Here is a 56,733-nt window from a genome sequence, read left to right as displayed (position 1 = left end):
AGTCGCACAGCGGCGTGCCGCACGATGTGAAGATGCAGCTCGGCATCAAGGTCGGCCTGCTGCGCTTCTCCATCGGCATCGAAGACGTGGAAGATATTTGGGCGGATATTTCAGCCGCATTGGATACCACGCTGTAAAGGTAAGGGCTTGCAGGCCGTCTGAAAAAACTTTTTCCGCTTTTCAGACGGCCTGCCGTTTTATAGGAAGCCGGCCCGATATGCGCGAATGGCTGAAAAGGGAGCCGATGACGCACCGGCAGCACGTTTTCTTTACCGTCAGCATGTTGGTGATGTACGGCTGCCTGCTGTGGATACTGCCGATATACCTGAGCGGCAAACACAACCGCCTCAAATAACCAAAGGCCGTCTGAAAACCCGAAATACGGTTTCAGACGGCCTTTCCGTTTCCTTCAACTGCGGATTACCAAATATCCGATTTGATTTTCCGCTTCAGGCTCGGATGTTCGGACAGCTTGAATTCCGGGTCTTTGCCCATTCTGAGTTTGGCCGAATAATCTTTCAGCAACAGGAACACCAGCGGCGACAGCAACAGGATGGCGACCAAGTTGATCAACGCCATCGTGGTCATGGTCAAGTCCGCCATATCCCACACCACCGGCACTTCGGCCACTGCGCCGAAATACACCATGCCCAACACGGCCATGCGGAAGACGGCGATTGTCAGCCAGTGGTTGTTGATGAACTGCATGTTCGATTCCGCATAGGCGTAGTTGCCGATGATGGTGGAGAAGGCGAACATGAACAGGATGGCGGTCAGGAAGTCCGCACCCCAGTTGCCGACCTGGCTGACAATCGCGGTCTGCGTCAGTTCCACGCCGCTCAAGGTTTCGTAAGACGCGCCTGAAGCAAGCACGATAAACGCGGTGCATGAACAAACAATGATGGTATCGACGAACACGCCCAACATCTGAATCATGCCCTGCGACACCGGGTGCTTCACATCGGCTGCTGCGGCGGCGTTCGGGGCGGAACCCTGTCCGGCCTCGTTGGAATACAGGCCACGCTTGATGCCGTTGAGCATGGTTTGCGAAATCAGGCCGCCGAGCAGGCCGCCTCCGGCCGCGTCAAAACGGAAGGCATTGCCGAAAATCTGGCCGAACACGGCCGGCACGGCACTGATATTCATCGCCATGACATACAACGCCATTAACAGGTACAAAACCGCCATAATCGGCACCAGCCCTTCTGCGATGCGCGAAACGCGGCGGATGCCGCCGAAAATAATCGGCGCGGAAAGGATGACCAAGGCCACGCCGACCGCATCTCTATCCCAGCTCCACGACCCTTTGGCCGCCACCGCGATGGTATTGGACTGCACGGCGTTATAAACCAAACCGAAGCAGAAAATCAGGCTGACGGAAAACAGCACCGCCATCCAGTTCTGCCCCAAACCCTGACGGATGTAATAAGCAGGGCCGCCGCGGAAGTGGCCGTTTTTGTGGTCGCGGACTTTGAAAAGCTGCGCCAGCGACGACTCGGCAAAGGCAGAGCTCATACCGATGATGGCGGTTACCCACATCCAAAACACCGCACCCGGCCCGCCCAAATGAATAGCAATGGCCACACCGGCGATATTGCCCACGCCCACGCGGCTGGCCAATCCGGTCACGAAAGCCTGAAACGGCGTGATGCCGTGCGGATCATCGACCGCCTTACGCCCGCCCAGCATTTCGCGGATGCTGCGGCCGAACAGGCGGATTTGGACAAAACCGGTGGCCAAAGTGAAAAACAGCCCCGTACCCAACAGCAGGAAAATCAGATAAACGCCCAATTCGCCGTTAATCTTATTGACCCATTCATGTATCGTCTCAATCATAAATTCCGAACTCCTAAGTAGAACCGGCCGTCGCCCATGCGGCGGACATACGACGGAAAAGGCGCGATTGTAATATACTGCAAAGAAATTGAGAAAACTTTACATTGCAGCTACAGGCCGTCTGAAACATCCCGTCCTTCAGACGGCCCGGGTTGCCAAACCGAGGATACGCCCGTGTTTACCGTCCAACGCATCTATGCCTTCCACCCCGAATCCGGCCTTTGCGCCGTCTTCATCGACCGCCTCTATCCGCGCGGCATCACCAAAGAAACATTCGCCGCCGTCGAATGGCTGAAAGACATCGCCCCCAGCACCACCCTGCGCCGTTTCTATCACGAAAATCCGGAGGAAAACTTCGCCGCCTTCGCCGCCCGTTATCATGAAGAACTAAGCGGCGGGAAAGCACGGCAGTCCGTTTCACGGCTACTCGAACTGGAAAAAGCGCACGGCGAAGTCCGCCTGCTGACCGCCGTCCGCCATCCAGAACAGTCGCACGTTTCCGTATTGGCGGACTTTCTCGGCGAAACCTTCGTTTACCTTGATAAAGCAGACGGAGCCTAGCGTCTTTGGCAACTGCCGTTTTCCGCCCACTTTCACCCAAAGCGACATTTTCCGTGCTGAAAATTCTCACAAAATATCCGGCCCGACTGCGGTTTCCGCCTCGAATTTGCCGCTTTTTGGGCAAAAACCCGCATGGAAAAGTAATTATCGACAGACCCTAATCCTTTCAGACGGCCTGCTATAATCCGCCGCATATCCCGTTCAAACTCGCATTCAGGCAAACACCATGACCGACATCCTGCAAAAAATCCTCGCCACCAAAACCGAAGAAGTCGCCGCCGCCAAGGCCGCCGTCCCATTGGAAACACTCCGCCGCCAAGCCGAACAAGCCGAAGCGCCGCGCGGCTTTATCGCCGCCATCCGCGCCAAACACGCCGCAGGGCTGCCCGCCGTGATTGCCGAAATCAAAAAGGCCAGCCCGTCCAAAGGACTGATACGCCCCGATTTCGAGCCCGCCGCCCATGCCGCCGACTACCAACGCGGCGGCGCGGCCTGCCTGTCGGTATTGACCGACGAACAATACTTCCAAGGCGCGCCCGAATACCTGAAACAGGCCAAAGCCGCCTGTTCGCTGCCCGTATTGCGCAAAGACTTCATCATCGACGAATATCAGATTTACCAGGCGCGCGCCTGGGGTGCGGATGCCGTGCTGCTGATTGCCGCCGCACTGGAAGCGGGACAACTCGAACATTTCGAACAAACCGCGCACCAATTAGGCATGGACGTATTGCTGGAGTTGCACGACGAAAGCGAATTGGAAAAATGCGCCCACCTCACCACCTCCCTGCGCGGCGTCAACAACCGCAACCTGCGCACGTTTGAAGTCAGCTTCGACCAAACCCTGCGCCTGCTGCCCCGTTTGGACGGCAGCATCGTCGTGGCCGAAAGCGGCATCCGCAACAAAGCCGACGTCGAATTGATGCGGAAACACGGCGTGCACACCTTCCTCATCGGCGAAACCTTCATGCGTGCCGACGACATCGCCGCTGAAGTCGCCAAGCTGTTTTAACGCCCGCCCGTCCCGCCCCGGCACACGGATGCCCAGACTGTGATATAGTGCCCGCGTTTGCAATTCCTCCGTATTTCAGGCCGTCTGAAAGGAAGTTTCCGCTTTCAGACGGCCTCTTGGCATCATCATTCATGAATCAAAAAGTTTTACGCCTCTGCATCCTACTGTCTGCCGCCGCACTGGCCGCCTGCACAGCCAAAAAACCCCACCCCGCCTTGACTCCCGCCGGCAACACCGTGCAACCGGTCAACACCTACCGCACCCCGCAGCCCGCAGGACAGCGCGCCGCCGCCGGTACGACCGTCCGCCCGGCGGGCAGCAGCGCGTCCTACACCGCCGTCGACTACGCCGCACTGCCGCAATGGTCCCACCAACATTTCGCCAAAAGCCTCGAATCCTTCCTGAAAGGCTGCGAAAAACTGCAAAACCAACCCGGCTGGCAGGCCGTCTGTACGCAGGCCGCGCAAACCCAACGCAACAACCACGCCGCCCGCAGCTTCTTCGAACAATACTTCACCCCCTGGCAGGTCAGCGAAAACGGCCAACTCGGCGGCACGGTAACCGGCTATTACGAACCCGTCCTCCACGGCGACGCCCGCGCCTCCTCCCGCGCCCGCTTCCCCGTTTACGGCATCCCCTACGACTTCGTCTCGGTAGACCTGCCCGCCAACCTGCGCGGCAGCAAAGCTACCGTCCGCGTGCGCCAAACCGGACAGAACACGGGCCGCATCGCCGCCGACGGCACCCACACCGCCAACCTCGCCGCATTCCCCATCACCGAGCGCACCAAAGCCCTCAAAGGCCGCTTTGTCGGCGGCAGCTTCATCCCCTACCATACCCGCAACGAAATCAACGGCGGCGCGCTGAACGGCAAAGCACCGATACTCGGCTATGCCGACGACCCCGTCGAACTCTTCTTCCTCCAAATACAAGGTTCCGGCCGTCTGAAAACCCCGTCCGGCAAATACATCCGCCTCGGGTTTGCCGACAAAAACGAATACCCCTACGTCTCCATCGGCCGCTACATGGCCGACCGCGGCTACCTCCCGCTGGCGCAGACCACCATGCAGGGCATCAAAGCCTATATGCAGCAGAACCCACAAAAACTGGCCGAAGTATTGGGGCAAAACCCCAGCTATGTCTTCTTCCGCACCCTCGACGACAACAGCGACGGCCCCATCGGCGCGCTCGGCACACCCCTGATGGGCGAATACGCGGGCGCGGTAGACCGCCACCACATCACGCTCGGCGCACCCCTCTTCGTCGCCACCACCCACCCCGAAACCCGCCACGGCCTCAACCGCCTGATTATGGCGCAGGATACCGGCAGCGCCATCAAAGGCGCGGTGCGCGTGGACTACTTCTGGGGCTACGGCGACGAAGCCGGACGCGTCGCCGGCAAAATGAAACACACAGGCTACGTCTGGCAGCTCCTGCCCAACGGCGTCTCGCCGCAATACCGCCCCTGAGCCGGAAACCGGCAGGCCGTCTGAAAGTCCCGCTTCTGCATCTTGAAAACAGAAAACCCCGTTTCGGCCGGAAAACGGCGTTTCCGCGAAGCCAGAGCGGCTTTTCAGACGGCTTCTCCACTACAACCGAGAAAACAAAATGCCATAAAACCACACAAAACGGCGCATCAAATAACAAACAACGCCGAAAACAGAAAATTAAGCAATTTAATAACACAAAACCGCAAATTCCATCTTGCCAAGCCCCTGCATGGGCGGCTATCCTTCCCGCCTGACAAAAACAACGCGACAACGGACACAGCCATGAACCGCATGAACAAAACCGACGACATCCGCATCAACGGCATAGACGAACTGCTGCCCCCCATCGCCCACCTCTACGAACTGCCGCTGGACGACAGGGCGGCCGAACTCGTCGAAAGCACCCGCAACCAAATCGCCGACCTCATCCACGGCCGCGACAAACGCCTGCTCGCCGTTATCGGCCCCTGCTCCATCCACGACCCCAAAGCCGCCCTCGAATACGCCCGCCGCCTGCTGCCCCTGCGTCAAAAATACGAAAAAGAGCTGCTCATCGTCATGCGCGTTTATTTTGAAAAACCGCGTACCACCGTCGGCTGGAAAGGCCTCATTAACGACCCCTATCTGGACGGTACCTTCGACATCAACTTCGGCCTGCGCCAAGCCCGCCGCCTGCTGTTGGACCTGAACAACCTCGGCATGCCGGCCTCCACCGAATTCCTCGACATGATTACCCCGCAGTATTACGCCGACCTCATCTCCTGGGGTGCCATCGGCGCGCGCACCACGGAAAGCCAGGTGCACCGCGAACTGGCCAGCGGCCTGTCCTGCCCCGTCGGCTTCAAAAACGGCACCGACGGCAACCTCAAAATCGCCATCGACGCCATCGGCGCGGCCTCACACCCGCACCACTTCCTCTCCGTTACCAAAGCCGGACACTCCGCCATCGTCCACACCGCGGGCAACCCCGACTGCCACGTCATCCTGCGCGGCGGCAAAGAGCCGAACTACAGCGCGGAACACGTCCGAGATGCCGTTTCCCAACTGACCAAAGCCGGAGTCAGCCCCCGCCTGATGGTAGACTGCAGCCACGCCAACAGCCGCAAAGACTACACCCGCCAAATGGAAGTCGCTCAGGACGTGGCGGCGCAAATCCGCAACGGCGAACAAAACATCATGGGCGTGATGGTGGAAAGCCACCTCGTCGAAGGCCGTCAGGACAAACCCGAAACCTACGGCCAAAGCATCACCGATGCCTGCATCGGCTGGGACACCACCGAAGAAATGCTCGCCCTGCTGGCCGACGCCGTCCGCAACCGCGCCTGACGCACGCACACCGTCCGAGGCCGTCTGAAAAGCACCACCCGCATTTTCAGACGGCCTTTCCGCATCAGCCGCCGGACAGAACCGCAAATACCGATTGCCGTCGGACAAACGGCCTGCTATAACCGCAAACCTTTCTTTCAGACGGCCTTCAAACACACGGAACACCCATGAAAATCATACTGGCCACCTCCATGGGCGGACTGGGCGGCACCGAAACCGCCAGCCTGCGCCTCGGCAGCCTGCTGGCACGGCACGGACACGACGTATTGCTGGCCGCATCCGACGGCCCGCTGGTCTCCGATGCACAAGCCGCAGGCATGCGTTGGCAAAACATCGACTTTTACGGCGGCGGCCGCACCGGCTACCTGCGCGCCGCCCTGTCTTTCGCCCACCTGCTGCGCCGCGAACGCCCCGACATCGTCCACTGCCAGATGGCGCGCATCGTCCCCGCCTGCGCGATAGCGGCCAAAATCTGCTCGCCGCGCAGCAAGGTTTTCTACCACGCGCGCGGCCTGAACCCCGAAACCTATCCCAAAATCGCCCGCCTGTTTGCCAAACTCGGCGTATACATCATCGCCAACTGCCGCCACGAACAGCAGAAACTCATCCGCCACGGCTTTCCCGCCGGACGCACCGCCTACACCTACAACGCCCTGCCGCCCGCCCCCGCCGTTTCCGCCAAAACGCCGCGCGGTTTCGTTATGCTCGGCACATTGTCGCGCTTGGACAAAGTACGCGCCGTCCACCTGACGATAGACGTTTTCCACACCCTGCTGCAACGCGGCCTGCCCGTCCGGCTGCACATCGCGGGCACGGGCGAAGAACGCCCCGCCCTAGAAGCGCAGGCCGGACGGCTGGGCATTGCCGACAAAGTTTCCTTCCTCGGCGCGGTGCGGGATTTGAACGCCTATTTCGCCGACACCGATATCCTGGTGAACACCTTGGACTGCGCGGGCGACCACGGCGCGGGCGTGGGCAACAATATTTTGGAAGCCGGGCTGTACCGCACCGCCGTCGCCGGCTACGACGTAGCAGGCATTGCCGAAATGGTGGAAAACGGCAAAACCGGTTTCTGCACCCCGCTGCACGACCAAACCGCGCTGGCCGACGCGCTGGAGCAACTCGTCCGCTCGCCCGAACTGCGGCAAACCTTCGGCAACGCCCTGCACGAACGCGTTACCCGCCTGTGCTCGGACGATGAAATTTACCGCACGACCATGGCCGCCTACGCACTGTAAGGCCGTCTGAAAAACCGTTTTATCCAACCAAACCGCGCTTTCAGACGGCCTCATCCGCAAAACCGCGCCCAACAAAAACATAAGCCTGCGGCCGCGGCTTGCCGAAGCGCACACGCTCGGCAAACCGACATGCGGAACCTGCACCGGCGGCAGAAAACCATCCTGAAACCACCCCGCCCGACCGCCGCCCGCCGCATGGCGGCAAACTGTTTTTCAAACGGCCTTCCGCACACTTTGCGGATAAAACCGCCTCCCTTACAATACCCCCCTTTTCAGACGGCCTCCCGCACCATGAACATCACCATCGTCGCCCCTTTCTGCTCGCTGCCGAACGAACCCTACTTCAACCGTTTCCGCTATCTGGCCGAACGGCTGGCCGAACAGCACGACGTTTTGCTGATTACCAGCAATTTCCGCCACCACGACAAAACCTTCCGCCGCCCCGAAGACGCGGCCGCCGCATCGGAAGGCCGTCTGAAAGTCATGCTGCTGGCCGAAGATGGCTACCGTAAAAACGTTTCCCCCGCCCGCCTGAAAAGCCACCGCACCTTCGTCAAAAATCTCGAACGCTGGCTGCAAAACTGCCCGCCGTATTCGCAGGACGTCGTCTATTCCGCCTACCCGCTGATGGGCAGCAACATCCTGCTGGGGCAACACAAAGCGCGGCTGGGCTTCAAACTGATTACCGACGTGCAAGACGTATGGCCCGAATCCTTCTCCGCCGTTTTGCCCTTCATCAAAAAACTCCCGCCGCGCCGCCTGCCCTTCGCCCGCCGCGCCGACCGCGCCTATGCCTGCGCTGACGGCCTGATCGCCGTCTCCGACAGCTACCTTGCCCGCGCCCGCGCCGCCAATCCCGACGTACCCGCCGAAACCGTCTACATCGGCGCCGACTTCGGCGAAATCGCCGCCATCCCGCCGCACCGCTTCGCCGAACGCAAAACCCGCCTGTTCTACCTCGGCACCCTCAGCCACAGCTACGACGTCGAAACCGTCTGCCAAGGCGTGCGCCTGCTCGAAGCGGCGGGCGAAACGGTAGAACTGCACATCTGCGGCGGCGGCCCCGACCTCGCCCGTCTGCAACAAAAATTTTCAGACGGCGGCATCATCTTCCACGGCTACCTGCCCTACCGCGAAATGATGTCGCTGGCCAAAGGCTGCGACATCGCGGTAAACCCCATCCACAGCTACGCCATGCAGTCCGTCACCAACAAACTGTCCGACTACATGGCACTGCAAAAACCCATCCTCAACAGCCAGCAAAACCCCGAAGTACACCGGCTTCTGAACCTGCTGCCGCACGAACACTACCGCTCGGGCAACGGCGCGGACTTCGCCGCCGCCTACCGCCGCCTGACGCACAACCGCCAAGCCCCCGTGCAACGCGACGAAATCGCCCGCCGCTTCGACCGCGACACGGCCTACCGCCGCATCATTGCCATGATAGAAGGCTTCGTGTAAATTACCGCACTTTCCGCCGCACACACGGCATCACAAACCCAAAAAGGACTTCCCATGAAAACCCGCACCGCCGCCATCGTTTTGGCCGCCGTTTTAACCGCTCCCGCCTTCGCCGCCGAACCGGCGCAAACCGCCGAAACAACACAAGCCTCCGAAGCGGCAACCACCTTCTGCAAACTTTCCGCCACCATCGCCCATGATGCCGTATTGGCCAGACTGAACGGCGAAAAACGCGAACAAGCCGAAAAAAGACTGCTGAAACGCTTCATGCCTGCGGCCAAACACGTCAAAGCCCGCGAAATGGTTCAAGAAACCGTCACACGCCTGACCGGCTCAATCTACCAATCCAAGCTGAACCCGAACTTGGAAAAATCGGATTACAAATACATAGCCGAAGAAGTCGGCAAAGGCGAATTCCAACTATGCATGGAAGCCGCAATGTCAAACTGATAGAATCCGCCAATCAGGCCGTCTGAAACCGAAAATCCCACCCTTCAGACGGCCTGCAATGCGAGGCAACCCACCTACCCCCGTAAACACGATACCCACCGAAAAGGAAAAACATGAATACCAAAGCCACCCTCACCGCCGTCCTGCTGCTGGCCGCCTCCGCCACCTTTGCCGCACCGGCTGAAAACGACAAACAGCAAGGCATCGAAGCCTTCTGCAACGCAGCCGCCAATATGGCATACGACTCCATGCTGTCCGGCCTGAAAGGCGAAAAACGCCCGGCCATACAGAAAAAACTGGAGGCCAAATACCTCAAACCCTTTGCGGATGACAAAAACCTGTCCGGAATCATGGGCGAACAAATCAAATACGCACTGAAAAAAACCGAAGTCATCCTGAAAGAAGCCAAACAAGCCGGCTTAAAAGTAAAACCGGCAGAATACGAGGAACTGGCCATGGAAGCCGGCAGGGCCGAAATGGAAGTCTGCATGAAAAACATGGCCGAATAAGCGATGAAGGCCGTCTGAAAAAGCTTCAGGCGGCCTTTTGTCAAACCGAGGAATACCAATGAACACATCAAAATACGCCGCCGCCATACTTTTTGCCGCCGCTTTTTCCGCCGCATCCGCAGAGCCTCGGGAAGCCTCCGTCCAAGACAGATGCATCCTCACCGGCCTGATGGCGCAAACCGCCATGGGCGAAAGGCTGGCCGGTACGGACATCGGGCAGGCAATGGAAAAAATGACCGAACGCTACATGGTGGTTGCCCAAAACGACGCCACCCGCGCCTTCGTCGAACGGCAAATCGCCCGTGTCGCCCGCGGAATATACCGTTTGCCGCAATCGGCTTTAAACGCGGTCCCGAAATCCGACCATGCAATCTTCGCACGCGATACGGGCAAAGCCGAATACGAACTGTGCATGGAAGCACTGACCGGCAACCCTGCGAAAGCCGAATAAAGGCCATCTGAAAACCATGACCGACCCCGTCAAACGCCTGCTCGACATCATCATCGCCGCCGCCGCACTCGTCCTGCTGTCGCCCGTCCTGATGCTGCTCGCCTGGCAGATACGGCGCAAACTCGGCACGCCCGTCCTGTTCCGCCAAGTCCGCCCCGGACGCGGCGGCATCCCCTTCGTGATGTACAAATTCCGCACCATGCGCGACGCGGCGGACGAAAACGGCCGCCCCCTGCCCGATGCCGAACGCCTCACACCCTTCGGACGCAAACTGCGCGCCGCCAGCCTGGACGAACTGCCCGAACTGTGGAACGTATTGAAGGGCGACATGAGCCTCGTCGGCCCCCGCCCGCTGCTGATGGAATACCTGCCGCTTTACAACGCCGAACAACGCCGCCGCCACCTCGTGCGCCCCGGCATCACCGGCTGGGCGCAGGTAAACGGCCGCAACGCCATCTCGTGGCCGGAAAAATTCCGCCTCGACGTATGGTATGTCGAAAACCGCTCCCTACTTCTGGACATCAAAATCCTGTTTTTAACGGTTAAAAAAGTCTTAGACCGCAGCGGCATCAACAGCGAAGGCGAAGCCACCGCCGCCAAATTCACCGGCAACGACGACGCATAAGACACAAGGGAATTCATGCAGAAAGCACATAAAAAACTCGCCATCATCGGTGCGGGCGGCCACGGCAAGGTCGTTGCCGCCACCGCACTGGCCGCCGCCCGCTGGATGGAAATCGTCTTTCTCGACGACGAAGCGGAAGGGAAAATACTCGGCCTGCCCGTCATCGGCTGCACAGGGCTGGCGGGCATGAGCGTTTTACCCGCCGAATACGATTTGGCCGTAGCCGTCGGCAGCAACGCCGTCCGCGAACGCCTCTGCCGCCGTTTTGCCGCGCTGGGCTTCACCCTGCCCGTTATCATTCATCCGACTGCCGTCATCGCGCCCGATGTCGAAATCGGTGCAGGCAGCGTAATCTTCGCACAAGCCGTCATCCAGCCGTGCTGCCGCATCGGCGACGGCGCAATCGTCAATACCGCCGCCACGGTCGATCACGACTGCATTCTGGGCGGCTTCGTCCACATCAGCCCCGGCGCGCACCTGGCGGGCGGCACGCAAATCGGCGGCGGTTCTTGGATAGGCATAGGCGCGTGTACCCGCCAGCAAATCAAAATCGGTGCCAACGTCATTGTCGGCGCGGGCGCGGCGGTGGTATCCGATGTTTCAGACGGCCTGACCGTCGTCGGCAATCCGGCCAAAACCTTAATCAGGCCGTCTGAAAACACTTTGGCGGCTAAGTCCGAATAAGCGGGCGGGCAAAAATAAATCCGCCGCCGTATTCAAACAGGCCGTCTGAAAAGCTACAATCCGCCGTTTCGTTTTTCGATTAAAGGCCGTCTGAACGGTTTTCAGACGGCTGGAAAGCCCGTCATGCTCAACACCGCCCTCTCCCCGTGGCCGAGCTTCACCCAAGAAGAAGCCGATGCCGTTTCCCGCGTTCTATTGTCAAACAAAGTCAATTATTGGACCGGCAGCGAATGTCGCGAATTTGAAAAAGAATTCGCCGCCTTTACCGGCACGCAATACGCCGTCGCCGTCGCCAACGGCACGCTGGCACTCGATGTCGCGCTTAAAGCAATGGGCATAGACGCAGGCGACGACGTCATCGTTACCTCGCGCACCTTCCTCGCCTCCGCTTCCTGCATCGTTACCGCAGGTGCAAACCCCGTGTTTGCCGATGTGGATTTAAACAGCCAAAACATTAGCGCAGAAACCATCAAAGCCGCGCTGACGCCGAATACCAAAGCCATCATCGTCGTCCACCTTGCCGGCATGCCCGCCGAAATGGACGGCATCATGGACTTGGCAAAAGAACATGATTTGTGGGTGATCGAAGACTGCGCCCAAGCGCACGGCGCGAAATACAAAGGCAAATCCGTCGGCAGCATCGGACACGTCGGCGCATGGTCGTTCTGCCAAGACAAAATCATGACCACCGGCGGCGAAGGCGGCATGGTCACCACCAACGACAAAGAGCTGTGGCGCAAAATGTGGTCGTACAAAGACCACGGAAAAAGCTATGATGCCGTGTACCACCGCGAACACGCCCCTGGATTCCGCTGGCTGCACGAAAGCTTCGGCACCAACTGGCGCATGATGGAAATGCAGGCAGCCATCGGCCGCATCCAGCTCAAACGTATGCCTGAATGGACGGCTCGCCGCCAAGCGCACGCCGCCAAGCTGGCAGAAAGCCTAGGCAAATTCAAAAGCATCCGCTTGGTTGAAGTCGCCGACTACATCGAACACGCGCAATACAAGTTCTACGCCTTCGTCAAACCCGAACACCTCAAAGAAGGCTGGACGCGCGACCGCATCGTCAACGAACTGAACGCGCGCAAAGTCCCATGTTATCAAGGCAGCTGCTCCGAAGTCTATTTGGAAAAAGCCTTCGACAACACACCGTGGCGACCCAAAGAGCAGCTGAAAAACGCCGTCGAACTGGGCGACACCAGCCTGATGTTCTTGGTGCATCCGACGCTGACCGACGACGAAATCGCGTTCTGCAAAGAACACATCGAAGCCGTATTGGCAGAAGCCACAGCATAAACCGTTTTTTCAGACGACCTCCCCTAATTGAGGCCGTCTGAAAACAAAATGGAGTACAATCCGCCGTTTCCGTTTTATCCCCTACCGAGGCCGTCTGAAACGGGCCGGGCGCGCTTTTCAGACGGCCTCAACCGTTCGACGGGCCGTCTGAAAACGGCTTTTAAGAAGTAAAAAGGCATCCGCTATGCAAGCATCCGAAATCAAACAATCCGCCATCGGCAAATTCCGCGACAAAACCGCCACAATCGGCATCGTCGGCCTGGGCTACGTCGGCCTGCCGCTGATGCTGCGCTACGCCGAAACCGGCTTCAAGGTACTGGGTTTCGACATCGACGCCGAAAAGGTCAATAAGCTGAACAAGGGCGAAACCTATATCGAACACATCACGGCCGACAAAATCGCCGCCGCCCGCGCCGCCGGTTTCGAAGCCACCACCGACTTCTCCCGCATCGGCGAAGCGGAAGCCGTGATTTTGTGCGTGCCGACCCCGCTGAACAAATACCGCGAACCGGACATGAGTTTCGTCATCGACACCACCGACGCGGTAAAACCGTATCTGCGCGCGGGCCAGGTCTTGTCGCTGGAATCCACCACCTATCCGGGCACGACCGAAGAAGAGCTGCTGCCGCGCGTGGAAGAAGGCGGTTTGAAAGTCGGCGAAAACGTATTCCTCGTTTACTCGCCCGAACGCGAAGACCCGGGCAACCCCGATTTCGAAACCCGCACCATTCCGAAAGTCATCGGCGGCCACACACCGGCCTGTTTGGAAGTCGGCTTGGCGCTGTATCAGCCCGCCATCGACAAAGTCGTCCCCGTCAGCTCCACCAAAGCTGCCGAACTGACCAAACTTCTGGAAAACATCCACCGCGCGGTCAATATCGGCTTGGTGAACGAGATGAAAATCGTCGCCGATAAAATGGACATCGACATCCACGAAGTCATCGCCGCCGCCGCCACCAAACCGTTCGGCTTCGTCGCCTACTATCCCGGCCCGGGCTTGGGCGGGCACTGCATCCCCATCGACCCGTTCTACCTGACTTGGAAAGCGCGCGAATACGGCGTGAACACCCGCTTTATCGAACTTGCCGGCGAAGTGAACTCTTCCATGCCCGAATATGTGGTCAATAAAACCGCGCTGGCGTTAAACGACCACCAACGTTCGATTAAGGGCAGCAAAGTGTTGGTATTGGGCATCGCCTATAAGAAAAACGTAGACGACATGCGCGAAAGTCCGTCGGTGGAAGTGATGGAACTCTTGCGCGACCTCGGTGCGGAAATATCCTATTCCGACCCGCATGTGCCCGTGTTCCCGAAAATGCGCGAACACAAATTCGACCTGAAAAGCGTGCCGCTGACCGCCGAGAGCATCGCCTCTTACGACTGCGTGGTGCTGACCACCGACCACGACAAATTCGATTACGATCTGCTGAAACAACACGCCAAACTGATTGTCGATACGCGCGGCAAATATTCGGGCAAGCACGACAACATCGTTAAAGCATAAGAGGCCGTCTGAAAATGTTCGAAACCATCTCAAACCGCAAAATCAAATTTGCCCTAGTCGGCTGCGGCCGCATTTCCAACAACCATTTCGGCTCGTTCGAATCGCTGCAAGACGAGTGCGAACTCGTTGCCGTGTGCGACACCGATCCCGCCGCGCTTGAAGCGGCGGTCAAACGCACCGGTGCAAAAGCTTATGCCCGCTACGCGGAAATGCTGGCCGAAACCGATGCCGACGTAATCGTCATCACCACTCCGTCCGGCCTGCACCCCGAGCAGGCAGTACAGGCATTGGAAGCCGGTTTTCACGTCGTTACCGAAAAACCGATGGCCACCCGCCTGCACGACGGCGAACGCATGGTCCAAACCGCCGACAAAGCCGGCAAACGCTTGTTCGTGGTGAAACAAAACCGCCTGAACGCCACGCTGCAACTGCTCAAACGCGCGGTAACGGAAAAACGCTTCGGCAAAATCTGCATGGTGCATTTAAACGTCTTCTGGACACGCCCGCAGTCGTATTACGACCAAGGCAACGGTTGGCGCGGCACTTGGGAGTTTGACGGCGGCGCGTTCATGAACCAGGCCAGCCACTACGTCGATTTGATGGAATGGCTCATCGGCCCGGTCGAAGACGTGCAGGCGATGATTTCCACCCACCGCGACATCGAAGCCGAAGATACCGGCGTGATGAACATCCTCTGGCGCAACGGCGCGCTCGGCTCGATGGCCGTTACCATGTGCACCTACCCGAAAAACCTTGAAGGCTCGATTAGCATTCTGGGCGAAACCGGCACGGTACGCATCGGCGGCATGGCGGTGAACGAAATTCAGGAATGGAACTTCGCCGACGAACGCGATTACGACGAACAAATTAAAACCGCCAACTACGAAACCACTTCGGTGTACGGTTTCGGCCACCCGCTGTATTACAAAAACGTCATCGACGTACTGCGCGGCCGAGCCGAGCCTGTTACCGACGGGCGCGAAGGTCTGAAATCGCTGGAACTGATTATCGCCGCCTACCTCTCCGCCCGCGACCATAAAACGGTTTCGCTGCCGCTGGTGTACTGAATAAAAGGCAGCAAACATGAAAGGCCGTCTGAAAACCTGAAATAGGGTTTTCAGACGGCCTTCCGTTATTTGCCGCTACTCTTGCGCTATGATTTCTACGCCCGCTTCTTGCAAGGCATGTATCAATTCCGGCGGCGGATTGCAGTTTTCCAACCCTATGATGCGTCGCAGGTTCGGCAAGTATGCCAAATCGGCAACGGCCTGTTTGCCGATGGGCAAAAGTTCGTCGCCGCAACCGGGATCGAAAAAGGGAAACATTTCTTCGTAAAGCGCCGAACCGCCGTCCAAGCTGCCGTCATATAGAGTTCGCCTACTTCGTTTAACAGATGCTGCGGGATGTCCAACCGCTTGAAATATTCAAGGATTTCAGGGATAACGGCATAACCGGCGGCTTCTGTGTCTATCCGCCGACCTTCATATTCTTTGATAAAAGTGTCCAGCAGCAGGCGTGGCTTAAGCAAGTCCCGCCGGTACATCAACTCGTCAATCACGGCGATTTTCAGGCCGATATCGGCAAACGGTACGCTGGGTATCTGGTTCAAATTGTACGTGCCGACAGCTTTAGGCGAACTTTCCGCTTCCGACAGAAGTGTACGGATAGTTTCGGCGGCGGGACTGCCCGGCAGGCTGTCAGCCAACAATTTCAGGCAGTGTCGCGTAACAAGGTCTCGGCGGATGCAGATATGTGCTTCTTTACGGCTGTCGGTTTTATCGGGCACAAGATTCAAGGTATCCAAGGCAGCACAAAGCAAGGCCTCCCGTTTATCCACCGATATTTTGCCGTCGATAGTGAGCGCAGTTAAAAGCTGTTCCGCCTGTCGGTAAACATTACTGCGTTTGTCTGCATAGATACCCATCATATCGTTCCATAATCCGCCTGCAGGACGCGACTGTTGACGGGCATTTTGGGCTTCAATCATCAGGTATTCCGATAATGCAGACACATCGCCCCAATCGTCAAGCGCGCTCAAAATCAATCTGTCCCCCAGCTCAGGCCAACGCCGCAGAAACGGCACGACCCACGGTGCGGCAGCAATCCTGGTGGCATGATTATTGGCGGCAGCATGATAAAAAAACAGACGGAACACTTCGGCAAGCCACGCGCCGGTTTGCATTTCAGCAGGCCATTCGCGTTCTAGTACGGCATCGATGCGCGCGCAGATTGCCGAAGCATATGAGGAAATGGTTTGATCAGCTTCCTGTTCAGATTTACTGCAACAACGGTCTACAGTATGGAAGAATTTATCGCTGGCAAGCGCTTCAGCGAATTTGTGCAGCCCTGTTCCGTCTTTCAGATGGCCTGCCAGTGCGGCATCAATGTTTTCCAGCAAGAAATCGTAAAAATAGGGCAGGCATGCCGCTACGGAATAAGTCTCAAAATGCTTTTTCCATGCAGCGCGGATTTTGCTTGTTTTTTTACCCGCTTCCATGGCCGCCGTATCGGCGGCAAGCATGGCGTACAGGGGATTGGGCGGTGTTTCAGGCGGAGACGGCGGTTGGTTGTCGAAGAAATTTTTGAGTTTGGAAAACATCGGGAGTCCTTAAAACAGGCCGTCTGAAAAGACAGATTTTCAGACGGCTTTTTTGTATATTGTACGGATTTACACGTCGTAAGTACCCATCACGCCGGCACTGGCGAGGATGTGCCCCTGCATGGCGAAGTGCAGGTCGTTGAAGCGGAACCCGCGCGGCAGGTTCAGTTTGGTGTCGAGGGCATAGACAATCAGTTCGTAACGGTGGCGGCAGTTGGGTGGTGCCATGCCGCCGTAGCAGGAGGCTTCTTCGATGTCGAGTTTGCCCAGCACGCTCGCCCAGCTGTTCGCCCCTTGAACGTAGTCGGTAGCGCGCAAGCTTTCGTTTTCGGCGACGGAAGTGCGTTGCAGGTCGGCAATCAGCCAGTGCGTCCAGACGAAGCCGCTGGCGGTAATCGCATCTTTGTCTTCCAATACGACGGCGAAGGATTGCGTGCCGGCGGGCGCGTCGCTAATGTCGAACGGGATGGAGTAGGTCGGCATGCCGTTCGGGCTGAATTGGCTGCCGCGTTTGCCGAAACGGTCGGCAAATTCGCCGTTGATAATCGCGCCGGTGTTGATTTGCATGATGGTCTCCTGAAGGGTTGGTTGGGGGGTGTTTATGATATGGAGATAAAAGGCCGTCTGAAAAGGGGGAAGTCCGATAAAAATGCGTATGGGATTTCGGTTTTTAAATAATGCAGTTAAACGGTCATTTCCTATTTTCAAACGGCCTGGTTCGGTCTGGCGGGACAAATATCGGATTCGGACGGATGTTGCCGAATCATCACGTTCAATACCTACCGGCCCATTTTCCCGCCCACACAAAAGGGATAAACGGTGAATGGGGCATTCCTCTTTCAAGCCGCCATCTGTCGGTCAGCCGCCGGCTTCTTCGCCGAATACCTGCCGCCACAATTCGCGCACGGTTTGGTAGTGCGCCGCCAGTTCTTCGTCGTTTTCGGCAACGGCGGTGTCGCGCAGTTTGGTGTCGTGCTGGCAGGCGCGGTAATGGCGGTAGGCGCGGCGGGCGCGTCCGGCCAGCGCGGGGTCGATTAAGTCGTGTTCGGCGGCGGTTTCGAGCAGGGCGATGTTGCCGGTGTTGTCCATGAGTGCGGGGCAGTCGGCGGCGTGGGCGAGTATCAGGTATTGGACGATGAATTCGACATCGACGATGCCGCCGCGCGCGTATTTGATGTCGGTGGGCAGCGGGGGATGGGCGGCGGTGATTTTTTCGCGCATGGCGAGTATTTCCCGCCGCAGGGTGTCGGGGTCGCGGCGGAGGCGGAGTATGCGGCGGCGGGTGTCTTCGAATTGGCGGCCGATGTCGGGGTCGCCGCAGACGAAGCGGGCGCGGGTCAGGGATTGGTGTTCCCATGTCCATGCGTTTTCGTGCTGGTATTTGTCGAAGGCGGCGGTGCTGTGGACGGGGAAGCCGTCGTCGCCGTTGGGGCGCAGGCGCAGGTCGATGTCGTAGAGTGTGCCGGCGGCGGTGCTGCCGGACAGCCATGTGGTCAGGCGGTTAGACAGTCGGGCGTAGGTCTGCCCTGCCTCTTGGTCGGGGTCGTCAAACAGGTAGACCAAATCCAAGTCGGATGTGTAGCCGAGTTCTTTGCCGCCGAGTTTGCCGTAGCCGATGATGGCGAAGGCGGGTTCGTCGCGGTGTTTTTTCGGCATCTGTTGCCATGTGTGTTGCAGGGTCTGGTTGAGTATGATGTCGGCCAGATGGGAGAGTTGGTCGCTGACGGCTTCAACCGTCCATCTGCCGGACAGGTCTTGTACGGCCAGACGGAAGGTGTGGGCGTGGTGGAAGTGGCGCAGGGTGTCCATTTTGGCTTCGGCATCGTCGCAGGCGGCCAGTGCGGCGGCCAGTTCGGTTTGCTGCTGCGGCCAGTCGGGTCGGTTGTCGGTCAGCTGCGCGCTCAGGAGTTCGTCCAGCAGGATGGGGTGTTGTTGCAGGTAGGCGGCTATCCACGCGCTTTGGCTCATGAGTTCGGCCACGCGGGTGAGTTCGTTGGGGTATTCGAGCAGGAAGGCGAGATAGGACGGGCGGCGGCTAACGGTTTCGAGAAAGTCGGTCAGGCGGGACAGGGTTTCGGTCGGACGGCGTGTGTCGGCGGCGGCCTGGATGATTTGGGGCATAAGTGCGTCGAAACGGGGCTGGCTGCGCGGCGACAGGCTGCGGTAGCGCGTGCTCAGCCTTAGGGCGTGCAGGCGACGTATGGTGTCTTCGGCTTCGAATCCCGCCTGTTGCAACAGGGGGATGTGTTCTTCGGCAGGCTCGGGCCACAGGGCGGCAAAGCGGGCGGCAGGCTGCTCTTCGGGCTCGGAAAGGATGTTGTCGAATTCGGCGGTAACGACGGCGCGGTGCGCGTTCAGGCCGTCTGAAAAGGCTTCGTAGTCGTTATAACCCATGCTTTCGGCCAAGAGTTGCCGCTGTACGCCATCTTGCGGCAGGGTTTGGGTTTGCAGGTCGTCCCAGTATTGCAGGCGGTGTTCGAGTTGGCGCAGGAAGCGGTAGGCTTCGAGCAGGGTGTCAGCGGTATGGGCGGGAATAATGTTTTGAACGGCAAGTTGGCGCAGGGTTTCCTGCGTGCCTTTCAGTTGCAGGGTTTTCAGACGGCCTGCGCGTATCATTTGGAAGATTTGGGCGATGAATTCGATTTCGCGTATGCCGCCCGCACCGAGTTTGATGTTGTCTTCCATGCCTTTTTTACCGACTTCGGCGCGGATTTGGCGGTGCAGGCCGCGCATGGCTTCGTAGGCGTTGTAGTCGAGATATTTGCGGAACACGAATGGCCGGACGATGGCGGCGATGTCGTTTGCGCCGGGCGTAATGACGCGGCCTTTGCACCATGCGTAGCGTTCCCATTCGCGGCCGTGGGTGATGAGGTATTGTTCGAGTGCGGCTTCACTCCACACCAGCGCGCCCGCGTCGCCGTCGGGGCGCAGGCGCATATCGACGCGGAATACTTGGCCATCGGGAGTGATGTCGTTTAGCAGGGCAATCAGTTTTTGCCCGACTTTGGTGAAAAATTCCTGATTGTCGCGCTCGCGCCGCCCGTTTGTCGCGCCGCCTTCGGGATAGGTGAAAATCAGATCGATGTCGGACGAGACGTTCAACTCGCCGCCGCCCGCCTTGCCCATGGCGACGACGGTGAGAAACTGGGCTTCGCCGCTGTGGCGGCCCGTGGGCGTGCCGTAAAGCCCGACGTAGTAGCCGTAGGCATAGTCCAACGCGGTATTGACGGAGAAATCGGCAAAACGGGTAATGGTTTGGGTTACTTCGTCCAAACCGCTCAATCCGTTCAGGTCGCGGACAATGATTTGGGCGACGACGTGCCGCCGCAATATCCTGAGCTGCCGCGCCAAACCGGCTTCATCTTCGTTTTCCCGCAACGCCTGCCAGTCGGCGAAGTGGCGGAAGTCGTCTTCGGACAACTGCCGCGCCGTCCAGTCGGCCAGCAGGTTCAGGTCCAGCGTGTTGCTGTCGAGGCAGCGGGCGAGAAAGCGGGAATGGCGGCGGACATGGGCAAACAGTTCGGCGGTGTTCACGGCGCGGTCTTTCGGCTAATGGAAATAAACGGGATTATAAGGCCGTCTGAAAACCCCGTCTGCGGTAAAACCGCCCAAACCGCACCTTTTAACCGCCCAAGCGTCCTTCCACCGCCTGCCAAACGACCTCGGTCGGAATCGCCGTCAGCAGCGAACGTTCGTCGCGCGTGTCTATCCGGTCGGGATGCGGCAGCTCGCCGTAGTCGCCGGCCCAAACCACAGTGGCGCGGTCGGAATACGGCCGCCAGTTTTCCAGGCGCGTGGGGCCGAACAGAGCGACCTGCGGCTTGTCGAGTGCGGCGGCGATGTGCATGGGCACGGAATCCACCCCGACAAACAGTTCCGCGCCTTCGATGGCGGCAGCCAATTCACGCAGGTTGAGCGTACCGTCCAACACAAACAGCGGCGCGTCTTCAGACGGCACGACCTGCCGCCGAACCGCTTCCAACATCGCATGTTCGCGCGCGTCTGGCGCGGCAGTTAAAACCACCGCACGGCCGCCGTCAATCAGCCTTTGCACGATTTGCGCCGTATTTTCAGACGGCCAGCATTTGAAAAACCAGCGCGACCCCGGATGCAGCAAAACATAATCCTGACCTGTCCAACCCTGTTGCGCCAGCTTCTGCCGCAACGACGCGCGGACGGCATCCGAAACCGCCATCCGCACGCGCCCCGATTCGGCAGCGGGCAGATTCAACGGCGAAAGCAGATGCAGATTGCGCTCGACGACATGCACGCCTTCCCGCTGCCGCAAGACCGAAGTGTGCATCCGCCGCCAAAGCCCGTTGCCGCCGCGCGCGCGGGGATACGCCAACCGTACGGGCGCGCCGCTGAAAACCGCCGCCAAGCCTGCCCGCCAACGGTCGGAATAATTCAAAACCACATCGTAGCCTTGGGCGCGTATCTCGCGCAGCAGCGCATACTCCTGCCGCAACTGATACCCGACCCCCTGCTTCTTCCAATTCCTATCCACCGTCAAAACATGGCGGATAAGCGGATTATCGGCAACAATGTCTTCCATACCCTTGTACACCAGCATATCGACCGCGCAATCGGGATTGGCCTGTTTCAAAGCATCGGCGGCGGCAGTGGCCAGCAAAACATCGCCGTGGTGCATAAGTTGGATGATCAGGATGGTTTCAGACGGCATAATCGGACAGGTATCGGATAAAAGGGCGTGCAGATTACCGCCGACCTGCCGTCCGGTCAAATACGGCACAATTTCCCGCCGACGCACCGCCTGCATACCTGCCTGCCCGCACCCATCAAACAGTGCTACAATCCGTCCCTTTACTCCGCAATCCGACCGCCCGACCAACCGCCATGAAACGACCTGCCGCCCTAATGTTGTTGCTTGCCCTCAGCCTGCCCGCCACCGCTGCCGATACGCCGAATAGCGATTCAGACGGCCAAAACGAAGCGGACAAGCCAACACTTATCGAACGGGTAAAGTCGAAATTAAGTCCAAAAAGCGACGAAGCCGCGGCCGTTCTCAAACTGAAATATCCGGTGCGCATCGAGGCGCAGCCGGCCGACGTGAAAGAAATGCTGCAGGAGCACCTGCCGCTGATTACGCAGCAATTGGAAGAAGAGCTGGATGCCGAACAGATGGAATTTCTGGCGGAAGAAGCCCCCGAACAAGTGCTGACCATGCTGAAAACCAAAGGCTACTTCAACGGCAAAGTAACCGTCAGCCGCAAAGGCATAGGCTATCTGGTGAGCGTAGACAGCGGGCCGCAAACCAAAATCGACAACGTCAGCGTCGCCATTTTGGGCGATGTGCTGCAAGACGAAAATTTGGGCGCGTATTACCGTTCGGCGATGGAAAACTGGAGCCTGCCGGTGGGCGCGACATTCAGCCAAGAAGAATGGAGCGGCAGCAAAAGTTCGGTTTTGTCGGCAGTACGGCGGAAAAAATACCCGCTGGCCGAGTTTTCCTCCACCCAAGCCACGGTAGACCCGACCAAACATCAGGCCGACTTGTCGGTATCGGTGGACAGCGGGCGGCCAATTTACTTCGGCGAATTTGAAATCAGCGGCAACAAACGCTATCCCGTCAGCGTCGTGCGCGGACTGGCGCAGTTCGACACAGGCTCGCCCTACGATTTGGACAAGCTGCTCGACTACCAACAGGCTTTGGAGCAGGACAGCCACTATTCCGGCGCGTCCGTGCAGGCCGATTTCGACCGTCTGGAAGGCGACCGCGTGCCGGTAAAAGTAACCGTGTCGGAAATGAAAAAGCACAAGCTCGAACTCGGCCTCAGCTACGATTCCGAATACGGTTTGGGCGGCAAGTTCGGTTACGACTACTACAACCTGTTCAATAAAGGCTACACCGGCTCCTTCGTCGCCTCCGGCGACAAATACGAACAAACCGTGGCGCTGGGCGTCAGCCAGCCGCGCCAAAACAACGGCCATTACTGGACAAGCTCGCTCGCCTACAACCGCAAAACCACGCAAAAGCTGGAAACCGAAACCTGGTCGGCGGGCATGTGGTATGTGCGCGACCGCAACAACATCGAATCGCGCCTCGGCATCGAATACGTCGGCGACCAGGCCCGCATTCCCGATGCGCATGTGGACTTGGGACACTCCTACGCCACCATGCTGACGGCCTCGTGGAAAAAACAGAGCATCGAAACCCAAATGCGGCCGGAAAACGGCTACTACCTCGATGTCAAAGGTGGCACCACACTGGGCAAACTGCTGTCTTCATCCTCCATGCAGCGCGTACTCGGCAGCGCGGGCTATTACTTCACGCCGGAAAACAAAAAAATCGGCACCTTCGTCGCGCGCGGGCAAATCGGCTTCGTCAATGCGGGCGAAAGTAACGACGTGCCCTCCGCCCTGCGTTTCCGCACCGGCGGCGCAACCTCCGTGCGCGGCTACGAACTCGACAGCATCGGTATCAAAGGCCCGTCCGGCGCGGTGCTGCCCGACCGCGCCCTCGCCGTGGCCAGCGTGGAATACCAATATCCGATCAACAGAAGTTTTTCCGCCGCCATTTTCCACGACATGGGCGATGCGGCGCACAGTTTCAAAAACATGACACTCAAACACGGCACGGGCATCGGCGTCCGCTGGTTCAGCCCCGTCGCGCCGTTTTCATTCGACATCGCCTACGGACATCAGGACAAACGCATCCGTTGGCACATCAGCTTAGGGACACGTTTCTAAATGACCGCACAGGAAGATATGCAGAGGCCGTCTGAAAACGGCGCGCCCGACAATAAAAGGCCGTCTGAAAAAACACGCACGGGCAAATCCCCGGCCCGCCGGCTGTTGAAAACCGTTCTGTGGTCGTCCGTCCTGCTGTCGGCTTCGTCGGCCGGCTTTTTATATTGGCTCGCGGCCACCGAATCCGGCCTGCGCTTCGGCCTGTACACACTGCCCGAACTGGGCGGCGTGAAAATCAGCAGCAAAACCCTCAAAGGCACACTGTGGCACGGCTTCAGCGGCGAAGACTGGCGCATCGAAACCCCTTCCGCGGATTTGACCGTTTCCGGCCTCGGCCTGCAATGGCAGCCGCAGGAACTCTTTTCAGACGGCCTCCTCCACATCCGGCACCTATCCGTCGGCGACCTCCACATCACCGCCAAACCGACCCCGCCCAAAGAAGAACGCCCGGCCAAACTGCCCGAAAGCATCAGCCTGCCGCTGGCTGTGAAACTGGACAAACTAAGCGTCGGCAAAATCAGCAGCGGCAAAGCGGGCAACACCTTCCTGCTCCGTGCGGAAGCCGCCTACGACTACGACCACAAACGGCACAAACTGACTCTGACCAGCCTGCAAACCCCATGGAGCAGCACGGGTGGCGAACTGGAAATTCAGACGGCCTCACCCTTTGCCCTGCAAGGCAGCATACGCGGCGGTGCGGAACTCGAAGGCATCGCGGGCGGCGGAGAAATCCTCTTATCGGGCGACTTGCGCCGAACCGCCTTCAAAGCCGATTTGGCCGGCGGCAAAGTCAGTCTCAAAGCCGAAGGCCTGGTCGGCCCGTTTGAAAACAGCCTCGACGAACAAATCGACCATATCCTGATTAAAGGCCACGCGCTGAACCTGGCTGAGTTCGTCCCCTCCGCCCCGCAGACCGACCTCGACTTCGACGCCACCATCGTCCCCTCGCCGCAAAAAGGGCTGGCACTGGAAGGCTCCATCGACCTGACCAACAGCCTGGCCGCACCTGCCGACCAAAATGGCATCCCCGTCCGCAGCATACTGGGCGAGTTCACCGTCGGCGACAGCGGGATACTCAAAGTACACGACGTAACCGCCACCCTACTGGAAGAAGGCGCGCTGATACTCGGCGGCGAAACCGATACCGACAAAAAAACCTTTGCACTTGAAGCGGTTCTGAAAAACGCATCCTTCTCTGATTTCGTCGGCATAAAATACGACGACGTATTCGAAGGCAGCCTGCTCCTGAACGGCACCTACCGCGAACCGCAGGCCAAATGGGATATCCGCGGCAACCGTGCCAGCTCCACCGGCGAACTGGCGATTGCCAACGACACGGCCAACGGCCAACGCAGCCTCAACATCATCAAAGCCTCCCTGCTGCCTAAAGACGGCGGCGGATTAGACATCAAAGGCAAACTCGAATTCTTCAACGACCGCCTGCTCGAAGCGGAGGCGACCAGCAAAAACTTCAATCCCGGCAAACTACACCCGGACTTTCCCGTCGGCAGCATCAACGGCGACATCAAACTGAACGGCGTGCTGGCCGAAGAAAAATTCAGCGGCAAAATGCAGTTCGGCAACAGCGTGCTGTCCGGCGCAATATTGAGCGGCAATGCCGACGTGCTTTATGAAAAACAACATCTTGCACGCGCGGCAGCCGACATCCGCCTGGGCAGGAACCGCGTCAAAACCGACGGCAGCTTCGGCAAGGCGGGAGACCGCCTCAACCTCGACATCAACGCACCCGAATTGGATAAATTCGGCTTCGGACTCGGCGGCGCGCTGACAGCGAAAGGCTTCCTCGCGGGCGAACCGAAAAGCATCTCCGCCGACCTTTCCGGCAGCGTGCGCAACCTGCGCGTCAAACAGGCGGTCAACATCCGCGAACTCGACTTCAAAGCCACCGCCTCACCCGACTACAGCCGTCCGCTCAACCTGCAAATCAACGGCCGCGAACTGGTCATCCCGGGTAGCTCGGGCGAATCCACGCGCATCGACACCGTCAACGCCGCTGTGTCGGGCACCGGCATGCGCCACAGCATCCGCAGCAGCGGCAGCATGGCAATGGGCGGCAAAAACTACAAACTCGATTTGGAAGCCGACGGCGGGCTGGACAAAGAAAACCGCTGGAAGGGCACAGTCGGCAGGCTGGACTTGAGCGGCGGCTTCAACCTGAAACTGCAAAACCGCATGAGCTTGGAAGCAGGTGCGGAACGCGTGGCCTTGGGCGCGGCGCAGTGGTCGGCGATGGGCGGCCGTCTGAATCTGAACAGCTTCGTGTGGGACAAGAAAAACGGCCTGACCAGCAAAGGGACGGCGGCCAATCTGAACGTGGCCGAACTGGAGAGCTTCTTCAAAATGCCCGTAGAACACAATCTGGTGCTGTCCGCCGACTGGGATTTGGCGTACAGCCAAAACGCACGCGGCTTCCTCAACGTTCGCCAACACAGCGGCGACATCGTCTTGCCCTACCGCAAACAAGCCTTGGGACTGAACGGCCTGACCCTGCAAACCCGCTTCCAAAACGGCCGCATCGACAACCAAATCAACGGCAAAACACGCTACGGCAACATCGTAGGCAACGTCGGCATCAGCCAGCAGTTCGGCAATTCCATCATGCAGGCACCAATCAGCGGCAACCTGAAAATCGACATTCCCGACTTGGCCGCGCTGAAAAACCTGATGCCGGTCGGCCAAAGCATCACCGGCACACTGAATGCCGACACGATTATCAGCGGGCGGGTGGGCGAACCGCAACTCCGCGGCAACCTCAACGGCGACAACCTGTATTACGTCAACCGCGACCTTGGCGTGATTCTGGACAACGGCAGCCTGCGTTCCCGCCTCAACGGCCAGCAATGGCAGATACAGTCACTGCTCTTCAAGCGCGGCAACGGTAACATCAACCTGTCGGGCACCGTCGGCTGGGGCGGCGGCGTGCCGGCAGTGGACGTGGATGCCGTTCTCGACAAATACGGCATCCTCGACAAACCCCGCCGCCGCCTGACCGCCAGCGGTAACACCCATTTTCGTTATAGCTATAAAAACGGCATCATCCTCGGCGGCAGCCTGAAAGTGGACGAAGGCAATTTCGGTTTCCAAAAATCCGGCATGCCCGAATTGGACGACGACGTTGTGGTGTTGGGCGAGCCGAAAAAAGAAACCCGCGATTCCGTTCCGTTCAGCATGGACATCGACCTGGATTTGAACGACAAAGTCTTCTTCCGCGGCGAAGGCGTGGACGTTACCCTCGGAGGCCGTCTGAAACTGACCGCCCAACCCAAACAAGACATTCAGGCCGTCGGCACGGTTGCCGTCGTGAAAGGCAAATACAAAGCCTACGGTCAGGATTTGAACATCACCAAAGGCACCGTGTCCTTCGTCGGCCCGCTGTCGCGGCCGAACCTCAACATCCGCGCCGTACGCAACCTGTCGCCCGTGGGCGCGGGGGTGGAAGTGTTGGGCAACTTGGAAAACCCGCGCGTTACCCTCGTTGCCAACGAACCGATGAGCGAAAAAGACAAACTCTCCTGGCTGATTCTGAACCGCGCCAGCAGCGGCAGCGACGGCGACGAAGCCGCCTTGACCGCCGCCGCCAGCGCCTTCCTGGCTGGAAAAATCAATGACCGCATCGGCTTGGTGGACGATTTCGGCCTCACCAGCAAGCGCAGCCGCAACGCGCAAACGGGCGAACTCAACCCGGCCGAGCAGGTTTTGACCGTCGGCAAACAGCTTTCAAGCGAGCTTTATCTCGGCTACGAATTCGGTCTGACCAGTGCCAGCCAGACCGTGAAGCTGGTGTACCAACTGACCCGGACCATCCAGGCCATCGTCCGTGTCGGTTCGCAATCTTCGGGCGGCGAAATCAAATACGTCATCCGTTTCGATTAAAGGCCGTTGGGCATAGAGGCCGTATGAAAACTTTTCAGACGGCCTCCCAACATATCCGTTGCCGCTACCCATTCAAACCGAACCCAAACAAAGCGGCGGCATAGGAAATCATGCCGCCATATCATGCAATACGCAAATAGGCCGTCTGAAAAACCAGCATCCGGTTTTTCAGATGGCCTATTTCATGACTGATGCGGCAGGGCGGGAAATCCGCCCCGCCCTATGCCGTTAATCCGCTTCTAAAACCACTTTCATGGCTTGGTTTTCGGCGGCATGTTTGAACACGTCGTAGGCTTTTTCCAATTCGCTGAATTTGAAGCGGTGGGTCAGCATTTTGGTGTAATCGACGGAGCTGCTGGAAATTGCCTTCATCAGCATTTCGGTGGTATTGGCGTTTACCAAACCGGTTGTGATGGCAAGGTTTTTAATCCACAGTTTTTCCAGTTTGAAATCAACGGATTGACCATGCACGCCGACGACGGCGATATGGCCGCCCGGTTTGACGATGTCTTGACACATATTCCATGTAGCGGGAATGCCGACGGCTTCGATGGCGCAGTCCACGCCGTCTTCGCCGACGATGGCGAAAACTTGTTTGGAGACGTCGCCGGAAGCGGGGCTGATGGTATGGGTCGCGCCCAACTCTTTCGCCAGTTTCAAACGGTTTTCGTCCATATCACACACGATAATGGCGGCGGGGCTGTACAGTTGGGCGGTCAGCAAGGCGGACATGCCGACAGGGCCTGCACCTGCGATGAATACGGTGTCGCCGGGTTTGACATCGCCGTATTGCACGCCGATTTCGTGGGCGGTCGGCAAGGCGTCGCTCAACAGCAGGGCGACTTCTTCGTTGACGTTGTCGGGCAGCGGAACAAGGCTGTTGTCGGCATAAGGCGTACGGACGTATTCGGCTTGCGTGCCGTCGATCATGTAGCCCAAAATCCAGCCGCCGTTGCGGCAGTGTGAATAGAGTTGGATTTTACAGTTGTCGCAAGTGCAGCATTTGCTGACGCATGAAATAATGACTTTATCACCGACTTTGATGTTTTTTACAGCCTCGCCGACTTCTTCTACAATACCGATGCCTTAATGGCCGAGAATACGACCGTCGGCGACTTCGGGGTTTTTGCCTTTCCAAATACCCAAGTCGGTACCGCAAATCGTGGTTTTGACGATTTTCACCACCGCGTCGGTCGGATCGATAATCTGCGGACGGGGTTTTTCTTCAAAACGGATGTCGTTTGCGCCGTGATAACCCATTGCTTTCATGATGTTTCCTTTCACAAAAAGAGAGGGGGAAATACTGATTGCCACTCTTCCCTATATATTATTCTTAACAACCTTTGTAAAATTATTTAAGTTTTTCAAAATGTTATATTGTATTAGCTTGAACAGATGTAAAAAGGCCGTCTGAAAACCCGATGCCGTTCCGTAGGAACCCAAGTTTTCAGACGGCCTTTTTATTCTGCTTATTTCACGCTTTATTTTTTCCGCCGCGCAATTCTTTCGGCAGCACGAAGACGATGCTTTCTTCCGCGCCCTCGCCTTCGCGCAAAATATCGTGCCCCCAGTCTGTCAGCACGGCAATCACTTCCTGCACCAGCACTTCGGGAGCGGATGCGCCGGCGGTGATGCCGACCTGTTTTTTGCCCTCAAACCATTCCGGCCGCAGATAAGAGGCGTTGTCCACCATATAAGCCTCCACGCCGCGCTGCGCCGCCACTTCGCGCAGGCGGTTGCTGTTGGACGAATTGGGCGAGCCGACCACAATCACGATGTCGCATTCCTCCGCCAAATCCTTCACTGCCTTTTGACGGTTGGTGGTGGCATAGCAGATGTCTTCCTTATGCGGATTTTTGATGTTGGGGAAACGCGCGTTCAATACGGCGATGATGTCTTTGGTTTCATCCACCGACAGCGTGGTTTGGCTGACGTAGGCGAGGCGGTCGGGATGGTCGGGCATTACCTGTTCGGCATCTTCCACGGTTTCCACCAGCAGCATCCGCCCTTCGGGAAGCTGCCCCATCGTGCCTTCCACTTCCACATGGCCTTTGTGGCCTATCATGATGATTTGGTAGTTTTGCGCATCAAGCCGCGCCACTTCTTTGTGCACTTTGGTTACCAGCGGGCAGGTGGCGTCGAATACGCGGAAACCGCGCGCGGCAGCCTCTTCCTGTACGGCCTTCGATACGCCGTGGGCGGAATAAATCAGCGTCGCGCCGGGCGGAACGTCGGCCAAATCCTCGATAAAAACCGCACCTTTTTCGCGCAGGTTGTCTACCACGAATTTGTTGTGCACTACTTCGTGCCGCACATAAATCGGTGCGCCGAATTCTTCCAACGCGCGCTCGACGATGCTGATGGCGCGGTCCACGCCCGCACAGAAGCCGCGCGGATTGGCCAGCATGATGGTTTTGCCGCTCATTGTTCCCGCCCTTCCACCGTTTCTTTTTCAGACGGCCTTTTGTTGATGAACCCGTCGATAACCAGCAATACCGCGCCGACGCAGATAAAACTGTCGGCCACGTTGAAGGCGGGATAGGCCCAGCCTTCGCCATAGAACAGCAGGAAATCCACCACTTTGCCGTGGATGAAGCGGTCGATGACGTTGCCAACCGCCCCGCCGATTACCATCGCCGCGCCCCACGAACCCCAAGTGCCGAATTCGTTTTTCCGCACGGCGTTGACCAGCCAGAGGCACACGATTGCCGCCAGCACGATGAAGAAATATTTCTGCCAGCCGCCGGCGGTGGCGAGAAAGCTGAAGGCCGCCCCGGTGTTGTAAACCAAGGTCAAATCGAAAAAGCCGGGGATGATGCCCAGACGCTCGTAATCTTCGAATTTTGCCAAAACGGCGGATTTGGTGATTTGGTCGAGAATGACCGCGCCGACGGCCAGCAGCCAGTAGCGCAATTTGGAAGGATTTGTAGAGGACATATTACGGTTTGCCGCCGAAAGGTTTTCAGACGGCCTTTCAATCAAAGTTGCAAAAGTCGGGCATTTTAACCGATATTGGGCGTCAAGCCGTCTGAAAAAACGGTTTCTGCCGGCAGAAAGGTATTCCGGCGTGTCCGAAACGGTTTTTCAGACGGCCTTTCATGCGTTTTTCAGCAATATTGCCGCGCCGCCAAACGGCCGCGGTTTACCGTCAGCCTTCATGCTGCCGCACCAGGGCGCGGACGATGTGGCGGTTGGGATGCAGTGCCTCGCGCAGGCGGCGGGAGAGCGGGTCGGGCAGGCCGAGGATGCGGGCGGCAATGCTTTCGGCGCACCACGGCGCGGTAGCCAGCCCGCGGCTGCCGTGCGCGCTGTTTACCCACACATTCGGCAGGTAGGGACAGGAATCGGACAGTGGGTAGTTTTTATCGTGCGCCAGCTTGGCATACACCTCGCGCATGGCGGCATAATCGGCCACCGGCCCGACGGTCGGCAGATGGTCGGGGCTGTCGCAACGCACGGCGGCGTGTCCGCTTACCGTCGGCGCGGCGGTCAGTTCGGCCGCCAGTTGCGGGTGCAGCCTGGCGAGCTCCTGCCGGTTGTGTTCCGCCTCGCTGTCGCGCCAGTCGCCGCAGGCATCATGCGGCACGAAACTCGCGCCGTAGCAGTGCCGCCCTTCCCATGCGGGGCTGATGTAGCTGGCGGCCGACAGGGCGGTTTTCAGACGGCCTGTGTAGGCGGTGGCGGCGGCAAGGTTGGTTTGGCCGCGTATCAGCTGCCACGGCAGGGCGGCAAGCGGCGGCTGTTGCGGCGAGGCTGCGCCGGCGCAGTACACGATGTGATCGGCAGACAGGGTGTGCTGCGGCGTATCCAGCCGCCAATGCGGGGCACAGTATTGTGCCGACAGCAACGGTTGCCCTTCATACAGGCGGATATTCGGGTGGGCGAGTAAGGCACGGACGAGTGCGGGCGGATGCAGCCACGCGCCCTGCGGCCAGTAGAGGCCATCTGAAGACAGGTCGATGCCCGCCAGTTCGGACGCTTCGGCCGCACTGACGCCGCGATAAAGGTGGGCGTGCCAATCTTGGGCGGCGAGGCGGCGGTTGCGTTTTTCTTCGGCGGGGCTGTGGTTGAGGTGGAGTACGCCGCAGGGCTGCCAGCCGCCGTCGGGCAGCAGGCGGTCGAGCAGGCGGCGGCTGTGGCCGTAGCCGCCGAGCAGCAGTTCGGTCTGTTCGGTATCGTGGGCGGAAATTTTGGCATACAGCAGGCCTTGACGGTTGCCGCTGGCGGCATGGGCGGCGGTGCGTGCTTCCAATACGCTGACCCGCACGCCGCGTTCCGCCAATGCGCGGGCGGTAGCCGCCCCGGCAATGCCGGCACCGATGACGGCGACGTGTTCGGGCGGTGCGCCGTTTCGGTTTTCAGACGGCCTGAACCAAGGTTTTTGTGCGGCGGCAGGGCTTTGCGGGCGGGCTTCCGTCTGCCATTCGAGGCCGTCTGAAAAATAGTCGGACAAGCAGTCGGCAGCGGCGGGCGGCATCAGCCAGAGTTCCGCACCTTGCGGCAGTAAGCCGTGCAGGATGTTGGCGGCGGCAAATTGCAGGCAGGCGGATTGTTGCGACCAGTGTTGCAGGAAACGGCATTCCGCCTCGTCGGGTTGTTCGGACGGTTCGAAGCGGGGGATGCGTTTTTCGGGCAGGCAGACGGCAAGGCGGCGGTTGCGCGCGGCAGCGGCAAGCAGTTCGCACAAGGGCGGGATGTCGTTCCAAACGGCGGTTTGCATGGCGGGACTCGGTTGGGAAAGGGGGAAAGCAAAAAGGCCGTCTGAAAAGGGGAGCGTGTTCGAACCCTGTTTTCAGACGGCCTTCCTATTGCGGCAATGCGTTATTTTTCGACAAATTGGCCGTAGGCCATGATGCGGTCGAAACGGCGGTCGAGCAGGTCGGACAACGGCATGTCTTGGGCGGTGCGGAGCTGTTCGGCCAGCACTTCGCGCAAACGCTGCATCAGTTCGCCGTGATTGCGGTGTGCGCCGCCCAGCGGTTCTTCGATGACTTTGTCCACCAGATTCAATTTTTGCAGGCGGTCGGCGGTAATGCCCAAGGCGGCGGCGGCATCTGCGGCCTTTTCCGCCGTTTTCCACAAAATCGAGGCGCAGCCTTCGGGCGAAATCACGGAATAAGTGGAATATTGCAGCATATTGACAAAGTCGCCCACGGCAATCGCCAGCGCGCCGCCGGAACCGCCTTCGCCGATGATGGTGCAGATGACCGGCACTTTCAGCTTGGTCAGTTCGTACAGGTTTTTGCCGATGGCTTCGGATTGGTTGCGCTCTTCCGCACCGATGCCGGGATAGGCTCCGGGCGTATCGACGAAGGTCAGTACGGGCAGGCGGAATTTTTCCGCCAGATGCATCAGGCGCAGGGCTTTGCGGTAGCCTTCTGGGCGCGGCATGCCGAAGTTGCGGCGGATTTTTTCTTTGGTGTCGCGGCCTTTCTGGTGGCCGATGACGACGACGCTTTGGCCGTTAAACCGCGCCAAACCGCCGACGATGGCGTAATCGTCGGCATAGTGGCGGTCGCCGTGCAATTCTTGGAAATCGGTGCAGAGCGCGGAGATGTAGTCCAAAGTATAGGGACGCTGCGGATGGCGGGAAACTTGGGAAACTTGTGCAGGCGTGAGCTTGGCGTAGATGGATTTGGTCAGCTCGTTGCTTTTTTTCTGCAGGCGTTCGATTTCATCGCTGATGTCCACGGCGGATTCGCCTTGGACGAAACGCAGTTCTTCGATTTTGTTGGTCAATTCGGCAATCGGCTGCTCGAAATCAAGAAAGACGGGTTTCATGCTGAACGTTCTCGCTGAAGAATAAATATTTGTGCGGAATGATACGCTAATCCGCGCCGCTTGGCGAAAAAACGCGAAATTTACGCGATAAACGGTAGGCAGGCAAGCAGAATATCGTGCCGTGCGGCAGCAACCCGACATCCGGACGCACCGTCCGTGTTACACTCGCACTTCTATAATGACAAAGGGTAAATCATGGAAGACGGACAAACAATGCGGCTCGACAAATGGCTGTGGGCCGCCCGTTTTTTCAAAACCCGCGCCTTGGCGCAGAAACACATCGAACTCGGCCGCGTGCTGGTCAATGGCGCGAAAGTGAAAAACAGTAAAAATATCGCGGCGGGCGATGTGCTGCACCTCACGCTCAATTCGCTGCCATACGAAATCACCGTACAGGCGTTGAACCACCAACGCCGCCCCGCTCCCGAAGCGAGGCTGCTGTACCGTGAAAACGAAGAAGTGGCCGCAAAGCGCGAACAGCAGAAGCTGCTCGATCAGGCATCCCGCATCAGTGCGGCCTACCCCGAAGGCCGTCCGACCAAGCGCGACCGCCGTCAAATCGAGAAGCTGAAACGGGGCGAATGGTAAAGGCCGTCTGAAAAATACGTTTCGGATTGTTTTCGGAGTCCATATTTATAGGCGGCACAGATAAGCACGGCTCGGTGCACCCAAATGGGACATAAAAAACATTGCGAGGATTGCGGTGGCGGTTTTTCAGACGGCCTCACACATCTCCGCACACCAAACATCAATCAATCAATAAACTATCGAAAAGGAACAAATTTATGCGTTGGCAGGGACGTGAACAAAGCTCTAACATTGAAGACCGCCGAGGAAGCGGCGGTGGTGGAGGCGGCGGCGGGATGGGCATCATCGGCATCATCGTCGTGCTGGTAGGTGCGTACTACGGCGTCGATTTGTCCGGCCTGGTGGGCGGAGCGCAGCAGCTGAGCGGCGGAGCACAGCAAACCGTCGTGGAAAGCAAGCAGGAGGCACAACTGAGAGAATTGGCGGGCGTGGTGTTGGCCGATACGGAAAAAACCTGGGCCGATTACTTTGCCAAACGCAATGCCCGCTATACGCCCACCACTCTGGTACTGTATACCGGCGGCACACGCACCGCCTGCGGTATGGGTCAGGCGGCGATGGGGCCGTTTTACTGCCCGGCTGATAAAAAGGTTTACCTCGATTTGTCGTTCTACGAAGAGATGCGCACCAAACTCGGTGCGGCAGGCGATACGGCCTTCGGCTACGTCATCGCGCATGAAGTCGGCCACCATGTGCAAAACCTGCTGGGCATCCTGCCGCAAGTGCATCAGATGCAGCAACAGGCGGGCAAAACCGAAGCCAACAAATTATCGGTAAAACTCGAACTGCAGGCCGACTGCTTCGCCGGGATTTGGGCGAAAGACGCGCAGCGGCAGGACTTGCTGGAAGAAGGCGACATAGAGGAAGCAATCAATGCGGCCGAAGCCGTGGGCGACGACACCCTGCAAAAACGCAGTCAGGGTTATGCCGTACCCGACAGCTTTACCCACGGCAGCTCGGCGCAGCGCATGTATTGGTTTAAACGCGGCTTTGAAAGCGGCGACATCAACCGCTGCAACACTTTTGACAATTAAACAGCTACCATTCTAAATGGAAGGCCGTCTGGAAAACGATTTTCAGACGGCCTTCCATAAAATAAAGAAAATAAAGGGAATACCCGATTAGGTATTCCCTTTTGTTGTGCAGCCTTATCAGAATTTACCACCGGATTCATTCACCATATAGATAACGGCAGCTTTTACCTCATCATCGCTCAATTCGGTATTTCCGCCTTTGGCCGGCATCATGCCTTTATCTTGGAAACCTTCGAGAGCATGCTTAAACAAGGTATCTTTGCCTTTTTTGATGCGCGGAGCCCATTCGTCTTTATGAGTCAGACGCGGCGTATTCGGAATGGCCGAATTGGCACCGTGACAACCAAAGCACAATCCGTCAAACACTTTCTTACCGTCTGCCGCTGCAGCAGGTGCCGCCTCGGCGAGTTTGCCTGAAGCAGCCTCAGCCGGTTTGTCGGCAACAGGTGCAGAAGCAGCAGTTGTACTTTCAGACACAGCTTTGGCTGCAGCTTCGGCATCTGCTTTTTTCTTCTCGGCTGTTGCGGCTTCGGCAGCCGCCGCAGCTTTCGCGCCTAATACATTTTCGGTATCGGTTTTCTGCGCCTTGCCGTCTTTATGCGACAAACCCCAAACATAAGCGGTCAAAAGATGGATTTTGTCTTTATCCAAGAAGCCTTCCCAGGCCGGCATTTGATTATGGCGGCCATTGGTAATGGTTTCAATAATGGCTTTTTGAGTACCACCCCACAACCATACGTCGTCAGTCAGATTCGGGCCGGAACCACGAATACCTTGGCCTTTGTCGCCATGGCAGGCAAAGCAGTTTGCAGGCGGGCCGTTAAACAGTTCTTTACCGCGTTCTGCACGAACTGCATCATATTGTTCCGCAGGTTTGGACAACGACATGACATAGTGTGCAACATCCTTAACACGCTCTTCACCCAATTTCGGACCCCATGAATCCATTACACCAGTACGGCCTTTAACAATGGTCTCATGAATTTTTTCCGGAGTACCGCCAAATAACCAATCGGAATCGGTCAAATTCGGGAAACCGCGCGCACCTTTGGCATCTGAGCCGTGACACTGAATACAGTAAGTATCAAACAGGTTTTTACCTATTTTTTGTGCTGCAGGATCTTTTGCAACTTGTTCAACCGGCATTTTGGCATATTTGTCGTAAAGCGGTTTGTAGCTCTGCTCGGCTTGCGCCACTTCTTCGTGGTATTGCTCGATACTGGTCCATTTTTTACCGCCGAATCCGATACCGCCAAAATCGCCTAAGCCGGGATATAACACTAAATAGCCGATACCGAACAGCCAAGTCCCGATGTAAAGGAAGAACCACCAGCGCGGCATGGGGTTGTTGTATTCTTCAATACCATCCCAGTTATGGCCTGTGGTATCGACATCCTCTCCTTTTTTAGGCGGTTTGACCTTGTTTTGTGAAAGCAAAAGCCATATCAGGCCGATAAAGCTCAATACGACTATGCCGATAATGTAATAGTTCCAGAAATCACTGGTGAAATGTGAAGTTGTGTTCATTATTTTAGCTCCGTGGCCACGGTTTATCGGGCGGCACCGTTATTATCGTTATCATCATGTGCAGTATCGTCATCTTCAATGATGCTGCGGGATGCTTCATCGTAATTCGATTTGTTTCGTTTGTTCATCACGATATACAGCACCAACATGAAGCAGATAAACACTAATACTGTAAACAGACTGCGCGCCCAATTAACGTCCATGATGTTACCTTACGTTTTTCAACGCCAAGCCCAATCCTTGCAGATAAGCGATTACCGCATCCAATTCGGATTTATCTTTCAGCATTTCCGGTGCTTTGGCGATTTCTTCATCAGTGTAGGGAGTACCGAGAGTTTGCAGCCCTTTCATGTGCGCCACGATTTGGTCAGGATTAACCTTGTTGCGCGCCAGCCATGGGAAGGCAGGCATATTGGACTCAGGTACGACATCACGAGGATTGAGCAAATGGATGCGATGCCATTCGTCGGAATAGCGGCCGCCTACACGTGCCAAATCAGGTCCTGTACGTTTGGAACCCCATTGGAACGGACGGTCATAAACCGATTCACCGGCAACGGAGTAATGACCGTAACGCTCGGTCTCTGCGCGGAAAGGACGAATCATTTGCGAGTGACAGTTGTAACAACCTTCACGCACATAGATATCACGTCCCGCCACCTGCAGCGCATTGTAGGGCTTTACTCCCTTAATCGGTTGAGTAACAGCAGGTGAGAAAAACAGAGGTACGACTTCGATCAGCAAACCCACGCTAACCACCAGCAGGGTAAATACGATAAGTATGCCTACTTTTTCTTCGACTAATTGTTGTAATTTCATTTTGGTAGCCCGTCTTTTTGTTTAGTGATGTTGCGCTTCAGATATGGCGGGAATTTCAGCTTCAACCGGTTTACCGTTGGCAATAGTACGGTAAGTGTTGTAAGCCATAATAAGCATACCGCTCAAATATAACAGGCCGCCTGAAAAACGAATTGCATAATACAGTTTGCTTTCCTTCACACTTTCAACGAAAGAGTAAGTCAATGTACCGTCGGGATTCATTTCACGCCACATCAGACCTTGCATCACACCTGCGATCCACATGGAGGCGATATACAGAACCACACCGATGGTCGCGATCCAAAAATGGGCATCAATCAATTTAGTACTATACATTTCTTTTTGACCGAACAATCGTGGAATCATATAGTAAATCGAACCGATGGTTACAAAACCTACCCAACCCAACGCACCGGCATGCACATGGCCGACAGTCCAATCAGTATAGTGGCTCAAAGCATTGACGGTTTTAATCGACATCATCGGACCTTCAAAGGTAGACATACCGTAGAACGACAAAGATACGATCAAGAATTTCAGAATAGGGTCGGTACGCAATTTATGCCATGCACCGGACAAGGTCATAATACCGTTGATCATGCCGCCCCAAGACGGTGCAAACAGAATCAGAGAAAGCACCATGCCGACAGATTGAGTCCAATCCGGCAAAGCGGTGTAGTGAAGATGGTGAGGACCTGCCCACATATAGGTAAAAATCAAGGCCCAGAAGTGAACGACAGACAAGCGGTAAGAATAAACCGGACGGCCTGCCTGTTTCGGCACATAGTAATACATCATGCCCAAGAAGCCGGCAGTTAAGAAGAAGCCCACGGCATTATGGCCATACCACCACTGAACCATCGCATCAATTGCACCTGCATAAACCGGATACGATTTCATCAACCCGACAGGCAGGCTGAGGTTGTTCACGATATGCAGCAAAGCAACCGCCAAAATAAAGCTGCCATAGAACCAGTTGGCCACATAGATATGTTTGACCTTACGTTTGGCAATTGTTCCGAAGAATACAACCGCGTAGGCCACCCACACCAATGTAATCAAAATATCAATCGGCCACTCCAGCTCGGCATATTCCTTACCTTGAGTGTAACCCAATGGGAAACTGATGGCTGCGGCTAAAATAACAGCCTGCCAACCCCAAAAGGTGAATGCAGCCAGCCAGCCGCCGAACAGGCGTGTATTACAAGTACGCTGCACCACATAATATGAGGTACCAATCAAACCGCAGCCACCAAAGGCGAAAATCACAGCATTGGTGTGCAGCGGACGGATTCGTCCGAAGTGAAACCACGGACCAATCTCAGACAGATTGAGTGAGGGTAAAAACAACTGGGCAGCAGCAATCACGCCGACCAGCATACCCACCACCCCCCAAACTACAGTCATAACGGCGAACTGCCGCACTACTTTGTAGTTATAAGTTTGCGCTTCCATGAAAGTCTCCATTAAACACGGAAAATAAATAGCTGCTTTAGCGGGCATCCGTTGCCGGTTCCCGCGAAAGCCGTTTCCATCAATTTGCTCCGACTGCCGCATCAAACCATTCGACAGCCGTTTTACCGAACGAGCATTGGGAATATCTTGGCAGACTGCCTTTCGGCTGCCATAATGGCGACATCAACCAAAAATATGGACTTTTGTCAAGAAAAATCCATTTTCTTTACACTAAATTCCCATACACTTTACAAGGTTATAGATTTTAACTAATTTATGATTTGACACCAACCAAATAATTCTTAACATTGCTTTATTGCATCAAGCCGATAAATTTTTATCATGATTACCTATACCCTAACTCCCAACCCCAAAGCCCATCAATGGCATATTACCCTTAAATTTCAAAATCCTTCTGACTCTTCAGCCGTTCTCAAACTACCAAACTGGGTACCAGGCAGTTACTTGATTCGCGACTTTTCCCGCCACATCATTACAATGAGTGCAGAATGCGACGGGCAATCTGCCGCCTTATCGCAAACAGCAAAAAACATCTGGCAGACCAGCCCAAAATCCGGACATTGGGTAATCCGATATACCGTCTACGCCTTCGATTTATCGGTTCGCGGCTCATTCTTAGACACCAATCGCGGTTTTTTCGACGGCAGCTGCCTGTTTTTCTCCATAGAAGGCCGCCTGAAAGACACCCACAGCCTAAGCTTCAACGACCTTCCTAAGGAATGGCGCATCGCAACCAGCATGCCGACGACAGGCTCAAATACTTTTCAGACGGCCTCATACCACGACTTAATCGACCACCCTGTCGAACTGGGCAACATCGAATTTCTCGATTTTGAAGCCGGCGGCATCCCACACCGCATCGCCTTAAGCGGCCACTATCCCGATTTCGACCGCGACCGCATCGTGTCAGACATCCGCAAAATCTGCAAAACCGAACTGGCAATGTTCCCCTCCCCTGCCCCGTTCACGACTTACCTCTTTCTGCTCCACGTCGGCGACAACATCTACGGCGGACTTGAACACATTAGCAGCACCGCCCTGCTCGCCGACCGCCACAGTCTGCCGCCGCACGGCATGACCGAAGCCAACGACGCCTACACCCAACTGCTCGGATTGTTCTCACACGAATACTTCCACGCCTGGAACGTCAAATCCATCAAACCCGCCGCCTTCGCCCCCTACGACCTCGACCGCGAAAACTACACCGAGCAACTCTGGGCATTTGAAGGCATCACCTCCTACTACGACGACCTCTCCCTCGCCCGAAGCCGCACCATCTCCCCCGAAGCCTACCTGCGCCTGCTCGCCCAAAGCATCACCCGCGTGCAGCAAACCAAAGGTCGTCTGAAACAAAGTCTTGCCGAATCCAGCTTCACCGCTTGGAACAAATTCTACAAACAAGACGAAAACAGCCCAAACGCCATCGTCAGCTACTACCAAAAAGGCGCACTTGCCGCCCTCTGCCTTGACCTCGCCATCCGCAGCAAAAGCAGCGGGCGACACACCCTCGACAACGTCATGCAGCAACACTACCGCGATTGGCTGGACACTCGGCAAGGCATTCCCGAAAAACAATGGCAAGCCCGTTGCCAAGCGTTTACCGGCCTAGACCTCGAAGACTTTTTTCAGACGACCCTCTACACCACAACAGACCTGCCCCTTACCGAACTCCTCGCCACCATAGGCATCGGGCTGCAATGGCAGGCACAACCGCGCGGACACGGCGGCGCATTCCTGCCCGAACCGCCAACCGAAACGCCTGCCCCCGCCTCCGACTTCGGCGCAAGGTTCAAACAAAACAGCGACCACGCCACCCTGACCCACGTCTTCAACGGCGGCAGCGCAGAAAACGCCGCCCTCTGCCCGCAGGACAAAATCATCGCCATCGACGGCTACGCCTGCACCGACCTTGCCGCACAGTGGGCGCAACTCCCCATCGGCGCCACCGCCTGCCTCCACTACTTCCGCACCGGCATCCTGTACGTCGCCGACATTATCGTCCAAGCTGCCGAAGCCGATACCGCCGTCCTCTACATTACCGACCGAGAATTATTTGAAAACTGGCTTTATAATGACCGAGTCTAATTTTCAGACGGCCTCAAGTGCCAGATTGAGGCCGTCTGAAACATCAACACTGAAAGAAACAACCATGAAAAAAATCCTTGTCAGCATCACCGTCCTGTTACTCAGTTTGCACGCCACAGCCGCCCCCCAATCAGATTCGGCATATAAAGTAGGAAAGGATATCGCCGTCTTCTACAAAAATCCCTCTGCCGAACGTGCTGCTTCTCTAATGGACCAGATTGTCAAAGCCAATATCATGCGCGAAACCACCCTTGCATGGGGCACGCAAGTGCTGCAAAAATATCCCCGAGGCAGCACCATTTGGTGTGACAAAATCCGAACCTACCGAGGCGACGCCCTGACCTTTTCCGCCTACACCCTCGCCCTGACAGGCACGCATCAAGCCAAAACCTGCCTTGACAGCCTGACATTAAATACCGAGCTTAAAAACAACCTCAAAAAAAGCAAAAGCCTCCATCCACTTCAAGAACCCATCATTTCCGCTGCATCACTGGATTTTCATTGGGTAACTTATTTCGCCACCGGCAATCCGAAAGCGATCGAACGTATCGTTGACTACATCATCAAAGCCCAAACAGCTGCCGCCCAACACCCTAACCATGTAGACCTCACCCTTTCCGCTGCCATTTGGTCAACCCGATCCAATATGCAACAAGATACAGCGATTGACGGCATTGTCCGCAAATACATACAAAAACAGTCCGAAGTCAATAAAAAACGATTGGAAAAAGCCCTGTTGGCCCCTCAAGGCAACTAAAATCCATCATCAAACCTAGAAAAGGAAAACCCATGTCTATCCAAAAACTTGCCGACAACCTCTACATCGCCCCGCAACTGACCGAAGCAGACGTACAAGAAGCCGCCAAACTCGGCATCCAAACCGTCATCTGCAACCGTCCCGACGGCGAAGAAGAAAACCAAGTTACGTTCAAACAAGTCGAAAGCTGGCTTGAAGCCGCGTGCATCTGCGAACACCACCATCAGCCCGTCGTTGCGCCCGCCATCAACGCCGCCGATGTCGCCGCTTTCCAAAACCTGCTCAAAAGCGTCCCCCAACCCGTCCTCGCCTACTGCCGCACCGGCACCCGCTGCTCACTGCTCTGGGGCTATCATCAAGTGCAAAACGGCGCAAGCGTCGCCGAAGTCGTCGCTGCCGCACAACAAGCAGGCGTCAATCTGAGCAACTTCGAAGCCCGCCTGCAACAAGCATCCGAGAACGGCCTGAGTTAAACCGGATCAATATCATGAAGGCCGTCTGAAAACTATTTTTCAGACGGCCTTGGTAGTATCATTTACATCAATTCTGCAATTCACTACTCTTAGAGATACATCACGAAGGAACAAATAATGACTATCCTCCTAACCGGCGGAACCGGCTTTATCGGTTCGCACACCGTTATCTCGTTGCTCCAATCCGGCTTTGATGTCGTGATTTTGGACAACCTGAGCAATTCGTCCGTAAAAACCCTGCCGCGTTTGCAGCAGATTACCGGGAAACCCGTGCAGTTCTACCAAGGAGATATCCGCGATCGCGAAATTTTACGGCGGATTTTTGCCGAGCACGACATCGATTCCGTCATTCATTTTGCCGGCCTGAAAGCGGTTGGCGAGAGTGTGTCCGAACCGATCAAGTATTATGACAACAATGTGTCGGGCAGTTTGGTGTTGGTCGAAGAAATGGCAAGGGCGGGCGTATTCAAGATCGTTTTCAGCTCTTCGGCTACGGTATATGGCGATCCGGGAAAAGTCCCTTACACGGAAGACATGAAACCGGGCGACACCACCAATCCCTATGGCACATCCAAGGCGATGGTGGAACGGATTTTGACCGACATTCAAAAAGCCGACCCTCGTTGGAGCGTGATTTTATTGCGTTATTTCAATCCTATCGGTGCACATCAAAGCGGCTTAATCGGCGAGCACCCTAATGGGATTCCGAATAACCTTCTGCCGTATGTCTGCCAAGTGGCCGGCGGGAAACTGCCGTTTCTTTCCGTATTCGGCGATGATTATCCGACTCCTGACGGCACGGGTATGCGCGACTATATTCATGTGGTGGATTTGGCGGAAGGCCATGTTGCCGCAATGAAGGCCAAAGGGCATATTCCCGGCGTACATCTGTTGAATTTGGGATCGGGGCGTGCATATTCGGTGTTGGAAATTGTCCGCGCCTTTGAAGCTGCTTCGGGATTGACCATTCCGTATCAAATCAAGCCGCGCCGCGAAGGCGACTTGGCCTGTGTATATGCCGACCCTGCTTATACCAAACAGCAAACCGGCTGGGAAACCAAACGTGATTTGACCCAAATGATGGAAGATGCCTGGCGTTGGGTGAAAAACAACCCGAATGGTTATGAAGACTAGCATTCAGGCCGTCTGAAAACTTCGCCGAAACATTTTTATCCAATATTTCCTCAGGATTCAACATGACCGTATCCATCAATTCGATTACCGTCGCCAACAATGCCCCGTTCGTCCTATTCGGCGGACTGAATGTATTGGAAGACCTGGATTCCACGCTTTATGCCTGCGAACAATATACCGCAGTTACCGAAAAATTCGGTATCCCGTATGTATTCAAAGCCTCGTTCGACAAGGCCAACCGCTCGTCCGTACACTCCTACCGTGGCGTCGGATTGGATGAAGGCATGAAGATTTTTGCCACCGTCAAACGCGAATTCGGCGTGCCGGTGATTACCGACGTGCACGAACCCTACCAATGCGCGCCGGTGGCGGAAGTATGCGACGTCCTGCAACTGCCCGCCTTCTTGGCACGCCAGACCGATTTGGTGGCGGCGATGGCGGCAACCGGCCGTGTCATCAACATCAAAAAGCCCCAATTCCTCAGCCCTTCGCAAATGAAGAACATCGTGGAAAAATTCAAAGAAGCCGGTAACGACAAACTGATTCTGTGCGAACGCGGCTCGAATTTCGGCTACGACAACCTGGTGGTAGACATGCTCGGTTTCGGCGTTATGAAGAAAAACTGCCCGGGCGTACCGCTGATTTTCGACGTTACCCACTCCCTGCAAACCCGCGATTCCGGCTCTGCCGCTTCCGGCGGACGGCGCGAACAAGTATTGGACTTGGCTTTGGCCGGCATGGCGACGGGATTGGCCGGCCTGTTCCTTGAAGCCCATCCCGACCCGGACCGCGCGAAATGCGACGGCCCCAGCGCACTACCGCTCGCCAAACTGGAAGACTTCCTGCTGCGGGTCAAAGCCGTAGATGACCTGGTCAAATCCTTTCCGACTTTAGAGATTGAATAATAGATAGGGCCGTCTGAAACACATTTTCAGACGGCTTTCATCCACATAACCGTAAGAAATATCCGGCATTATTCAAACAGTCCATTTCTAGCACAAACGGTTATTATCGGCTAGAATCAACAACCTTCTGTTAAAATAAGAAATCCAAACAGACACCGACCATGACAGAAACAGAAAACGCCGACTCCATCTTCCAGCAGGCGCAAAAGCTCCTAACAGCCATGCCGCCTGACTACGCAACCGCGCTTCCCCTGCTCGAACAAGCGGCGGAAGCCGGTCATGCCGAAGCAGCCTTCCAACTCGGCGGCTGCATGCAGTACGGCATGGGCACGGACCCCAACCGAGTTCAGGCTACCTACTGGCTGCGCAAAGCGGCGGAAGGCGGACATACCACGGCACGCTACAACCTCGCCCTACTGCGCGAAGACAACGGCATCAACATCCAATCCGTCCTGCCCGCCTACCTCTCGCTGGCCGAAGAAGGCCATACCGACGCACAAGTCCGTGTCATGCACTACTACGGCGAACAAAAAGACGACCGCGCCCTCTACTGGGCCAAACAAGCGGCACAAAAACACCACCCCCAAGCCCAACTTTTCCTTGCCCAGCACTACCAAAAAGACGGCAGCCTCAACCTGCCCGCCGCCCACCAGCTTTACCAACAGGCCGCCGCACAAGGCATCGTATCCGCCCATTGGCAACTGGCCAACCAATTCCTGCACGGACAAGGTGTCGTCAAAAACCACACCCAGGCACTCTACCACCTACGTATCGCCGCCGATGCCGGCATACCCGCCGCCCAAGCCGAACTGGGCAAGCTCCTGCTGGAAGGACAACACTTGCCTGCCAACCCGGAAGAAGGCATCAAATGGATCAACAAAGCCGCCCGACAGGAAGACGACAATGCCTGCGCCTTTTTGGCCAAACAATACCTCATCGGCACCAACCTGCCGCGCGACTATAAAAAAGCCGCCCTTTTTGCCGCCAAAGCCGCCCGGCACAACCATCCCGACGCACTCTGCCTCTTGGGCGACATCCGCCAATACGGCCTCGGCATCCATACCGACCTGGAAAAAGCGCGCAGCTATTACGAACACGCCGTCAAATACGGCAGCCTCGTTGCCATGCAGCGCCTGCTGATGCTCGATTCCCGCAGCCACGTTGCCAACCCCGCCTACAACCAAGAAGTCCTCGAATTCCAACAATCCGTCGAACGCAACTACCAATCCGGTTTCGCCCTGCACTACGGCATAGGCGTACCGCAAGACTTTGAAAGCGCGTTCGCCTACTACTCGCTGGCCGCCCGCAACGGCCACCCCAAAGCACAAACCAACCTCGGCATGATGTACTACAACGGCGAAGGCATAGAGGCCGACCCCAAACAAGCCGCCCGCTGGTTTACCCAAGCCGCCACCCAAGGCGACACCACCGCCCAATACAACCTCGCCTGCCTGCACTACTCCGGCACCGGCGTACCGCAAGACACAGCCGTCGCCTGCAAATGGCTGCAAACCGCCATCGACAGCGGCCACGAACACCCCGAACAACTGCGCGAACTCATCCACCAATGGCGCGAAAACCCCTAAACACAAATCAGGCCGTCTGAAACCTTTTCAGACGGCCTGATTTACCGTATAACCGCCCAAACCGATTAAAAATCCGCCCTCAACCCTAAAAAAGGAAACCGCCATGACACTGCGTACCGACAACACCGCCTGCCTCATCGTCGACATCCAAGAACGCCTGACCCCGGCCCTGCACGAAGCCGAACGCTTCACCGCCGCCTGCACACTCCTCATCCAAGGACTGCACGCCCTCGGCATCCCCATGATGGCGACCGAACAATACCCCCAAGGCCTCGGCACCACCCTGCCGGAAATCAAAAGCCTGCTGCCGGACACCCCCTTCGTCGAAAAAACCCGCTTCTCCGCCGTCCTGCCCGAAACCGAAGACTTCATCCGCCGGCACAACGCACAAAACATCGTCCTCATCGGCGCGGAAACCCACATCTGCATGCTGCAAACCGCACTTGACCTGCGCGCGCAAGGACTGAACGTCTACATCCCCGCCGAATGCGCCGCCTCGCGCAACCCCGCCAACAAAACCAACGGCCTCGAACAAATGCGCGCGGCAGGTGTAACCGTCGGCAACGGCGAAAGCCTCCTCTTTGCCCTCCTCCGCGATGCCAAACACCCGGCGTTCAAAACCATCTCCAAACTCGTCCGATAGGCCGTCTGAAAATGAACGGCTACCGCATCACCGAAGCACGGCAAGACGACCTGTCCGCCATCGTAGACATCTACAACAGCACCATAGACAGTCGCCTTGCCACTGCCGACCTCAGCCCGGCCACCGTCGAAAGCCGCCAAAGCTGGCTCGATGCCCACGGCGGCAACCGCCCGCTCTACGTCCTGAAAAACCAAGAAGGCGAACTCCTCGCCTGGGGCGGCTTCAGCGACTACTACCCGCGCGAAGCCTACAGCATCACCGCCGAAATCAGCATCTACGTCCGCCACGACATGCGCGGAGTCGGCGTCGGTAAAATACTCGTCCGCTACATACTGGAAAAAGCCCCCTCCTTAGGCATCAAAAACATCATCGCCGCCATCTTCGGCCACAACCACGCCAGCATCCGCCTGTTCCACACCTTCGGTTTCCAAGAATGGGGGCGGCTGCCGCAAGTCTGCGACCTCGAAACCATGCAGGTCGACATCATCCTTTTGGGTAAAAAAACCATCAACTAAACCACAGGCCGTCTGAAAGCGCAGCCCCGACAACATAAAACCACACCTTCAGACGGCCTCCCATTCGGCAAACCCGCCGACAAAGCGTACAATTACCCGTTTTCCACCACCCGTCCCGCCATGCAACACATCCTCTCCGCCATCGCCGCAGGCCGTCTGAAAAACCACCTCAAACGCGGCGGCCTCATCGCCTACCCCACCGAATCCTGCTACGGGCTCGGCTGCCTGCCGACGCACACGAAGGCACTGAAAAAACTCATCCGCCTCAAACGCCGCCCCCAACACAAAGGCATGATCGTCATCGGCGACACACTCGACCGCCTCCGTCCCCTTTTGCAACCCCTCGATGAAACCGACCGCCGCCTGCTCGAAAGCCAATGGCCGGCACGCAAAACCTTCCTCCTGCCCGCCGCCGACCGCATTCCCGCCCTGCTGCGCGGCCGCAACCGCCGCAAACTCGCCGTCCGCGTCCCCAACCACCCCGGCGCACGCAGCCTCTGCCGCCTGCTCGGCCAACCGCTGGTCTCCACCTCCTGCAACAAAGCCGGCAAACGCTCCTGCCGCAACCAACGAGAAGCCCGCCGCCAATTCGGTCGCCACGCCCTCATCATCGGTGGCCGCTGCGGCGGCGCAAAAAAGCCCAGCCTGATTATCGACTGGGAAAACGGCAGACAACTGCGCTGATCCGCCTGAAAACAACCCGCTTGAACCGATAAAAAATGAGCTTCACTACCGAAATTAAAAAGCCATCCGCCTTCTTAAACGAACAGGGCTTTTAACCGTACCGCAAAACATACGCGGCATGCGTTCATGGGTCAAAGAACCGGACGGTGAGAATTTGGTTTACCTGTACATTTGTGTCAAACAACACGGCAAGGGAACCAGCCCTGCGCGAAATGCGCGTACTCCAAGCATTCCATTAATTACGGCAAGCAGAGGATTTTTCCGAATTATGCCGAATCGGCAGAAAAATATCTAAAGCCTTATGCCGATGAAATCATTATGGAATATATCGACAGCTACACATCCGGCCTCAGCATGATTTTGGCCACATACAGCGCATTCCGATAACGGGTACGATTCCATGATGAAGGCCGTCTGAAAACGCAGTCCGGGTTTTCAAAACCGTTAAAACATTGTTTTCAGACGGCCTCATCCGTTTCCGCGCCTTCCGTGCACACCGCCCCGCCCGGCACCTTGTCCAGCCGCCAATTTGCCACCGCCCAATCCAACAAATCCTTCGGCTTGTCCACATCGGGAGCGGGCGGCAGGTTCAGATAAGACGACACCTGCCGCAGCAAAGCCTCGCGGCGCGACAAATCCAGCGCGGGCGCAAGCGTCTGCTTCGACCACTTCTGCCCGTGGCGGTTCACCAGCAGCGGCAAATGGGCATACTGCGGCGTCGGCACGTTCAAGCAATGCTGCAACCAAATCTGGCGCGGCGTGGAAACCAGTAAATCCTGCCCGCGCACCACATGCGTTACACCCTGCGCCGCATCGTCGGCCACCACCGCCAGCTGATACGCCCAAAAACCGTCGGCACGCAGCAACACGAAATCGCCGATGTCCCGCGCCAAATCCTGCGCGTAACGCTCCACCACCGCATCGTCAAATGCCACTTCCCCCTCCGGCACGCGCAAACGCCAGGCGGGCGGGCGGCCGCTTTCAGACGGCCTCAAAACCGGATTGCGGCAGCGGCCGTTGTAAACGAACCCGTCCGCACCCTGCCGTGCCGCACCCTGCCATTCGCGGCGGCTGCAATAACACGGATACACCAGCCCTGCCGCTTTCAGACGGCCCAAAGCCTCCGCATACACATCATAGCGGCGGCTTTGATATTCCACCGTGCCGTCCCACTCGAAACCGAACGCCTCCAGCGTGCGCAAAATATCGTCTGCCGCCCCCGGCATCTCGCGCGGCGGATCCAAATCCTCCATCCGCAGCAGCCACCGCCCGCCGGCGGCACGCGCATCGGCATACGAAGCCAGTGCGGTCAGCAGCGAACCGATGTGCAGCCGCCCGGTCGGGCTGGGCGCAAAACGTCCGATATAGTTCATATCCATCAACACTTCATGCTCAAGTTTCGCCGATCGGCATACCGACTCAAAACCAGGTTTCATCTTTGAAAAACAAAGCAGCCATTCCCATACGCCCGATATAACGGATTAAATTTAAATCAGAACAAGGCGACGAAGCCGCAGACATTACAAATAGTAAGGCAAGGAGGGGCAACGCTGTACCGGTTTAAATTTAATCCACTATAAAAACCGTACCGCTACCATGCCTTGGCCGGACAGCCGACGATAATTTCCAATAAATTGGGCAATCCTATACCTTTATTTTAATCCGTATGCGCCGCCTAAATCAGGATTTGAAAACCTATGCGCGCCAATTTGCAAACCCTGCGTCATTGCTTTTTTAACCGCTTTAAGCGGGAAAAGGCCGTCTGAAAACCTGATTGACGGTTTTCAGACGGCCTCACATTTCAAATCTCGGCTCAAAGTCAAAAGCCGCCATCAATACCCTTTTAGCGGACGCGGAAACATCCGGGCAAAAAAATACCATCTATACCAAGGGGAAAGTATAGATGGCCAAACACATTACGGGAAAACGTCTTACTCACATGTTTGCTAGAAAGCAAACGTCTGTCAGACGGGGTAAATAGTAATCAACTCCCGTTGTCTTCCGTATAAAAAATAAACAGACGGTTGATAAATAAAATAAACGGCATTCTTCAAGTCGATTTATTTTATTGTAATAAATTGCCATTCGCCGGGTGCAAGATGCTCGGCAGACCATTCGCCGAATTTCAAGCGGTGCAGCGTTTCCACGCGGTTTCCAGCGGCCGCGACCATGCGTTTGACCTGGTGGTATTTTCCTTCGGTAATCGTCAGCAGCAATGTGTGCGGATTTTCCAGCACCGCTTCGGCAGCCTGCACGGTTTCATCGTCATCATGGAGCAACACGCCGTTTTTCAGGCTTTGGCAGAAAGTTTCGTCGGCGGGATGTTTCAAGCCGGCGCGGTAGAGCTTGGCCGCTTTGTATTTGGGCGAGGTCATGCGGTGGTTGAACTGGCCGTCGTTCGTAATCAGCAAAACGCCGGTGGTGTCGGCATCCAAGCGTCCGACGGCCTGCATGTCGATGTTGCGCATGTGGTCGGGAAACAGGCTGAACACGCTCGGATAATCACGCGGTTTGTGCGAAGTTTCGTAATCGGCAGGTTTGTTCAATACGATATAAAAGTAAGGCTGTGGAACGGCTTGAACGGCTTCGCCATCGATGTGCAAGGTGCGGACTTCCGCAGGATCGATTTCGCTTTTGCCGTCGTTGAGGATTTCGCCGTTGACGGCAACGCAGTCGTTATCAATCAGCCATTGGCATTGTTTGCGGCTGCCCAATCCTTGGGCTTGCAGATATTTGAGCAGTTGCATGGTTTATCGCGTGATGTTTTCAGACGGCCTCAATTATGCCAAAGAAGGCCGTCTGAAAAAAGGCGGCAAAAAAATCGCCCCTGTTACCAGGGGCGCAAAAGGAACACAAACCACTACCAAAACTTTTACATTATCCCGAAGCCGGACAGACGCGTTCTGCCGCAGGATATAAGGCGCGTTGCAGGAGTTGCGGGGACAACGCGGAATCAAATTTGTCGCTGATACTTAATCTGCCTTGCTCGGGACAAAGCTCCAACAGGCGGCAGTTGCAATCGATGCCTTCTGCCTCCCGACACCTCCGCCGCAGGGCGGCACAGGCATCCCGGTAAACACATTCTTTGCAGGAAACTTCCCGCGTTCGGCCTATCCAGCTCAATCGGATGTCGGCCTCTTCGTCTTCAATCAGCACAATGCCGTTTTGCTTGTTCAGCGCGGGGCATTGCTCGGGTACGGCAAAATAATAATGACCGTCCACATGGGCATATACGCTGCAGAAAACGGCCGGTTCGGCACCATCCTCCGCCTGGGGCACGGCCAACCAAGAAGAAAAGGTTTGGCGGTGCAGCTGTAAAATATCCAGGGCAAAGAGTTTGAACATCGTTTCGGACATTTCCACCTCCTTGCTGCGTTGTTGTCTGCTTTCGATGTGGCGTATATTAGCCGAACTTTTTTGAAAAATCAAACGATAATTATTAGCAATAAGGAATTTATAGCTATCAGATTGAAATTAAAAGAAATAAATTTCAAAAAAATTTATTCGGAATATAAAACCGTTTTAATTCCTTAAAAACCGCGCTTTCAGACGGCCTCTAACTATGCGTGCAGCCAAAACGGCGGCCATAGGTTAAAATGGCGGGCTGCCCGATTGGAACCAACGAAAGGATTGAAACATGGCGCGGGAAAGACAGATTATTTTGGATACGGAGACCACGGGCCTTTATGCCGACCGGGGCGACCGGATGCTGGAATTTGCCGGCATCGAAATGAAAAAACGCCAGCTGACCATGAACAACCTGCACCTCTACATCCATCCCGACCGCGACATCCCCGAAGAAGCGGCGGCGGTGCACGGCATCACGCTCGAACAGCTTGAAGAACGCAACGCGCCGAAATTCGAGCAGGTCGGCCAGCAAATCGCCGACTTCCTGCGCGGGGCGGAACTGATTATCCACAACGCCCGCTTCGACGTCGGCTTCCTCAATATGGAATTTGCCCGCATGGGGCTGCCGAGCATCGAAGAACTCGATTGCGAAATAACCGACACCCTGGCCATGGCGCGGGAAAAATTTCCCGGACAAAAAGCCAGCCTGGATGCATTGTGCAGCCGCCTCGACGTAGACCGCAGCAAGCGCGTCCTGCACGGCGCGCTCATCGACTGCGAACTGCTGGCCGAAGTCTATCTGGCGATGACGCGCGAACAATTCGACCTCGTCGGGGCGGAAGAAACGGCTGCCGCCGCGCAGTCCGCCGATACGGGCATAGCCGTTCAGACGGCCGGCGGCGGCCTGAAAATCCTGCGTGCCGATGCCGAAGAAACCGCCGCCCACCTCGAATATCTGGCCGAACTCGACAAAGCATCCGGCGGGCAATGCCTCTGGACTGCGGAAAAAACGGAGCAGGCATGAAACGCCGCAACATCGCCCTGATTCCCGCCGCCGGAATTGGCTCGCGTTTCGGCGCGGGCAAACCCAAACAATATGTCGAAATCGGCGGCAAAACCGTTTTGCAACACACTTTGGACATCTTCCTCAACCATCCCCTGATAGACGGCGCGGCAGTAGTATTGTCGCCCGACGACACCCGTTTTCAGACGGCCTGCAACGATGAAAAACTAACCGTGCTGCACTGCGGCGGCGCAACCCGCGCCGAAACCGTCCGCAACGGCATTGCCGCCCTGCTGGAACGCGGCTTGGCCGACGGAACCGACAACGTCCTGGTTCACGATGCCGCCCGCTGCTGCCTGCCGCCCGAAGCCCTGACGCGCCTGATTGAAACGGCGGGCGGAACCGCGCAAGGCGGCATTCTGGCCGTTCCCGTCGCCGACACGCTCAAACGCGCCGACGGCGCAAACCATATCGGCGAAACCGTTTCCCGCAACGGATTGTGGCAGGCGCAAACGCCGCAGCTCTTTCAGACGGCCTTACTGCACCGCGCCCTGTCGGCAGAAGATTTGGACGGCATCACCGACGAAGCGTCGGCGGTGGAAAAACTCGGCGTGCAGCCGCTACTGGTACAAGGCGACACGCGCAATTTGAAGCTGACGCTGCCGCAGGACGAATTTATCGTGAGATTGCTGTTACAGGCCGTCTGAACCTTTAAATAACCATCATCAGGAAATAGAATGTTCAAACCATTGATGTTTTTATTCCTTGTTTTCCAACTTCTTCCGGCCGCCGCCGCACCTGTTGCAGGCGGATGCGCCGTCCCCGTGCGGCAGCTCGACATCGCGGGCATCAAACTCGGCGAACCGGCCGCCGCGCTGCAAAAACGATTTCCCAAAGCCATGCCGCTGTCCAAGGGAAACAGGCATTTTTTGCTTTTCCCGCCCGACAGCGGCGCGGCATTTACACCGGATATCGCAGACATCTTTCTTGAGCACGGGGGCGGCAAAATCACCGGCATTTCTTTAAAATACCGCGATGCCGAAACCGATTGGCCCGTCCTGCTCAAAAACCTACGCACACGTTTCGGATTACCCCGAACCGGCTGGGACGAAGACACATTCTCGGAAACCGCCACCGCCGTTTATTCGTGCCGCGATTACGGCATCGTGATTTCCCCCTTGCCTGACGGTAATGTGCGCGGCGCAGTGCTGAGCGTGCATACAAACCCCGACGGGCGGCCGTAATCAGCCCATTGAGGTAAGAAGCCGTCTGAAAACAAACGGCCAAGAGCGGGAGTATTACCGTGAACAGAAAAATTTTGATGATGAAAGCCGTACTGGCTGCAGCGTCCTGCCTGTTGCTTTTCGCCTTTTACCGCAAAGGGGGAAACGGCAGCCTGTATTATTTTTTAATTGTATCCGCCGTATTTTTCGCGGTAGGCCGTCTGGAAGAATACGGCAACCGGAAAGCCGTTGCCTCCTTCCATGCCCGAAAGGAAGCCGCATACCTTTGGATGGGGCAGAACCTGACGGGCAACCGCATTGCCGATTTGAAGCTGATCAGGAAACAGTTCGCCCTGCCCATGGCGGCGGCGGTCGAAGTTTTGGACGAATACCGCAAAACCGAAGGCCGACAAAGCGGGAAGGCCGTCTGAAACATTATCTGCCGTCCGCCATTTTCAGACGGCCTCACCAATAAGGAACACCAAATGAACATCCGCATCGGACAAGGCTACGATGTCCACCAACTCGTCGAAGGCCGCGATTTGATTCTCGGCGGCGTACACATCCCGTTTGAAAAAGGCCTGCTCGGCCATTCCGATGCCGACGCGCTGTTGCACGCGCTTACCGACGCTTTACTTGGCGCAGCGGGCTTGGGCGACATCGGCAGCCATTTCCCCGATACCGCCGCCGAGTTTAAAGATGCCGACAGCCGCGTATTGTTGCGCGAAGCGTATAGAAGTGTGCAGGCTTTAGGCTGGCGAGTTGTGAACGTGGATACCACCGTCATCGCGCAAAAGCCCAAACTCGCGCCGCACATTCCCTCCATGCGCGCCAACATTGCCGCCGATTTGGGCATTCAGACGGCCTGTGTGAATATCAAAGGCAAAACCAACGAAAAACTCGGCTACCTAGGGCGCATGGAAGCCATCGAAGCGCAGGCGGCGGTATTGCTGATGCGCGACGGCACGCCCGCCCCCGCCGCTTTTCAGACGGCCTGACCCTATGGACAAGCGCAAACTGCCCGCAAACCTGCCGCCCCTGCACAGCCCCCTCTGGCTGCCCGGCGGCCACCTGCAAACCGTGTATGCCAAACTGTTGCAGCGCACCCCTCCGCCCTACCGCCGCGAACTGCTGCCCGACAGCGGCGGCAGCGAACAGGCGGCTTACGACTTCGTCGATGCGGCAGACGCGGAAGCCCCGCTCGTCGTCCTGTTTCACGGCTTGGAAGGCAGCAGCGGCAGCCACTACGCCGTCGAAATGATGCACGCGGTGCGCGAACGCGGCTGGCACGGCGTGGTGGCGCATTTCCGCAGCTGCGGCGGCGTGCCGGCCGAAAAGAAATACCACAGCGGCGACACGCGCGAAATCGCCCACATGCTCGGCCTGCTGGCCGCCCGCTACCGCCGCATCTACGCCGTCGGCATCTCGCTCGGCGGCAACGCGCTGGCAAAATACCTCGGCGAACAAGGACGCGCCGGACAGGCGGCCGTCCCGCAGGCCGCAGCCGCCGTCTCCGCGCCCGTGGACCTTCCCGCCTCGGCTGCCGCACTCGAACACGGCCTGCCGCGCCTGCTCTACACCCGCTATTTTTTAAACAGCCTGCTGCCGAAAGTGCCGCCGCTGCCGGATGTCCGCATCCACACACTGGGCGATTTCGACAACGCCTACACCGCGCCCCTGCACGGCTTCGCCGACAAAGACGACTATTACCGCCGCTCCGCCGCCAAACCCTACCTGCGCGACATCGCCGTACCGACCCTGCTGCTGAACGCGCGTAACGACCCCTTCCTGCCCGCCCGCTTCCTACCGACGGCAAACGACGTTTCCCCGCAAGTCTGCCTGCTCCAACCCGAACAGGGCGGCCATGCGGCCTTCGTTTCAGGCGGCGGCCGCGGCCACCTGCGCTGGATGCCGCAAACCGTACTGCGCTTTTTCGAGCTGGCGTCGGACGGGCATTGAAACGGAACGCCGGCAGATTCGTTTCCGGCCATCCCGCCTTTACAGCCACCTGTCTGCATATTGGACAGTCATTTTCCCCTTTTCAGACGGCCTCCCTATGTCTTCCGAACTCACCCTGCTGCATTTCCACCGCAACCTGCGCCTGCACGACAACGCCGCCCTGCACATTGCAGCAGGCCTCGATCGTCCGACGGTAGGCGCGTTTGTTTTCCCGCCCGACTGCAATCCCCGCCAGCGCGTTTTCCTGCGGCAGACATTGGCCGAATTGCGCGGCGGGCTGGCCGCGCTCGGCATCCCGCTGCACGTTTTTACGGGCGATGCCGCCGATGCGCTGAACGGCCTGCTGGCGCGTTACCCGTTTGCCGCCTTCGTCAGCCCGCTGCCCGTCCGCCGTGCAGCGGACGAACGGCTACCCGCCATATACCGCGCGGACGATGCCCTGCCCGTTTTATCCGTACGGCCCGACGGCCTGCCGCCCAATTTCGCCGCCTACCGCACGGCCTGGCTGCAACAGGCGCGTCAGGCCGAAATACTGCCGCCGCCCGATGCCGCCGCCTGGCAGGCACGGCAAACGCGGCTGCCCGCCGAATGCCGGAACGTGCCGCCCCTGCCCGATGTGCAAGCCGTACCGCTGGCCGCACAAGGCGGGGAAGCGGCGGCACGGCGGCTATGGTCGGACTTTCTGCCGCGCCTGCCCGACTACCCGCTGCACGGCGGTTTCCCGGCCAAAAAAGGCGTATCGCAACTGTCCGCCCACTTTTGCTTCGGCACCTTGTCCGTCAGAGAGGTGTGCCGCGACATCCGCGCAGGCGGACAAGACGGGGCGGCCTGGCTGGACGGATTGGCCCGCCGCGCCTACTGCCGCCGCGCCTTGCCGTTTTCAGACGGCCTGTTGGAATTGACCGCGAAAGGAGGCAGGGCGGCACTGCATTGGCTGCAACCGCCGAAAATGATTCGGGAGACTGACGGGAGCGGCGGCGAAACCTTGATACGCTGGCAGGAGGGGCGGACGGGCGTGCCGATAATCGATGCCGCCATGCGCACCCTCAACGGTGGCGGCAGCCTGCATCCCGCCCTGCGCCGCCTGTGTGCCGACTTCCTCACAGGCCGTCTGAACATCTCGGCGGCGCACGGGGAAGCCTGTTTTGCCGCACGGCTGACCGATTACGAATATGCCGTCAATCACCACAATTGGCAGCAGGCAGGCCGTCTGAACAACCCGTTTGCCGAATCGCTGAACCTCGACCCCGACGGCCGCTTCATCCGCCGCCACCTGCCCGAACTGGCGCACCTGCCCACATCCGCCCTCCACGCCCCGCACCTGGCCGGCAGCGATGTCGAAACCAACGGCTATCCGCCGCCCTGCGTGTAGGTTTAAGCGCACATTGAAAGGCCGTCTGAAAAGCGGAAAACAGTTTTTCAGATGGCCTCAAACATATTGGGCGTCAGGAGCGGGTGGTACGGAATGCGCCAACCCGTTATTCGGAAAGCGGGGCTGCCAGTGAACTGTTTAAAAAATATAGTGGATTAAATTTAAATCAGGACA

General features: G+C 57.2%; 53 protein-coding genes and 3 pseudogenes (1 of these 56 running past the window's edge). 38 read left to right on the top strand and 18 right to left on the bottom strand.

What is annotated here, in order from left to right; genetic code table 11:
- Both HMPREF3107_RS04920 and HMPREF3107_RS12085 read left to right on the top strand, forming a co-directional pair.
- Positions 1-137, top strand: the 3' portion of a protein-coding gene (locus HMPREF3107_RS04920) for a trans-sulfuration enzyme family protein (protein ID WP_070454061.1). It extends 1,030 nt beyond the left edge of the window; only the last 137 of its 1,167 coding nucleotides appear in the window; its start codon lies off the left edge, out of view; the stop codon is at positions 135-137.
- 80 nt (positions 138-217) lie between these two features.
- Positions 218-355, top strand: coding sequence for a hypothetical protein (locus tag HMPREF3107_RS12085; protein ID WP_168160517.1), 138 nt, complete (start codon positions 218-220; stop codon positions 353-355).
- Positions 356-420: 65 nt separating this feature from the next.
- Here HMPREF3107_RS12085 and HMPREF3107_RS04915 read toward each other — a convergent pair whose 3' ends face one another.
- Positions 421-1,836, bottom strand: a complete 1,416-nt coding sequence (locus tag HMPREF3107_RS04915; RefSeq protein WP_070454059.1) for an alanine/glycine:cation symporter family protein — start codon at positions 1,834-1,836, stop codon at positions 421-423.
- Between the two features lie 36 nt (positions 1,837-1,872).
- Between HMPREF3107_RS04915 and HMPREF3107_RS04910 the strand changes: the two genes are divergently transcribed.
- The 14 genes from HMPREF3107_RS04910 to HMPREF3107_RS04845 all read left to right on the top strand — a co-directional run bounded on the left by HMPREF3107_RS04910 (position 1,873) and on the right by HMPREF3107_RS04845 (position 15,510).
- On the top strand, positions 1,873-2,397 hold the full coding sequence (locus HMPREF3107_RS04910) for a DUF488 domain-containing protein (protein ID WP_246828591.1): 525 nt from the start codon (positions 1,873-1,875) through the stop codon (positions 2,395-2,397).
- 226 nt (positions 2,398-2,623) lie between these two features.
- Positions 2,624-3,406 carry an indole-3-glycerol phosphate synthase TrpC gene (trpC, locus tag HMPREF3107_RS04905; protein ID WP_070454057.1) on the top strand — a complete coding sequence of 261 codons (783 nt, stop codon included), beginning with the start codon at positions 2,624-2,626 and terminating at the stop codon, positions 3,404-3,406.
- Between the two features lie 131 nt (positions 3,407-3,537).
- Positions 3,538-4,875 (top strand): murein transglycosylase A, encoded by a 1,338-nt coding sequence (locus tag HMPREF3107_RS04900; RefSeq protein WP_070454056.1) that lies wholly within the window; start codon positions 3,538-3,540, stop codon positions 4,873-4,875.
- A gap of 303 nt (positions 4,876-5,178) precedes the next feature.
- On the top strand, positions 5,179-6,222 hold the full coding sequence (aroG, locus tag HMPREF3107_RS04895; protein WP_070454054.1) for a 3-deoxy-7-phosphoheptulonate synthase AroG: 1,044 nt from the start codon (positions 5,179-5,181) through the stop codon (positions 6,220-6,222).
- 167 nt (positions 6,223-6,389) lie between these two features.
- Positions 6,390-7,460, top strand: a complete 1,071-nt coding sequence (locus tag HMPREF3107_RS04890; RefSeq protein WP_070454052.1) for a glycosyltransferase — start codon at positions 6,390-6,392, stop codon at positions 7,458-7,460.
- Positions 7,461-7,751: 291 nt separating this feature from the next.
- A complete protein-coding gene (locus HMPREF3107_RS04885; RefSeq protein WP_049251678.1) occupies positions 7,752-8,921 on the top strand; it encodes a glycosyltransferase in 1,170 nt (389 codons plus the stop codon).
- A gap of 54 nt (positions 8,922-8,975) precedes the next feature.
- On the top strand, positions 8,976-9,371 hold the full coding sequence (locus tag HMPREF3107_RS04880; RefSeq protein ID WP_003771788.1) for a hypothetical protein: 396 nt from the start codon (positions 8,976-8,978) through the stop codon (positions 9,369-9,371).
- Positions 9,372-9,484: 113 nt separating this feature from the next.
- Positions 9,485-9,880 (top strand): hypothetical protein, encoded by a 396-nt coding sequence (locus HMPREF3107_RS04875; protein WP_070454051.1) that lies wholly within the window; start codon positions 9,485-9,487, stop codon positions 9,878-9,880.
- Positions 9,881-9,938: 58 nt separating this feature from the next.
- Positions 9,939-10,331 (top strand): hypothetical protein, encoded by a 393-nt coding sequence (locus HMPREF3107_RS04870; RefSeq protein WP_070454048.1) that lies wholly within the window; start codon positions 9,939-9,941, stop codon positions 10,329-10,331.
- 16 nt (positions 10,332-10,347) lie between these two features.
- Positions 10,348-10,956, top strand: a complete 609-nt coding sequence (locus HMPREF3107_RS04865) for a sugar transferase (RefSeq protein ID WP_070454047.1) — start codon at positions 10,348-10,350, stop codon at positions 10,954-10,956.
- A 15-nt stretch (positions 10,957-10,971) separates the two neighbouring features.
- The gene (locus tag HMPREF3107_RS04860; protein WP_070454044.1) at positions 10,972-11,640 is read left to right on the top strand and encodes an acetyltransferase; all 669 of its coding nucleotides are present in this window, start codon (positions 10,972-10,974) and stop codon (positions 11,638-11,640) included.
- Between the two features lie 123 nt (positions 11,641-11,763).
- Complete coding sequence (locus HMPREF3107_RS04855) at positions 11,764-12,939, top strand: DegT/DnrJ/EryC1/StrS family aminotransferase (RefSeq protein ID WP_070454042.1); 1,176 nt, start codon at positions 11,764-11,766, stop codon at positions 12,937-12,939.
- Between the two features lie 184 nt (positions 12,940-13,123).
- Entirely contained in the window at positions 13,124-14,443 is a 1,320-nt protein-coding gene (locus HMPREF3107_RS04850; RefSeq protein ID WP_210391392.1) for a nucleotide sugar dehydrogenase, read from the top strand.
- A 14-nt stretch (positions 14,444-14,457) separates the two neighbouring features.
- Positions 14,458-15,510 carry a Gfo/Idh/MocA family protein gene (locus HMPREF3107_RS04845; RefSeq protein ID WP_070454040.1) on the top strand — a complete coding sequence of 351 codons (1,053 nt, stop codon included), beginning with the start codon at positions 14,458-14,460 and terminating at the stop codon, positions 15,508-15,510.
- A gap of 75 nt (positions 15,511-15,585) precedes the next feature.
- On the opposite strand, the gene HMPREF3107_RS12785 is transcribed toward HMPREF3107_RS04845, so the two are convergent.
- The 5 genes and pseudogenes from HMPREF3107_RS12785 to rfaQ all read right to left on the bottom strand — a co-directional run bounded on the left by HMPREF3107_RS12785 (position 15,586) and on the right by rfaQ (position 21,795).
- Entirely contained in the window at positions 15,586-15,768 is a 183-nt protein-coding gene (locus HMPREF3107_RS12785) for a hypothetical protein (RefSeq protein WP_371327475.1), read from the bottom strand.
- Positions 15,769-15,821: 53 nt separating this feature from the next.
- A pseudogene (locus tag HMPREF3107_RS12780) lies at positions 15,822-16,367 on the bottom strand (hypothetical protein); the annotation flags it as partial.
- A 744-nt stretch (positions 16,368-17,111) separates the two neighbouring features.
- A complete protein-coding gene (locus HMPREF3107_RS04835) occupies positions 17,112-17,609 on the bottom strand; it encodes a YbhB/YbcL family Raf kinase inhibitor-like protein (protein WP_003771821.1) in 498 nt (165 codons plus the stop codon).
- A 291-nt stretch (positions 17,610-17,900) separates the two neighbouring features.
- Positions 17,901-20,576, bottom strand: a complete 2,676-nt coding sequence (glnE, locus tag HMPREF3107_RS04830) for a bifunctional [glutamate--ammonia ligase]-adenylyl-L-tyrosine phosphorylase/[glutamate--ammonia-ligase] adenylyltransferase (RefSeq protein ID WP_070454035.1) — start codon at positions 20,574-20,576, stop codon at positions 17,901-17,903.
- 88 nt (positions 20,577-20,664) lie between these two features.
- The gene (gene rfaQ / locus HMPREF3107_RS04825; RefSeq protein ID WP_246828590.1) at positions 20,665-21,795 is read right to left on the bottom strand and encodes a putative lipopolysaccharide heptosyltransferase III; all 1,131 of its coding nucleotides are present in this window, start codon (positions 21,793-21,795) and stop codon (positions 20,665-20,667) included.
- 104 nt (positions 21,796-21,899) lie between these two features.
- On the opposite strand from rfaQ, the gene HMPREF3107_RS04820 reads away from it, so the two are divergent.
- From HMPREF3107_RS04820 to HMPREF3107_RS12080, 3 genes are read left to right on the top strand one after another with little or no spacing between them, the layout of a single operon-like run.
- Positions 21,900-23,753 (top strand): autotransporter assembly complex protein TamA, encoded by a 1,854-nt coding sequence (locus HMPREF3107_RS04820; protein ID WP_070454033.1) that lies wholly within the window; start codon positions 21,900-21,902, stop codon positions 23,751-23,753.
- Positions 23,754-27,647 (top strand): translocation/assembly module TamB domain-containing protein, encoded by a 3,894-nt coding sequence (locus HMPREF3107_RS04815; protein ID WP_070454031.1) that lies wholly within the window; start codon positions 23,754-23,756, stop codon positions 27,645-27,647. It abuts the gene before it with no gap.
- A gap of 58 nt (positions 27,648-27,705) precedes the next feature.
- Entirely contained in the window at positions 27,706-27,879 is a 174-nt protein-coding gene (locus HMPREF3107_RS12080; protein ID WP_168160516.1) for a hypothetical protein, read from the top strand.
- On the opposite strand, the pseudogene HMPREF3107_RS04810 reads toward HMPREF3107_RS12080, so the two are convergent.
- From HMPREF3107_RS04810 to HMPREF3107_RS04790, 5 genes and pseudogenes are all read right to left on the bottom strand, one after another.
- Positions 27,876-28,916 (bottom strand): annotated as a pseudogene (locus tag HMPREF3107_RS04810) (zinc-dependent alcohol dehydrogenase family protein). The gene HMPREF3107_RS12080 and the pseudogene HMPREF3107_RS04810 overlap by 4 nt on opposite strands.
- Before the next feature lie 205 nt (positions 28,917-29,121).
- On the bottom strand, positions 29,122-30,072 hold the full coding sequence (ispH, locus tag HMPREF3107_RS04805) for a 4-hydroxy-3-methylbut-2-enyl diphosphate reductase (RefSeq protein WP_070454029.1): 951 nt from the start codon (positions 30,070-30,072) through the stop codon (positions 29,122-29,124).
- Positions 30,069-30,584 (bottom strand): signal peptidase II, encoded by a 516-nt coding sequence (gene lspA / locus HMPREF3107_RS04800; protein WP_070454027.1) that lies wholly within the window; start codon positions 30,582-30,584, stop codon positions 30,069-30,071. The genes ispH and lspA overlap by 4 nt, the downstream gene beginning before the upstream one ends.
- A 211-nt stretch (positions 30,585-30,795) precedes the next feature.
- Complete coding sequence (gene mnmC / locus HMPREF3107_RS04795; RefSeq protein WP_070454025.1) at positions 30,796-32,367, bottom strand: FAD-dependent 5-carboxymethylaminomethyl-2-thiouridine(34) oxidoreductase MnmC1; 1,572 nt, start codon at positions 32,365-32,367, stop codon at positions 30,796-30,798.
- A 101-nt stretch (positions 32,368-32,468) separates the two neighbouring features.
- The gene (locus HMPREF3107_RS04790; protein ID WP_049253668.1) at positions 32,469-33,428 is read right to left on the bottom strand and encodes an acetyl-CoA carboxylase carboxyltransferase subunit alpha; all 960 of its coding nucleotides are present in this window, start codon (positions 33,426-33,428) and stop codon (positions 32,469-32,471) included.
- A gap of 195 nt (positions 33,429-33,623) precedes the next feature.
- Between HMPREF3107_RS04790 and HMPREF3107_RS04785 the strand changes: the two genes are divergently transcribed.
- On the top strand, positions 33,624-34,016 hold the full coding sequence (locus HMPREF3107_RS04785; protein WP_003772972.1) for an RNA-binding S4 domain-containing protein: 393 nt from the start codon (positions 33,624-33,626) through the stop codon (positions 34,014-34,016).
- A gap of 197 nt (positions 34,017-34,213) precedes the next feature.
- Complete coding sequence (locus HMPREF3107_RS04780; protein ID WP_070454023.1) at positions 34,214-35,050, top strand: KPN_02809 family neutral zinc metallopeptidase; 837 nt, start codon at positions 34,214-34,216, stop codon at positions 35,048-35,050.
- Between the two features lie 117 nt (positions 35,051-35,167).
- On the opposite strand, the gene ccoP is transcribed toward HMPREF3107_RS04780, so the two are convergent.
- Genes ccoP through ccoN form a run of 4 tightly spaced genes read right to left on the bottom strand, consistent with a single transcriptional unit; the run spans position 35,168 to position 38,851 of the window.
- Complete coding sequence (ccoP, locus tag HMPREF3107_RS04775) at positions 35,168-36,577, bottom strand: cytochrome-c oxidase, cbb3-type subunit III (protein WP_070454021.1); 1,410 nt, start codon at positions 36,575-36,577, stop codon at positions 35,168-35,170.
- A gap of 23 nt (positions 36,578-36,600) precedes the next feature.
- On the bottom strand, positions 36,601-36,780 hold the full coding sequence (locus HMPREF3107_RS04770; protein WP_003772978.1) for a cbb3-type cytochrome oxidase subunit 3: 180 nt from the start codon (positions 36,778-36,780) through the stop codon (positions 36,601-36,603).
- Positions 36,781-36,784: 4 nt separating this feature from the next.
- Positions 36,785-37,396: a cytochrome-c oxidase, cbb3-type subunit II gene (ccoO, locus tag HMPREF3107_RS04765; RefSeq protein ID WP_070454019.1), complete on the bottom strand. Its 612-nt coding sequence runs from the start codon at positions 37,394-37,396 to the stop codon at positions 36,785-36,787.
- Between the two features lie 21 nt (positions 37,397-37,417).
- Entirely contained in the window at positions 37,418-38,851 is a 1,434-nt protein-coding gene (gene ccoN, locus HMPREF3107_RS04760) for a cytochrome-c oxidase, cbb3-type subunit I (RefSeq protein WP_197712560.1), read from the bottom strand.
- Between the two features lie 342 nt (positions 38,852-39,193).
- Here ccoN and HMPREF3107_RS04755 point away from each other — a divergent pair, with 342 nt between their 5' ends.
- The 9 genes from HMPREF3107_RS04755 to HMPREF3107_RS04715 all read left to right on the top strand — a co-directional run bounded on the left by HMPREF3107_RS04755 (position 39,194) and on the right by HMPREF3107_RS04715 (position 47,654).
- Positions 39,194-40,957 carry a M61 family metallopeptidase gene (locus HMPREF3107_RS04755; protein ID WP_070454017.1) on the top strand — a complete coding sequence of 588 codons (1,764 nt, stop codon included), beginning with the start codon at positions 39,194-39,196 and terminating at the stop codon, positions 40,955-40,957.
- A gap of 64 nt (positions 40,958-41,021) precedes the next feature.
- Positions 41,022-41,714: a hypothetical protein gene (locus HMPREF3107_RS04750; protein WP_070454015.1), complete on the top strand. Its 693-nt coding sequence runs from the start codon at positions 41,022-41,024 to the stop codon at positions 41,712-41,714.
- Between the two features lie 32 nt (positions 41,715-41,746).
- Positions 41,747-42,187, top strand: coding sequence for a TIGR01244 family sulfur transferase (locus tag HMPREF3107_RS04745; RefSeq protein ID WP_070454012.1), 441 nt, complete (start codon positions 41,747-41,749; stop codon positions 42,185-42,187).
- A 117-nt stretch (positions 42,188-42,304) separates the two neighbouring features.
- Positions 42,305-43,321, top strand: a complete 1,017-nt coding sequence (galE, locus tag HMPREF3107_RS04740) for a UDP-glucose 4-epimerase GalE (RefSeq protein ID WP_070454010.1) — start codon at positions 42,305-42,307, stop codon at positions 43,319-43,321.
- A gap of 62 nt (positions 43,322-43,383) precedes the next feature.
- Complete coding sequence (kdsA, locus tag HMPREF3107_RS04735; protein WP_070454008.1) at positions 43,384-44,226, top strand: 3-deoxy-8-phosphooctulonate synthase; 843 nt, start codon at positions 43,384-43,386, stop codon at positions 44,224-44,226.
- Between the two features lie 161 nt (positions 44,227-44,387).
- Positions 44,388-45,812 carry a tetratricopeptide repeat protein gene (locus tag HMPREF3107_RS04730; RefSeq protein ID WP_070454006.1) on the top strand — a complete coding sequence of 475 codons (1,425 nt, stop codon included), beginning with the start codon at positions 44,388-44,390 and terminating at the stop codon, positions 45,810-45,812.
- A gap of 109 nt (positions 45,813-45,921) precedes the next feature.
- Positions 45,922-46,455, top strand: a complete 534-nt coding sequence (locus tag HMPREF3107_RS04725) for an isochorismatase family protein (protein ID WP_141742833.1) — start codon at positions 45,922-45,924, stop codon at positions 46,453-46,455.
- A gap of 11 nt (positions 46,456-46,466) precedes the next feature.
- Positions 46,467-46,970: a GNAT family N-acetyltransferase gene (locus HMPREF3107_RS04720; RefSeq protein ID WP_070454001.1), complete on the top strand. Its 504-nt coding sequence runs from the start codon at positions 46,467-46,469 to the stop codon at positions 46,968-46,970.
- 120 nt (positions 46,971-47,090) lie between these two features.
- Entirely contained in the window at positions 47,091-47,654 is a 564-nt protein-coding gene (locus HMPREF3107_RS04715; protein ID WP_070453999.1) for an L-threonylcarbamoyladenylate synthase, read from the top strand.
- A 458-nt stretch (positions 47,655-48,112) separates the two neighbouring features.
- On the opposite strand, the gene gluQRS is transcribed toward HMPREF3107_RS04715, so the two are convergent.
- Positions 48,113-49,027 (bottom strand): tRNA glutamyl-Q(34) synthetase GluQRS, encoded by a 915-nt coding sequence (gluQRS, locus tag HMPREF3107_RS04705; protein WP_070454093.1) that lies wholly within the window; start codon positions 49,025-49,027, stop codon positions 48,113-48,115.
- Positions 49,028-49,123: 96 nt separating this feature from the next.
- Here gluQRS and HMPREF3107_RS12315 point away from each other — a divergent pair.
- Positions 49,124-49,231: pseudogene (locus HMPREF3107_RS12315) on the top strand (IS5/IS1182 family transposase); the annotation flags it as partial.
- 483 nt (positions 49,232-49,714) lie between these two features.
- Here HMPREF3107_RS12315 and HMPREF3107_RS04700 read toward each other — a convergent pair.
- Complete coding sequence (locus tag HMPREF3107_RS04700; protein ID WP_070453995.1) at positions 49,715-50,401, bottom strand: pseudouridine synthase; 687 nt, start codon at positions 50,399-50,401, stop codon at positions 49,715-49,717.
- A 130-nt stretch (positions 50,402-50,531) separates the two neighbouring features.
- Positions 50,532-51,011, bottom strand: coding sequence for an NGO0322 family iron-responsive protein (locus tag HMPREF3107_RS04695; protein WP_049251746.1), 480 nt, complete (start codon positions 51,009-51,011; stop codon positions 50,532-50,534).
- A 280-nt stretch (positions 51,012-51,291) separates the two neighbouring features.
- Between HMPREF3107_RS04695 and dnaQ the strand changes: the two genes are divergently transcribed.
- The 7 genes from dnaQ to HMPREF3107_RS04660 all read left to right on the top strand — a co-directional run bounded on the left by dnaQ (position 51,292) and on the right by HMPREF3107_RS04660 (position 56,559).
- Positions 51,292-52,026, top strand: a complete 735-nt coding sequence (dnaQ, locus tag HMPREF3107_RS04690; RefSeq protein ID WP_070453993.1) for a DNA polymerase III subunit epsilon — start codon at positions 51,292-51,294, stop codon at positions 52,024-52,026.
- Positions 52,023-52,712, top strand: a complete 690-nt coding sequence (gene ispD / locus HMPREF3107_RS04685; protein WP_070453991.1) for a 2-C-methyl-D-erythritol 4-phosphate cytidylyltransferase — start codon at positions 52,023-52,025, stop codon at positions 52,710-52,712. The genes dnaQ and ispD overlap by 4 nt, the downstream gene beginning before the upstream one ends.
- A 30-nt stretch (positions 52,713-52,742) precedes the next feature.
- On the top strand, positions 52,743-53,249 hold the full coding sequence (locus HMPREF3107_RS04680; RefSeq protein ID WP_070453990.1) for a hypothetical protein: 507 nt from the start codon (positions 52,743-52,745) through the stop codon (positions 53,247-53,249).
- Between the two features lie 59 nt (positions 53,250-53,308).
- Positions 53,309-53,659 (top strand): hypothetical protein, encoded by a 351-nt coding sequence (locus tag HMPREF3107_RS04675; RefSeq protein WP_168160515.1) that lies wholly within the window; start codon positions 53,309-53,311, stop codon positions 53,657-53,659.
- A gap of 54 nt (positions 53,660-53,713) precedes the next feature.
- Positions 53,714-54,226 carry a 2-C-methyl-D-erythritol 2,4-cyclodiphosphate synthase gene (ispF, locus tag HMPREF3107_RS04670; RefSeq protein ID WP_070453985.1) on the top strand — a complete coding sequence of 171 codons (513 nt, stop codon included), beginning with the start codon at positions 53,714-53,716 and terminating at the stop codon, positions 54,224-54,226.
- 4 nt (positions 54,227-54,230) lie between these two features.
- Positions 54,231-55,187 carry a YheT family hydrolase gene (locus HMPREF3107_RS04665; protein WP_070453983.1) on the top strand — a complete coding sequence of 319 codons (957 nt, stop codon included), beginning with the start codon at positions 54,231-54,233 and terminating at the stop codon, positions 55,185-55,187.
- Positions 55,188-55,284: 97 nt separating this feature from the next.
- A complete protein-coding gene (locus HMPREF3107_RS04660; RefSeq protein ID WP_083284617.1) occupies positions 55,285-56,559 on the top strand; it encodes an FAD-binding domain-containing protein in 1,275 nt (424 codons plus the stop codon).
- The last annotated feature ends 174 nt before the right edge of the window (positions 56,560-56,733 follow it).

Source organism: Neisseria sp. HMSC31F04, assembly GCF_001807735.1.
GTDB lineage: Bacteria > Pseudomonadota > Gammaproteobacteria > Burkholderiales > Neisseriaceae > Neisseria > Neisseria elongata.
The sequence above is the reverse complement of the archived record's forward strand: the minus strand, read 5'-3'. Positions and strand labels throughout refer to the sequence as shown.

What these genes read in the sequence shown, in the direction of transcription:
- lspA (WP_070454027.1), bottom strand. Translation starts at nt 30,584, where the DNA reads ATGTCCTCTACAAATCCTTCCAAATTGCGCTACTGGCTGCTGGCCGTC.
- ccoP (WP_070454021.1), bottom strand. Translation starts at nt 36,577, where the DNA reads ATGAACACAACTTCACATTTCACCAGTGATTTCTGGAACTATTACATT.
- HMPREF3107_RS04815 (WP_070454031.1), top strand. Translation starts at nt 23,754, where the DNA reads ATGACCGCACAGGAAGATATGCAGAGGCCGTCTGAAAACGGCGCGCCC.
- HMPREF3107_RS04695 (WP_049251746.1), bottom strand. Translation starts at nt 51,011, where the DNA reads ATGTCCGAAACGATGTTCAAACTCTTTGCCCTGGATATTTTACAGCTG.
- HMPREF3107_RS04855 (WP_070454042.1), top strand. Translation starts at nt 11,764, where the DNA reads ATGCTCAACACCGCCCTCTCCCCGTGGCCGAGCTTCACCCAAGAAGAA.
- HMPREF3107_RS04885 (WP_049251678.1), top strand. Translation starts at nt 7,752, where the DNA reads ATGAACATCACCATCGTCGCCCCTTTCTGCTCGCTGCCGAACGAACCC.
- HMPREF3107_RS04820 (WP_070454033.1), top strand. Translation starts at nt 21,900, where the DNA reads ATGAAACGACCTGCCGCCCTAATGTTGTTGCTTGCCCTCAGCCTGCCC.
- HMPREF3107_RS04785 (WP_003772972.1), top strand. Translation starts at nt 33,624, where the DNA reads ATGGAAGACGGACAAACAATGCGGCTCGACAAATGGCTGTGGGCCGCC.
- HMPREF3107_RS04880 (WP_003771788.1), top strand. Translation starts at nt 8,976, where the DNA reads ATGAAAACCCGCACCGCCGCCATCGTTTTGGCCGCCGTTTTAACCGCT.
- ccoO (WP_070454019.1), bottom strand. Translation starts at nt 37,396, where the DNA reads ATGAAATTACAACAATTAGTCGAAGAAAAAGTAGGCATACTTATCGTA.
- HMPREF3107_RS04720 (WP_070454001.1), top strand. Translation starts at nt 46,467, where the DNA reads ATGAACGGCTACCGCATCACCGAAGCACGGCAAGACGACCTGTCCGCC.
- HMPREF3107_RS04700 (WP_070453995.1), bottom strand. Translation starts at nt 50,401, where the DNA reads ATGCAACTGCTCAAATATCTGCAAGCCCAAGGATTGGGCAGCCGCAAA.
- HMPREF3107_RS04790 (WP_049253668.1), bottom strand. Translation starts at nt 33,428, where the DNA reads ATGAAACCCGTCTTTCTTGATTTCGAGCAGCCGATTGCCGAATTGACC.
- HMPREF3107_RS04890 (WP_070454052.1), top strand. Translation starts at nt 6,390, where the DNA reads ATGAAAATCATACTGGCCACCTCCATGGGCGGACTGGGCGGCACCGAA.
- HMPREF3107_RS04870 (WP_070454048.1), top strand. Translation starts at nt 9,939, where the DNA reads ATGAACACATCAAAATACGCCGCCGCCATACTTTTTGCCGCCGCTTTT.
- HMPREF3107_RS04915 (WP_070454059.1), bottom strand. Translation starts at nt 1,836, where the DNA reads ATGATTGAGACGATACATGAATGGGTCAATAAGATTAACGGCGAATTG.
- ispH (WP_070454029.1), bottom strand. Translation starts at nt 30,072, where the DNA reads ATGAGCGGCAAAACCATCATGCTGGCCAATCCGCGCGGCTTCTGTGCG.
- HMPREF3107_RS04835 (WP_003771821.1), bottom strand. Translation starts at nt 17,609, where the DNA reads ATGCAAATCAACACCGGCGCGATTATCAACGGCGAATTTGCCGACCGT.
- HMPREF3107_RS12785 (WP_371327475.1), bottom strand. Translation starts at nt 15,768, where the DNA reads ATGTTTCCCTTTTTCGATCCCGGTTGCGGCGACGAACTTTTGCCCATC.
- trpC (WP_070454057.1), top strand. Translation starts at nt 2,624, where the DNA reads ATGACCGACATCCTGCAAAAAATCCTCGCCACCAAAACCGAAGAAGTC.
- HMPREF3107_RS04865 (WP_070454047.1), top strand. Translation starts at nt 10,348, where the DNA reads ATGACCGACCCCGTCAAACGCCTGCTCGACATCATCATCGCCGCCGCC.
- galE (WP_070454010.1), top strand. Translation starts at nt 42,305, where the DNA reads ATGACTATCCTCCTAACCGGCGGAACCGGCTTTATCGGTTCGCACACC.
- HMPREF3107_RS04770 (WP_003772978.1), bottom strand. Translation starts at nt 36,780, where the DNA reads ATGGACGTTAATTGGGCGCGCAGTCTGTTTACAGTATTAGTGTTTATC.
- HMPREF3107_RS04900 (WP_070454056.1), top strand. Translation starts at nt 3,538, where the DNA reads ATGAATCAAAAAGTTTTACGCCTCTGCATCCTACTGTCTGCCGCCGCA.
- HMPREF3107_RS04665 (WP_070453983.1), top strand. Translation starts at nt 54,231, where the DNA reads ATGGACAAGCGCAAACTGCCCGCAAACCTGCCGCCCCTGCACAGCCCC.
- HMPREF3107_RS04910 (WP_246828591.1), top strand. Translation starts at nt 1,873, where the DNA reads ATGCGGCGGACATACGACGGAAAAGGCGCGATTGTAATATACTGCAAA.
- ccoN (WP_197712560.1), bottom strand. Translation starts at nt 38,851, where the DNA reads ATGGAAGCGCAAACTTATAACTACAAAGTAGTGCGGCAGTTCGCCGTT.
- kdsA (WP_070454008.1), top strand. Translation starts at nt 43,384, where the DNA reads ATGACCGTATCCATCAATTCGATTACCGTCGCCAACAATGCCCCGTTC.
- dnaQ (WP_070453993.1), top strand. Translation starts at nt 51,292, where the DNA reads ATGGCGCGGGAAAGACAGATTATTTTGGATACGGAGACCACGGGCCTT.
- HMPREF3107_RS04660 (WP_083284617.1), top strand. Translation starts at nt 55,285, where the DNA reads ATGTCTTCCGAACTCACCCTGCTGCATTTCCACCGCAACCTGCGCCTG.
- HMPREF3107_RS04860 (WP_070454044.1), top strand. Translation starts at nt 10,972, where the DNA reads ATGCAGAAAGCACATAAAAAACTCGCCATCATCGGTGCGGGCGGCCAC.
- ispD (WP_070453991.1), top strand. Translation starts at nt 52,023, where the DNA reads ATGAAACGCCGCAACATCGCCCTGATTCCCGCCGCCGGAATTGGCTCG.
- HMPREF3107_RS04845 (WP_070454040.1), top strand. Translation starts at nt 14,458, where the DNA reads ATGTTCGAAACCATCTCAAACCGCAAAATCAAATTTGCCCTAGTCGGC.
- HMPREF3107_RS04750 (WP_070454015.1), top strand. Translation starts at nt 41,022, where the DNA reads ATGAAAAAAATCCTTGTCAGCATCACCGTCCTGTTACTCAGTTTGCAC.
- aroG (WP_070454054.1), top strand. Translation starts at nt 5,179, where the DNA reads ATGAACCGCATGAACAAAACCGACGACATCCGCATCAACGGCATAGAC.
- HMPREF3107_RS04755 (WP_070454017.1), top strand. Translation starts at nt 39,194, where the DNA reads ATGATTACCTATACCCTAACTCCCAACCCCAAAGCCCATCAATGGCAT.
- mnmC (WP_070454025.1), bottom strand. Translation starts at nt 32,367, where the DNA reads ATGCAAACCGCCGTTTGGAACGACATCCCGCCCTTGTGCGAACTGCTT.
- HMPREF3107_RS04680 (WP_070453990.1), top strand. Translation starts at nt 52,743, where the DNA reads ATGTTCAAACCATTGATGTTTTTATTCCTTGTTTTCCAACTTCTTCCG.
- HMPREF3107_RS04745 (WP_070454012.1), top strand. Translation starts at nt 41,747, where the DNA reads ATGTCTATCCAAAAACTTGCCGACAACCTCTACATCGCCCCGCAACTG.
- HMPREF3107_RS12085 (WP_168160517.1), top strand. Translation starts at nt 218, where the DNA reads ATGCGCGAATGGCTGAAAAGGGAGCCGATGACGCACCGGCAGCACGTT.
- HMPREF3107_RS04730 (WP_070454006.1), top strand. Translation starts at nt 44,388, where the DNA reads ATGACAGAAACAGAAAACGCCGACTCCATCTTCCAGCAGGCGCAAAAG.
- HMPREF3107_RS04780 (WP_070454023.1), top strand. Translation starts at nt 34,214, where the DNA reads ATGCGTTGGCAGGGACGTGAACAAAGCTCTAACATTGAAGACCGCCGA.
- gluQRS (WP_070454093.1), bottom strand. Translation starts at nt 49,027, where the DNA reads ATGAACTATATCGGACGTTTTGCGCCCAGCCCGACCGGGCGGCTGCAC.
- HMPREF3107_RS04715 (WP_070453999.1), top strand. Translation starts at nt 47,091, where the DNA reads ATGCAACACATCCTCTCCGCCATCGCCGCAGGCCGTCTGAAAAACCAC.
- ispF (WP_070453985.1), top strand. Translation starts at nt 53,714, where the DNA reads ATGAACATCCGCATCGGACAAGGCTACGATGTCCACCAACTCGTCGAA.
- HMPREF3107_RS04875 (WP_070454051.1), top strand. Translation starts at nt 9,485, where the DNA reads ATGAATACCAAAGCCACCCTCACCGCCGTCCTGCTGCTGGCCGCCTCC.
- HMPREF3107_RS04850 (WP_210391392.1), top strand. Translation starts at nt 13,124, where the DNA reads ATGCAAGCATCCGAAATCAAACAATCCGCCATCGGCAAATTCCGCGAC.